53 protein-coding genes and 1 tRNA gene (1 of these 54 only partly in view) are annotated in these 56865 nt (G+C 72.5%); 21 read left to right on the top strand and 33 right to left on the bottom strand.

Going from position 1 to position 56865, the window contains the following annotated elements; translation table 11 throughout:
- The 17 genes from AB0F10_RS08805 to AB0F10_RS08725 all read right to left on the bottom strand — a co-directional run.
- Positions 1–492 carry the 5' portion of an ATP-binding protein gene (locus AB0F10_RS08805; protein WP_360621579.1) on the bottom strand. It extends 423 nt beyond the left edge of the window, so only the first 492 of its 915 coding nucleotides appear in the window; the start codon lies at positions 490–492; the stop codon falls past the left edge of the window.
- An 89-nt stretch (positions 493–581) separates the two neighbouring features.
- The gene (locus AB0F10_RS08800) at positions 582–2399 is read right to left on the bottom strand and encodes a RiPP maturation radical SAM C-methyltransferase (protein WP_360621577.1); all 1818 of its coding nucleotides are present in this window, start codon (positions 2397–2399) and stop codon (positions 582–584) included.
- 93 nt (positions 2400–2492) lie between these two features.
- A complete protein-coding gene (locus AB0F10_RS08795; RefSeq protein WP_360621575.1) occupies positions 2493–2726 on the bottom strand; it encodes a hypothetical protein in 234 nt (77 codons plus the stop codon).
- Between the two features lie 29 nt (positions 2727–2755).
- Positions 2756–5500 (bottom strand): BTAD domain-containing putative transcriptional regulator, encoded by a 2745-nt coding sequence (locus AB0F10_RS08790; RefSeq protein WP_360621573.1) that lies wholly within the window; start codon positions 5498–5500, stop codon positions 2756–2758.
- A gap of 262 nt (positions 5501–5762) precedes the next feature.
- Positions 5763–6716 (bottom strand): AMP-binding protein, encoded by a 954-nt coding sequence (locus AB0F10_RS08785; RefSeq protein ID WP_360621571.1) that lies wholly within the window; start codon positions 6714–6716, stop codon positions 5763–5765.
- Positions 6717–6906: 190 nt separating this feature from the next.
- Positions 6907–7959 carry an FAD-dependent oxidoreductase gene (locus AB0F10_RS08780; RefSeq protein WP_360621569.1) on the bottom strand — a complete coding sequence of 351 codons (1053 nt, stop codon included), beginning with the start codon at positions 7957–7959 and terminating at the stop codon, positions 6907–6909.
- Positions 7960–8120: 161 nt separating this feature from the next.
- Positions 8121–8642, bottom strand: coding sequence for a hypothetical protein (locus tag AB0F10_RS08775; protein WP_360621567.1), 522 nt, complete (start codon positions 8640–8642; stop codon positions 8121–8123).
- A 53-nt stretch (positions 8643–8695) separates the two neighbouring features.
- Positions 8696–10024 carry an MFS transporter gene (locus tag AB0F10_RS08770; protein WP_360621565.1) on the bottom strand — a complete coding sequence of 443 codons (1329 nt, stop codon included), beginning with the start codon at positions 10022–10024 and terminating at the stop codon, positions 8696–8698.
- Positions 10021–11295 carry an ATP-grasp domain-containing protein gene (locus tag AB0F10_RS08765; protein ID WP_360621563.1) on the bottom strand — a complete coding sequence of 425 codons (1275 nt, stop codon included), beginning with the start codon at positions 11293–11295 and terminating at the stop codon, positions 10021–10023. Before AB0F10_RS08765 ends, AB0F10_RS08770 begins: the two co-directional genes overlap by 4 nt.
- A 23-nt stretch (positions 11296–11318) precedes the next feature.
- Complete coding sequence (locus AB0F10_RS08760; protein WP_360621561.1) at positions 11319–12608, bottom strand: cation:proton antiporter; 1290 nt, start codon at positions 12606–12608, stop codon at positions 11319–11321.
- Entirely contained in the window at positions 12608–14419 is a 1812-nt protein-coding gene (locus tag AB0F10_RS08755) for an ABC transporter substrate-binding protein (protein WP_360621559.1), read from the bottom strand. Before AB0F10_RS08755 ends, AB0F10_RS08760 begins: the two co-directional genes overlap by 1 nt.
- The gene (locus AB0F10_RS08750; RefSeq protein WP_360621557.1) at positions 14416–14790 is read right to left on the bottom strand and encodes a hypothetical protein; all 375 of its coding nucleotides are present in this window, start codon (positions 14788–14790) and stop codon (positions 14416–14418) included. Before AB0F10_RS08750 ends, AB0F10_RS08755 begins: the two co-directional genes overlap by 4 nt.
- On the bottom strand, positions 14787–15620 hold the full coding sequence (ddaH, locus tag AB0F10_RS08745) for a dimethylargininase (RefSeq protein WP_360621612.1): 834 nt from the start codon (positions 15618–15620) through the stop codon (positions 14787–14789). The genes AB0F10_RS08750 and ddaH overlap by 4 nt, the downstream gene beginning before the upstream one ends.
- A gap of 46 nt (positions 15621–15666) precedes the next feature.
- Entirely contained in the window at positions 15667–16911 is a 1245-nt protein-coding gene (locus AB0F10_RS08740; RefSeq protein ID WP_360621555.1) for an ATP-grasp domain-containing protein, read from the bottom strand.
- Positions 16908–18539 (bottom strand): class I tRNA ligase family protein, encoded by a 1632-nt coding sequence (locus tag AB0F10_RS08735; protein ID WP_360621553.1) that lies wholly within the window; start codon positions 18537–18539, stop codon positions 16908–16910. The genes AB0F10_RS08740 and AB0F10_RS08735 overlap by 4 nt, the downstream gene beginning before the upstream one ends.
- Positions 18536–18922 (bottom strand): cupin domain-containing protein, encoded by a 387-nt coding sequence (locus tag AB0F10_RS08730; protein ID WP_360621551.1) that lies wholly within the window; start codon positions 18920–18922, stop codon positions 18536–18538. Before AB0F10_RS08730 ends, AB0F10_RS08735 begins: the two co-directional genes overlap by 4 nt.
- A gap of 13 nt (positions 18923–18935) precedes the next feature.
- Positions 18936–20228, bottom strand: a complete 1293-nt coding sequence (locus AB0F10_RS08725; protein WP_360621549.1) for a SidA/IucD/PvdA family monooxygenase — start codon at positions 20226–20228, stop codon at positions 18936–18938.
- A 504-nt stretch (positions 20229–20732) separates the two neighbouring features.
- Here AB0F10_RS08725 and AB0F10_RS08720 point away from each other — a divergent pair.
- A complete protein-coding gene (locus AB0F10_RS08720; protein ID WP_360621547.1) occupies positions 20733–21407 on the top strand; it encodes a pyridoxamine 5'-phosphate oxidase family protein in 675 nt (224 codons plus the stop codon).
- Between the two features lie 92 nt (positions 21408–21499).
- On the opposite strand, the gene AB0F10_RS08715 is transcribed toward AB0F10_RS08720, so the two are convergent.
- Complete coding sequence (locus AB0F10_RS08715; protein ID WP_360621545.1) at positions 21500–22165, bottom strand: hypothetical protein; 666 nt, start codon at positions 22163–22165, stop codon at positions 21500–21502.
- A gap of 365 nt (positions 22166–22530) precedes the next feature.
- On the opposite strand from AB0F10_RS08715, the gene AB0F10_RS08710 reads away from it, so the two are divergent.
- The 3 genes from AB0F10_RS08710 to AB0F10_RS08700 all read left to right on the top strand — a co-directional run bounded on the left by AB0F10_RS08710 (position 22531) and on the right by AB0F10_RS08700 (position 25933).
- Entirely contained in the window at positions 22531–23520 is a 990-nt protein-coding gene (locus tag AB0F10_RS08710; protein WP_360621543.1) for a pectate lyase, read from the top strand.
- A gap of 134 nt (positions 23521–23654) precedes the next feature.
- Positions 23655–23727: transfer RNA gene (locus AB0F10_RS08705), tRNA-Pro, on the top strand.
- A gap of 1 nt (position 23728) precedes the next feature.
- On the top strand, positions 23729–25933 hold the full coding sequence (locus AB0F10_RS08700; RefSeq protein ID WP_360621541.1) for a hypothetical protein: 2205 nt from the start codon (positions 23729–23731) through the stop codon (positions 25931–25933).
- Here AB0F10_RS08700 and AB0F10_RS08695 read toward each other — a convergent pair.
- A complete protein-coding gene (locus tag AB0F10_RS08695; RefSeq protein WP_360621539.1) occupies positions 25930–27057 on the bottom strand; it encodes an aminotransferase class I/II-fold pyridoxal phosphate-dependent enzyme in 1128 nt (375 codons plus the stop codon). The genes AB0F10_RS08700 and AB0F10_RS08695 overlap by 4 nt on opposite strands.
- A gap of 77 nt (positions 27058–27134) precedes the next feature.
- Between AB0F10_RS08695 and AB0F10_RS08690 the strand changes: the two genes are divergently transcribed.
- Genes AB0F10_RS08690 through larC form a run of 5 tightly spaced genes read left to right on the top strand, consistent with a single transcriptional unit; the run spans position 27135 to position 31216 of the window.
- Complete coding sequence (locus AB0F10_RS08690; RefSeq protein ID WP_360621537.1) at positions 27135–28127, top strand: methyltransferase; 993 nt, start codon at positions 27135–27137, stop codon at positions 28125–28127.
- Positions 28128–28178: 51 nt separating this feature from the next.
- Entirely contained in the window at positions 28179–28451 is a 273-nt protein-coding gene (locus tag AB0F10_RS08685) for an SAM-dependent methyltransferase (protein ID WP_360621535.1), read from the top strand.
- 53 nt (positions 28452–28504) lie between these two features.
- On the top strand, positions 28505–29326 hold the full coding sequence (gene larE, locus AB0F10_RS08680) for an ATP-dependent sacrificial sulfur transferase LarE (RefSeq protein WP_360621533.1): 822 nt from the start codon (positions 28505–28507) through the stop codon (positions 29324–29326).
- Positions 29319–29993: a nickel pincer cofactor biosynthesis protein LarB gene (gene larB / locus AB0F10_RS08675; RefSeq protein ID WP_360621531.1), complete on the top strand. Its 675-nt coding sequence runs from the start codon at positions 29319–29321 to the stop codon at positions 29991–29993. The genes larE and larB overlap by 8 nt, the downstream gene beginning before the upstream one ends.
- Positions 29990–31216, top strand: a complete 1227-nt coding sequence (gene larC, locus AB0F10_RS08670) for a nickel pincer cofactor biosynthesis protein LarC (RefSeq protein WP_360621529.1) — start codon at positions 29990–29992, stop codon at positions 31214–31216. Before larB ends, larC begins: the two co-directional genes overlap by 4 nt.
- A 25-nt stretch (positions 31217–31241) precedes the next feature.
- On the opposite strand, the gene ileS is transcribed toward larC, so the two are convergent.
- Together ileS and AB0F10_RS08660 are read right to left on the bottom strand one after the other, a co-directional pair.
- Positions 31242–34358 (bottom strand): isoleucine--tRNA ligase, encoded by a 3117-nt coding sequence (gene ileS, locus AB0F10_RS08665; protein WP_360621527.1) that lies wholly within the window; start codon positions 34356–34358, stop codon positions 31242–31244.
- Positions 34359–34652: 294 nt separating this feature from the next.
- Complete coding sequence (locus AB0F10_RS08660) at positions 34653–35684, bottom strand: Ppx/GppA phosphatase family protein (RefSeq protein ID WP_360621524.1); 1032 nt, start codon at positions 35682–35684, stop codon at positions 34653–34655.
- Between the two features lie 260 nt (positions 35685–35944).
- On the opposite strand from AB0F10_RS08660, the gene AB0F10_RS08655 reads away from it, so the two are divergent.
- Positions 35945–36598 (top strand): PhoU domain-containing protein, encoded by a 654-nt coding sequence (locus tag AB0F10_RS08655; protein WP_360621522.1) that lies wholly within the window; start codon positions 35945–35947, stop codon positions 36596–36598.
- Here the strand turns inward: AB0F10_RS08655 and AB0F10_RS08650 are convergent.
- Entirely contained in the window at positions 36577–36909 is a 333-nt protein-coding gene (locus AB0F10_RS08650; protein ID WP_360621520.1) for an STAS domain-containing protein, read from the bottom strand. The two genes, AB0F10_RS08655 and AB0F10_RS08650, sit on opposite strands and share 22 nt — an antisense overlap.
- Before the next feature lie 123 nt (positions 36910–37032).
- Here AB0F10_RS08650 and AB0F10_RS08645 point away from each other — a divergent pair, with 123 nt between their 5' ends.
- Positions 37033–37497 (top strand): hypothetical protein, encoded by a 465-nt coding sequence (locus AB0F10_RS08645; RefSeq protein WP_360621517.1) that lies wholly within the window; start codon positions 37033–37035, stop codon positions 37495–37497.
- 99 nt (positions 37498–37596) lie between these two features.
- Here AB0F10_RS08645 and AB0F10_RS08640 read toward each other — a convergent pair whose 3' ends face one another.
- Positions 37597–38019, bottom strand: coding sequence for a Uma2 family endonuclease (locus AB0F10_RS08640; RefSeq protein ID WP_360621515.1), 423 nt, complete (start codon positions 38017–38019; stop codon positions 37597–37599).
- Between the two features lie 395 nt (positions 38020–38414).
- Here AB0F10_RS08640 and AB0F10_RS08635 point away from each other — a divergent pair, with 395 nt between their 5' ends.
- From AB0F10_RS08635 to AB0F10_RS08625, 3 genes are all read left to right on the top strand, one after another.
- The gene (locus tag AB0F10_RS08635) at positions 38415–39146 is read left to right on the top strand and encodes a hypothetical protein (protein ID WP_360621513.1); all 732 of its coding nucleotides are present in this window, start codon (positions 38415–38417) and stop codon (positions 39144–39146) included.
- 81 nt (positions 39147–39227) lie between these two features.
- Entirely contained in the window at positions 39228–40577 is a 1350-nt protein-coding gene (locus AB0F10_RS08630; RefSeq protein WP_360621511.1) for a primary-amine oxidase, read from the top strand.
- A 65-nt stretch (positions 40578–40642) separates the two neighbouring features.
- A complete protein-coding gene (locus AB0F10_RS08625) occupies positions 40643–41245 on the top strand; it encodes a DUF305 domain-containing protein (RefSeq protein WP_360621509.1) in 603 nt (200 codons plus the stop codon).
- 292 nt (positions 41246–41537) lie between these two features.
- Here the strand turns inward: AB0F10_RS08625 and AB0F10_RS08620 are convergent, their stop codons facing one another.
- Entirely contained in the window at positions 41538–42365 is an 828-nt protein-coding gene (locus AB0F10_RS08620; RefSeq protein ID WP_360621507.1) for a phosphatase PAP2 family protein, read from the bottom strand.
- Positions 42366–42617: 252 nt separating this feature from the next.
- Here AB0F10_RS08620 and AB0F10_RS08615 point away from each other — a divergent pair, with 252 nt between their 5' ends.
- Complete coding sequence (locus AB0F10_RS08615) at positions 42618–43244, top strand: maleylpyruvate isomerase family mycothiol-dependent enzyme (RefSeq protein WP_360621505.1); 627 nt, start codon at positions 42618–42620, stop codon at positions 43242–43244.
- A gap of 107 nt (positions 43245–43351) precedes the next feature.
- Here AB0F10_RS08615 and AB0F10_RS08610 read toward each other — a convergent pair whose 3' ends face one another.
- The 4 genes from AB0F10_RS08610 to AB0F10_RS08595 all read right to left on the bottom strand — a co-directional run bounded on the left by AB0F10_RS08610 (position 43352) and on the right by AB0F10_RS08595 (position 47728).
- Positions 43352–44044, bottom strand: coding sequence for a hypothetical protein (locus AB0F10_RS08610; RefSeq protein WP_360621503.1), 693 nt, complete (start codon positions 44042–44044; stop codon positions 43352–43354).
- On the bottom strand, positions 43995–45566 hold the full coding sequence (locus AB0F10_RS08605) for a DHA2 family efflux MFS transporter permease subunit (RefSeq protein ID WP_360621501.1): 1572 nt from the start codon (positions 45564–45566) through the stop codon (positions 43995–43997). The genes AB0F10_RS08610 and AB0F10_RS08605 overlap by 50 nt, the downstream gene beginning before the upstream one ends.
- Positions 45567–45649: 83 nt before the next feature.
- Entirely contained in the window at positions 45650–46222 is a 573-nt protein-coding gene (locus AB0F10_RS08600; RefSeq protein ID WP_360621498.1) for a hypothetical protein, read from the bottom strand.
- Between the two features lie 63 nt (positions 46223–46285).
- Complete coding sequence (locus AB0F10_RS08595) at positions 46286–47728, bottom strand: DUF1996 domain-containing protein (RefSeq protein ID WP_360621496.1); 1443 nt, start codon at positions 47726–47728, stop codon at positions 46286–46288.
- A 310-nt stretch (positions 47729–48038) separates the two neighbouring features.
- Here AB0F10_RS08595 and AB0F10_RS08590 point away from each other — a divergent pair, with 310 nt between their 5' ends.
- The gene (locus AB0F10_RS08590; RefSeq protein WP_360621494.1) at positions 48039–48956 is read left to right on the top strand and encodes a DUF6282 family protein; all 918 of its coding nucleotides are present in this window, start codon (positions 48039–48041) and stop codon (positions 48954–48956) included.
- Positions 48957–48979: 23 nt separating this feature from the next.
- On the opposite strand, the gene AB0F10_RS08585 is transcribed toward AB0F10_RS08590, so the two are convergent.
- The 3 genes from AB0F10_RS08585 to AB0F10_RS08575 are packed head-to-tail and all read right to left on the bottom strand — an operon-like array spanning position 48980 to position 50082.
- Complete coding sequence (locus AB0F10_RS08585) at positions 48980–49402, bottom strand: SRPBCC domain-containing protein (protein WP_360621492.1); 423 nt, start codon at positions 49400–49402, stop codon at positions 48980–48982.
- Complete coding sequence (locus AB0F10_RS08580; protein WP_360621490.1) at positions 49395–49712, bottom strand: metalloregulator ArsR/SmtB family transcription factor; 318 nt, start codon at positions 49710–49712, stop codon at positions 49395–49397. Before AB0F10_RS08580 ends, AB0F10_RS08585 begins: the two co-directional genes overlap by 8 nt.
- Positions 49705–50082 carry a VOC family protein gene (locus AB0F10_RS08575; protein ID WP_360621488.1) on the bottom strand — a complete coding sequence of 126 codons (378 nt, stop codon included), beginning with the start codon at positions 50080–50082 and terminating at the stop codon, positions 49705–49707. The genes AB0F10_RS08580 and AB0F10_RS08575 overlap by 8 nt, the downstream gene beginning before the upstream one ends.
- A 67-nt stretch (positions 50083–50149) precedes the next feature.
- Between AB0F10_RS08575 and AB0F10_RS08570 the strand changes: the two genes are divergently transcribed.
- Both AB0F10_RS08570 and AB0F10_RS08565 read left to right on the top strand, forming a co-directional pair.
- The gene (locus AB0F10_RS08570) at positions 50150–50791 is read left to right on the top strand and encodes a hypothetical protein (RefSeq protein ID WP_360621486.1); all 642 of its coding nucleotides are present in this window, start codon (positions 50150–50152) and stop codon (positions 50789–50791) included.
- 36 nt (positions 50792–50827) lie between these two features.
- Complete coding sequence (locus AB0F10_RS08565; RefSeq protein ID WP_360621484.1) at positions 50828–51364, top strand: DM13 domain-containing protein; 537 nt, start codon at positions 50828–50830, stop codon at positions 51362–51364.
- 121 nt (positions 51365–51485) lie between these two features.
- Here AB0F10_RS08565 and AB0F10_RS08560 read toward each other — a convergent pair whose 3' ends face one another.
- Positions 51486–52136 (bottom strand): DUF998 domain-containing protein, encoded by a 651-nt coding sequence (locus AB0F10_RS08560; protein ID WP_360621482.1) that lies wholly within the window; start codon positions 52134–52136, stop codon positions 51486–51488.
- 58 nt (positions 52137–52194) lie between these two features.
- Between AB0F10_RS08560 and AB0F10_RS08555 the strand changes: the two genes are divergently transcribed.
- Positions 52195–53325: a glycosyltransferase gene (locus AB0F10_RS08555; protein WP_360621480.1), complete on the top strand. Its 1131-nt coding sequence runs from the start codon at positions 52195–52197 to the stop codon at positions 53323–53325.
- Positions 53326–53358: 33 nt separating this feature from the next.
- Entirely contained in the window at positions 53359–54933 is a 1575-nt protein-coding gene (locus tag AB0F10_RS08550) for a serine hydrolase domain-containing protein (RefSeq protein WP_360621478.1), read from the top strand.
- Here AB0F10_RS08550 and AB0F10_RS08545 read toward each other — a convergent pair.
- Entirely contained in the window at positions 54873–55844 is a 972-nt protein-coding gene (locus AB0F10_RS08545) for a DUF5937 family protein (RefSeq protein WP_360621476.1), read from the bottom strand. The two genes, AB0F10_RS08550 and AB0F10_RS08545, sit on opposite strands and share 61 nt — an antisense overlap.
- Before the next feature lie 55 nt (positions 55845–55899).
- Between AB0F10_RS08545 and AB0F10_RS08540 the strand changes: the two genes are divergently transcribed.
- On the top strand, positions 55900–56865 hold a 966-nt coding region (locus tag AB0F10_RS08540; RefSeq protein WP_360621474.1), incomplete at its 3' end, for an MFS transporter.

Here is a 56865-nt window from a genome sequence, read left to right as displayed (position 1 = left end):
GTACGCGCCGGCCAGTCCCGGCAGCCGGTGGCGCGCCGTCACGAGCATCGCGCTGTCGCCCTGGCGCGGCGCCAGCGCGCGGGTCATGGTCTCGTCGACGGCGTCGTCGAGCACCACCAGCGCCCGGTGCCGGTGCAGCCAGAACCGCCACACGGCGCTGTCGTGCCCCGGGTGCCCGTTGAGTCCGGTCACCCCCAGCACGGCGGCCAGCTGTGCCAGCAGTTCGCCGGCCGGCCGGATGCGACCGGCGCCGTTGCGCGTCCGGAGGTGGACCCGGCCGTCGGGGAAGTCGGCGCGCAGCCGGTGCGCCAGGTGCACGGCGAGGGCCGACTTGCCCGTACCGGCCGGTCCGGCGAGGACGACCAGCCGGACCGGGCCGTCCCGGAGGACGTCGGTGATCTCCGCGACCTGCGCGGTGCGCCCGACGAAGTCGATCAGGTCGGGCGGCAGCAGGCGAGGTGCGGAGGTGGCGAAGAACCGCGATTGACTCACCCCCCGAGCATGCCGGTGTGGGTTGGAGGGGGCGCTGGAGCGATCGCTGGAGCGCGGCGGCGGCCCACGAGGCCCGAGAGGCCGCGCGACTACCGGGGCGGACCGGCGGGCAGGGCGAGGGACACCGCGACGGCTCCGTCCAGGAACATGAGCCCACGCTGGTGAAACTCCGTGAACGCCGCCCGGACCGCCTCGGGTGTGAGGCGGCCGCCGAGTCGTTCGCCGGCGGCCCTCGCGGAGATGGGCCGGTCGCTGCAGACGGTGTACAGATCGGCGAGGGGTCCCTCGAACGTGTAGGTGCCCTCCTTGCCCGGATGCCGCCCGTCGTAGATCTGCACGAAGCCGGGTGCCGCCCAGTAGCGCAGCACCGGACGCTCGTCGCGCTTCCAGGCCGCACGCCAGTCCTCGACACCGCGCACCAGCCCGTCGTACGTCGACTCGGGCAGCGCGCCGGGCAGGTCGTACTCGAAGAAGTAGGCGGCCTGCGCGAGATCGACGGTGTGCGGGTAGACGTAGCGGTAGCTCCGCTCCGGCGGCTTGCCCGGGGATTCGGCGTACAGGGGGCTGAAGCGCTCGATCCACACGCGGCCGCTGCTGACCGGCGGCTCCAGGTGCACCAGGTGTGGCAGCAGCGCCGCCTGCTCGGCGTAGTCGCCCGGCTCCTCGCCCGGGAACCCCCAGATGATGTTCCAGGAGACGGTGATGCCGTAGTGCGCCGCCCACCGCAGCAGGTTGACGTTCTGCGCGGCCCGCACGCCCTTGCGCATGAGTTCGAGCACGCGGGTGCTCAGCGACTCCAGCCCGGGCTGGATGGCCGAGACCCCGCCGTGCGCGAGCGCCCGCACCTGCGACCGGCTGAGGTTCGCCTTGACCTCGTAGAAGATCTCGTAGCCGGTCTCCTGCTCGCTCAGCAGCGGGAACAGCTTGGTGAGGTAGGCCATGTCGACGATGTTGTCGACGGCCTCGAACTGAAAGGTGCGGTAGCGGCGCGCCAGCACCGCTAGTTCGTCCGCGACCCGCTCCGGTGACTTGGCGCGGAACTGCATGGTGGCGCCGTTGAGACCGCAGAACGTGCAGTGGTGCTTGGCGCCCCACCAGCAGCCGCGCGCCGACTCGAACGGGATGCGGACCTGGGTCGGCCCGCTTTCGGGCAGCAGGCCGAGCCCGCCGGCGCGGTCGAAGAACTCGGCGTAGTCGGGCAGGGGCAGGTGGTCGAGCTCCTGCAGCGGCGGCTCCGGCGGGACGGCGACGACCCGGTCGCCGTCGGTGTAGGCGAGGCCCGGAATGCCGTCCGGCCCGGAACCGGTGGCCAGCGCGTGCATCAGCCGCGGCAGCGCGGTGTCGGCCTCGCCGACGACCGCGACGTCGACGCAGTCGACGGTGCGCACCCATTCCGGGCCCATCGCGCCGTCGAAGTTCGCGCCGCCGAACACGGTCACCAGGCCGGGGAAGCGCTGCTTCAGCCGGCGGGCCAGCGCGAACGACGCGACGTTCTGCTGGAACGTCGAGCTGAAGCCGGCCACCCGGACGCCGTCCCACGGGAACGACTCCACGAGATCGTCCAGGTAGGCCGGCACGTCCTCGTCGCGGGCCCGGATCAGCCGCGCCCGCCACTGCGACGCCGGCTCGCCGAGGTACGCGAGGTCCTCGGCGAAGTCGTCGAGCAGCCGCTCCCCCGGGTCGGGCGCGTCCGGCCCGAACGCGGCGACCGAGAACAGCCAGTCGGCCACCATCCGGCCACGATGATCGGCCAGCAGGTGATACTGGTCGATGCCGATGCGCGCCGCGAAGTCGAGGTTCGCGTGCAGCGTCCGGACCGGGAACTGGTGCTCCCGCAGTATCGCGGCCAGCAGACCAAGCTGGATGGACGGCCGGTCGGTGTCCATGAACGGCATCGTGATCAACACGATCGGCCATTGGGCGCGCTGCGCGGAATCGGCGTGCGGCCAACGGCCGGCGGCCCGCCCCAGCAGCGGCAACTCGGTGCCGGGCACCCCGTGTCAGCCGGGGCAGACGACGATCGGGCTGACCGGGTTGCTGCTTCGCAGGCCCGGCGCGAACGCGACCTCGAACTGCTGCTGGATCGAGGATGCCTCGTTCGAGGGCGCCTCGTCCGAGCGCAGCGCGTCGGGGGCGCCGAGAAGCGCGCCGGCCGCGAGGCCGGTCAGCAGTGCCGCGCTCGCCAGCCGGGCAGGGGTGACGGAATCCGACGATTTGCTGTCTTTATCAGACATGGGGCATTCCTTTGGGAGTGAATGGTGGATTAGACATCTAAATTGAGTCGACGCCGCAACTGCTCGGCCTGCGGATGACCGATTTCATCGAAAATGCCGATTGACTGCTTGAATAACGTGTGGGAGGCCGCCGTATCGCCGACGGCCTGCTGGGCCTCGGCCAGGCTCAGCAGGGTGGTGGCGACCTCGTAACGGTCTCCCAACTCGCGCCACAGGCCGAGGGCCTGCTCGTAGCAGGCCATCGCCTCGGCGTAGTTGCCGGAATGGAAATGGGCATATCCGAGGGCATCCCAGACATCGGCCTGGCTGGGATGATCGTCGAGCGCCCGGTGCATGTCCAAGGACTCGTGGCAGTAGCGCAGCGCCTGCTCGTGCCGGCCGAGCCGGCTGTGGAACCAGCCGACCCGGTTGAGCGCGGCCGCCTCGCCGGCCCGGTCGCCGGCGGCCCGGAACAGATCCCGCGCCACCTGGGAGCGCTCGAGCGCCGCACCGTAGTCGCCCTGCCGGTCCAGAACCCAGCTGTAGTCGACGTGCAGGCGGGCCTGGCCGGCGACGTCGCCCAGCTTCTCGAAGAGCTCCAGCGCCCGCCCGGCGTGGACGTCGGCCTGGTCGAGCAGCTCCAGTTGCAGGTGGGCGAGGTTGAGCAGGCGGTGGGTCAGCGCCTGCCCGGCCAGGTCACCGAGCTGTTCGCCGGCCGCCAGGGCGGTTGTCAGGCTGGTCGCCCAGTCATGCCATTTGCCCTGATAGTTGAGGAACGGCGTGACGGCCCACGCCAGCCTGCTCGCATGCGCCGGGAAGCCCGCCGGCAGCGCGTGCTCGATCGCCGCCAGCAGCACCGCCTGCTCCGCCAGGAACCAGCAGAGCGCCTGGCCCGCGTCGACGGGATCGAGCACGACCGCGGCCGGGTCCGGCGGGTCGAGCGCGATGGCCGGCCGGTAGCGGTACAGCACCCGTTCCGCCCGGTGCGCGGTGTGCAGGTAGTGATCGAGGATGCGCCCCAGGGCCGCGTGCCGGTCCGCGGGAGACTCGATGGCGAGCGCCTGCTCGGCGGCGTAGGCCCGCAGCAGTTCGTGGAAGCTGTATCGGCCCGGCGACGGCTCCTCCAGCAGGTGCGCACCGGACAGCTCGGCCAGCACCCGGCGCGCCTCGCCACGGGGAACCCCCGCCAGGCTCGCCGCGGCGGGCACCGCGAGATCGCCGCCCGGAAACAGCCCGAGCAGCCGGAACAGCCGCGCGGCCGGCGGGCTGAGCCGCTGGTACGACCAGGACAGCACCGCCCGGGCGTCGCTGGTCACGGACTCTCCGACGAACGCGTCGAGACCGCCACCGTCCTCCCGCAGCTCGGCGGCGAGCGCCGTGAGGCTGTGCTGCGGATAGACCGCGGCGCGGGCCGCCACGATGGCGAGCGCCAGCGGAAGGCGGGTGCACACCCGCACGATGTCGTTCACCGCGCCGGGCTCGGCGGCCACCCGGGGCGCGCCCAGCCGGCGGGCGAGGAAGTCCTCCGCCTCCGCCGCGGTGAGCAGGTCGACGCTCACCGAGACGGCGCCGCCGGCGACCAGACCGGAGAGACGGTTGCGGCTGGTCACGACGACCAGGCAGCCCGGCGAGCCGGGCAGCAGCGGCTGGACCTGCTCGGAGTCGCGCGCGTTGTCCAGGACGACAAGCACCCGGCGCCCGGCCAGCAGGCTGCGGAACAGCGCGGCCTGATCCTCCAGCCCGGTCGGTATCTGCTGCGCGGGGACGGCGAACGCCTCGAGCAGGCCGCGCAGGGCGTTGCTCGGCTCGACCGGGTTGCGGTGCGGGTCGAAGCCGCGCAGGTTCACGTAGAGCTGCCCGTCGGGGAAGCGGTCGCTGACCTGGTGTGCCCAGTGCACCGCGAGCGCCGTCTTGCCGACGCCGGCGGTGCCGACGATCGCGGCGATGACGACCGCGGCCTCGTGGTCCACCAGGTCAGTCAGCCGCTGAAGCTCGGCCACCCGGCCGGTGAATTCCGCCATGCCGTGCGGCAGCTGTGCGGGCCGCGGCACCGTCGGCGCCGGCTCGGGGGTCGCGAGGTGCACCGTCTCGGCGACGGGCAGGCCGAGCTCCGGGTCGCCCCGCAGCATGCGCTGGTGCAACGTCTGCAGCTCGGCGGCCGGCTCCACGCCGAGCTCGTCGAGCAGGAACTGCTGCGCCTCGCGGTAGGCGGCGAGCGCCTCGGCCTGCCGGCCCGCCCGGTAGAGCGCCCGCATCTGCAGCGCGCGCAGCCGCTCGCGCAGGGGGTGGCGGGCCACCAGCTGGTGCAGCTCGGACACCAGGTCGCCGTCGTGGCCGACGGCCATGTCGAGGTCGATCCGCTCCTCGATGGCGCTGACCCGGCGCTCGGCGAGCCGGTCGCGCTCCGCGTCGAGCAGCGGGCTGGACAGGCCGTCCAGGACGGGCCCGCGCCACAGCCCCAGGGCCTCGTGCAGCGCGCGGGCGGCGCCGGGCAGGTCCCCCGCCGTCCGGGCCACCTGCGCCCGGCCCAGCCTGCGGTCGAAGATCTCCAGGTCGAGGGCCTCGTCCGGCAGCGACAGCCGGTAACCGGCGTCGGTCCACGCCAGCAGCTGGGACTTGCTCCGGGCCAGGCGGACCGGCTCGAGGACGCGGCGCAGGCCGGAGATGTGCTTCTGCAACAGGTTGAGCGCGTAGGCCGGGGCGGTCTCGCCCCACACCGCGTCGATGAGCTGCTCCCGGCTCATCGGGCGGTCGGCGTGCAGCGCGAGCACACCGAGGACCACACGCTGTTGCACCGGCCCGAGACTGATCGGAGTGTCATCGTGCCTGGCCTCCAGCAGGCCGAGCACCCCCAGACGAATCGAAGGCTTGCTCTGGCCGCCGATTGCGCCATCTCCGTGCGGCATGCGGAACGTTCCTCCCGAATATTCCGGAGTGGAGCTGAATAGGCTGGACGACGCGGCTGATCCGTGCCGCTGCGATCACCGCAACGTCCATCCTTATTGGAGTAGATCCTAGCGACAAAATTGATCGATGTGGTTGTCGATTTTGTTCCCCCTAGCGAATATTACGATCCGGCCGCCACCCCTGCTGGCACATGGCCGACAGAATCGATGCCAGATTCCTGCTGCGGTACGGGCCGGAGTGGAAATGGTCCAGAATGGCCACTTCCAGGTCTGGTTTGAGCCGAAGTAGCGCGGCCGGCAACCCGGGCGGAATCCGGTCGCCGCTGACCATCACCAGGCGCAGCGTGCCAAGCCGGGACGGATCGCCCGCGGCGCGCTCGAACAGCCTCGCCGCGGCGGCCGGCCCGGAGTTCCAGACCGTGACCCCATGCGTCTCGCACAGATCCAGCCAATGATCGGGGTCGGCCGCCCGGTCCACGTCGGGCAGCACCACCGCCGCGCCGACCGACAGGGCACCGAACACGTCGATCACCGACCGGTCGACGTCGAAGGCGCTCACCCCGAAGAAACGGTCCCCGGCGTCCACGCCGAACCGTGCCGTGCAGTCGGCCACCACCCTGGCGATGTCGCGATGGCGGACCAGCACGCCCCGGGTCCGGCCGGCCGGATCCAGCGCGAACCGGAGATAGGCGAGATCGTCGGCGGACGGAACCGCGAACGGTCCGGCCTGCGAGGCTCGCCCGGCCAGCGGCAGCGCGGCCGGTTCCGCGCCGGGCGCGTTGCTGAGCAGGCATCGCACCCCGGCGGTGCGCAGCAGGTAACCACGCCGCTCGGCGCTCAGGCCCGCGTCGACCGGCAGATATGCCGCGCCGGCCAGGGCCGCCGCGAGGATGCCGATGACCTGCTCCGGCCCGGGCCGCATCACCAGCCCCACCACGTCGCCGCGGCCGATACCGCGGGCGCGCAGCCAGGCGGCGGCCTCCTGCGCGTGCAGCACCAGATGCCGGTAGCTGAGCTCGCCCCCGGCGGTGATCACCGCCGGGGCGTCGGGCCGCGCGGCGGCCCGCTCGACCGGCCCGGTCAGCGGTAGCTCCGTCGACCACACGCGGGCATCAGTCCGCGACGACGTGCATCGCACAACCGGTACGGGGTTCGCGATTCATCGAGCCTCTTTCAACGTGGCCCGGGCGGCAGCGCCCGGCGCAGGTCGACGGCCCGGATGCCTCTGGCCCGAGGCCAGGTCGAAAATTGGTCATCGGTGGTCCTTTCGGCCGGGCAATGCCCGGCGCGGTGAGTCAGGGTACGGATGCGATGTGGAGCAGCCCGCGTGCCGCCTCGCGGCTCGCGGCGAGCGCCGTCTTCGCCGCACCTCCGCTGCCGCCGGTGAAGCTGAACAGCGGCGCGTCCGGTACGGCGCGGCGCAGCGCGAACCCGGGCGGGTCGACGTAGCAGTCCAGGGCCGCGACGGTCCGGATCGAGGCCGCGCCGACCCCGTCGCCGAGCCTGCGGCGCACCGCGGTGGTGACCCGGGATGCCAGCTCCGGGTCGGGGGCGAGGGCGCGCGGGTCGAGGTCCCAATCGTCGGAGGGCAGGCCGACCAGCAGCCGGCCGCCGGCCGCCGGGCGGCCGTACAGGCCGCTGGTCTCGTCGACGAAGGCGCCGAGGCCGACGGGGCAGCCGGAGCGCAGGTCGTACTGGATCCGCTTGGTGCGCAGGGTCACCGTCGCCGCGCCGGCGGCGGCGAGCAGCGGCCCGGACCAGACACCGGCGGCGACCACCACGACGTCGAACGGCCGGGTGGTGCCGTCGGCGAGCCGGACCGCCGGCGCCGCGGTCACCCCGGCGACGGGATCCTCGCGGACGGTGCCGCCGAGGGCGGCCACCCGCTCGAGCAGGGCGTCGCGGAGCCGGCCCGGGGACACGTATCCGGCCCGCCGCTCGACCACGCCGACCGTTCCCGGCGGCAGCCCGAGGAACGGGAACCGGGCGGCAAGCTGATCGGCGGTGGCAGAGGCGGCGGACCCGGGCAGCAGCTCCCCGATGGCCGCCAGGGCCGCGGCCGGGTCGGCCCCCGGCCCGGCCAGGTACACCGAGCCGACCTCCCGGTACTCCGACCAGCGCCGCAGCTCGGCGCTGCCCAGCAGCTCGACCAGGCTCTCGGTGGCCGCCCGGCACGCGTCCGGGCCGGTCTCGTAGGCGCGGACCATGCCGCCGGACAGCCCGGTGGCGTCGGACCGGGCCGAGCGGCCGGTCACGAACACCTCCACGGCCGGCGACCCGGCCCGGCCCGACAGCCGCCAGGCCAGCGCCGCGCCGGCCAGGCCCCCGCCGACGATCGCGACCCTCATCGGCGTGCCGTCCGGTCGGCGGCGACGGCTTCGGCGGCTTCGTTACGGCGCAGACTTGGCATGTGGCGATCGCCTTTCCAAGGGCGGGATCCGGGCAGGGGGCGTCGGGCCGCCGGAACGATTTCCGGCGGCCGAACGGGTCGTACGGTTGAGCGGTCGAGTCAGGCGGGTCCGGCGAACTGGTCCTCGAGGTACGCGATCCTGGCGGCCAGGTCCCGCTCCGAGCGCAGGTACCGCACCCACGCCTCCCGCTCGTGCAGGACCGCGCCGAGCTCCCACACGCAGACGACCTGCAGGTGCTCACCCTGCTCGACAAGGGCGAACGGCCCACCCTTGCCGGTGTCCTTGGCGTAGACCGTCACCCACATCTCGTTGTTGCCCCGCCAGGTGCAGACGATCAGGAAGTAGAACGAGTCGCCACACAGGTGCAGGATCGTGAAGCCCAACTCGCCGTCGATCGCGAGGCGGCCGGCGGACGCCTCCGCGGCCAGGAATTCGCGCCCCTCGGCGCGGACGTCCTCGTCGATCGACGCCTCGGAACGGCGCACGTCGTACCACTTCAGGTGCGACTTGGGCAGCGCCAGGCCGGCGGCCGGAATGATCTCTTTAGCCACGTGCCGGTATTCATCGTCGACGTTGTCGATGTGTTCCAGGTGCGCGTAATCGGTGGTGGCCGCGGACATCTACATTGCTCCCTGCGGTAGTCGGTTACGAAAGACCAGGCTACGCATCGACATCACTTGGCCTCTTGAGCGACGGCACCGGCGGCCACCGGCGCCGGATCGCCCGGAACGCCCGGAACGTCGGCCGCCGGCTCGGCGGCGGCAGGGTCGGCGGCGGCAGGCACCTCGGTGCCCTTGGCCGGGACGCGGATCGCCGCCACGCCGAGGAAGGTCACCGCCAGGCCGGCGAGACCCATCACCAGCCACACCGAGTGACCGATCTGGGCGAACAGCAGGCCGCCGACCATCGGACCCAGGGCCACGCCGAGACCGAACATGAACTGGAAGCTGCCGACGTACCGGCCGGTGAGGTGGGCCGGTCCCGCCATGGCGGGGTAGGAGAAGATGGCCGGCGCGCCCACGAGCTCGGCCAGCGTCCAGATGAGGGTGCCGATGATGATCACCGCCGGGCCCAGCGGCAGGCCGTACACCGCGACGCCGATGCCCACCAGCGCGAACGCGGCGCCCGCGGTGATCCGCAGCGGCCAGTTCTGGGACAGCTTCGTGATCAGCAGCTCGAACGCGATGACCATGAAGCCGTTCAGCGAGACCGCCAGCGTGTACCAGAAGATCGCCACGCCCTGCGCCTCGACGTCCAGCGGCAGCGTGGACATGTACTGCACGTACACGATGCCGTTGATGAGGATGGCCACCAGATACATCAGGTAGCGCCGGTCGGCGAGGACCGCGGCGTAGCTCGCCTTGGGCGCGGGCTCGTCGGTCACGGCCGCCGCCTTCGGCTTGCTGGGCAGCACCACGTACGCGATGACGGCGTACAGGAAAGCGGCGACGGCGTCGGCCCAGAACAGCAGGGTGTACTGCTTGTCGTTGAGGTTGTACAGCGCGAAGCCGACAAGCGGCGCCGCCGTGGTGCCGAGGTTGAGGCAGAACCGGTACATCGCCATCGTCATGATCAGCCGGTTTCCCGGCGTGAGCTCGGCCAGCAGCGCGCTGGACGCCGGGCGGTAGATCTGCGTGACCAGGCTGATCAGGCCGACCGCGACCAGGATGAGCGCGTACGTCGGCAGGTAGAGCAGGGCGGCCAGCATCAGCCCGGAGCCGACCATGCTGATGATGGTGGCGGCCCGGGTGCCCAGCCGGTCGGCCAGCGAGCCGCCGACCAGGACGCCGACCACCGCGCCGGCGCCGTACACGCCGAGCGCGAGGGTCGCCTGTTCGACGCTGTAGCCCTTGGCGGTCAGGAACAGCACCAGGAAGATGTTGAGCAGGCCGCCGAGGCGGTTGATGAACACCCCGGCCAGGATCGCCTTCACCGCGGCCGGAGAGTCGCGGAAGGTGGTCCAGATTCCGGCGCTCTCGGCCGTTGTTGCTTCAGTCGTCATCGGGCGTGGCTTTCGCGCAGAAGGGACATTCGGGAATCTGTGTCGACCCGGAGCGCCGCCTCCGCGGCGTCCAGGCCCGACCGGCACTCGGCGATGGAGTCGCCGACCACGGTCGCGTAGGCGATGCGGCCCCACACCGTCCCCCTGGGCGGCGGGGAGACGACGGCGCCGGGCAGCGCGACCGGCACCGCCCGGTCGATACTGCCAGGAAGCGCGTCCGCATCGAAGGAGACCTCTTCGATCGTGGTGTCTTCCTCGTCCACATAGAAGAATCGGACGCCGGCGACCCGGCGCCGGGTGGGTGCGAGGTCCGGCGCCTGCCCGCAGGCGATCGCGGCCGCGGCCGGCCCGGGGTCCACGCCGGTGGCCAGCTCGCCCAGGTACGGGATGAGGTCGCCGCCGAGCCGGCCGTTGACCTCGATCAGCTGCGGGCCGTCCGCGGTCAGCATGAACTCGGTGTGCGTCCAGCCGTCCCGGAAGCCGAGCGCGGCGTGGGTGTCCTGCAGCGCGGCCCGCAGCACCGGGTCGCTCAGCAGCGGGTCGGCCGCGTCGACGAAGTGCCCGACCTCCTCCGCGTACGGCGGATAGCCGACGACCTTGCGTCCGACGAACAACGGGGTGACCACGCCGTCGCGTACCGCGGCGTCGACGCTGATCTCCTCGCCGAACACGCACTGTTCGACCAGGACCGGCTGGTCGGAGGCGTACAGCACCGGGTCCGGCGCCGTGGTGTCGCGGGTGAACGGGTACCCGGACCGCAGCTCGGCCGGGTCGGCGACCCGGACCACGCCGAGGCTGGCGCCGAGGCCGCGCGGCTTGAGCACGGCCGGGTAGCCGACCAGCTCGGCCGCGTCGAGGGCCTCCTGCTCGGTGCTGACCGGGATCGAGCGCGGCTGGCGCACCCCGGCGACGGCCAGCGCTGCCCGGGTCTGCGCCTTGTCCCGCAGCCGCCAGATCACCGCCGGGTCGCCGTTGCGCAGGCCGAGCGCCTGCGCGACGAACGCGGTGGCGTGGATCCGGCCCTCGTCCCAGCAGAGCACGCCGGCGACCGGGTCCTTCTCGTGCAGGACGCGGGCGGCCGCGGCCATCGCCGGCCCGTCCACGGTGCTGGGCAGCACCGTCCAGCCGGCCAGGTAGGGCTTCTCCCAGGTCGGCTCGGCCGTGTGCAGCAGGTGCACGTCGAACGCGGTGCCGATGGATTCCAGCAGGTACTGACGGTAGGTCTGCATCCCGCTGCCGACGAGCAGCAGCCGGGGTCGGGTGGTGGGCATCTTGAGACCCTTCTGGTCCGTGATCATGTGGCGTACGCCGTGTCCCGGGCCTGCTCCGCCGGGGTGACGGCGATGCGCCGCATCGCGGCGCGCAGCAGCGGCGGGGCCATCAGCGAGGTCACGATCGCGATGAGCATGACGATGGTGAACGAGGCGGTGCTGAGAATGCCGAGCCGCAGGCCGACCATGGCGACGATCACCTCGATCACCCCGCGGGCGTTGAGCCCCGCCCCGACGGCCAGCCCGCGCCAGTGATCGAGCCCGCCCAGCCGCGCACCGAGGTACGCGCCGGCGAACTTCCCGACCACCGCGACCAGCAGGACGGCGACGCCGGCCAGCAGGATCGGCGGGTGACGCAGCGCGGTCAGGTCCATCCGCAGCCCGGCCGTGGCGAAGAACAGCGGCGCCAGCACGGCCAGCACGAACGTGCGCAGCGCGGTGAGGTCCGGCAGCTCCTGCACCCCCGCGGAACCGATCAGGATGCCGCACAGCAGGGTGCCGAGGATCGGCTCCATGCCCAGCGCGTGGGTGCCGGCCCCGGCGAACAGCAGGAGCACGACAACGGTCGCGACCGCCACGCCCGCCTCGCCGGTGCGGGCCGCCCAGCGCAGGCAGATCCGCACCACCGGGCGGCCGATCAGCACCGCGAAGACGATGATGGCGAGCAGGTAGCCGACCGAGGTCAGCACGAACCCGGCCGTCACCCCGGTGATCACCATCGCCGACACGACCGACAGCAGCAGCCAGCCGGCGATGTCGTCGACGGCGGCCGCCGCAATGATCAACTGGCCGACGTCGCGGTGCAGCAGCCGCATCTCCAGCAGGGTCTTGGCGATGACCGGGATCGCGCTGACGCACAATGCGACGCCGATGAACAGCGCGAACACCGTGCGGTCGGAGCGGGTGCCGAGCATCGACGCCGGGAGCACGAACGCCGTCGCGATGCCCAGCCCCAGCGGCACCAGCAGCCCGCAGGCGCTGACCGCCGCCGCCTTCGCGCCCTGCCGGCGGATCAGCGGCAGATCGAGATGCATGCCGGTGATGCCCACCAGCAGCAGGACGCCGAGCAGCCCGACCGCGTCGAGCAGGTTCAGCTGGCCCGCGGCGCGCGGGAACAGCCAGCCGGCCGCCCCCGGCGCCACGTGCTCCAGCAGCGACGGGCCGAGCAGCACCCCCGCGGTCAGCTCGCCGACCACGGCCGGCAGGCGGAGCCGGACGGCGATCCGGCCGAACAGCACGGCCAGGCCGAGCAGCAGCGCCAACTGCAGCAGCAGCACCAGCATCGGATGGGCGCCGATGGGCGGAACCGGCATCACTGCGGATCCTCGGCGTAGTACCAGTTCTCGGGGTTGATCATGCCGAACGGGTTGACCGGCTCGAACCCGTGCAGATTCCTCGCCACCTCGAACAGCCGGATCGGGAAGTTCGGCGTGAAGATCACCGGGGCCTGCTCGGCGATGTAGTCCTGGTACTCGTACAGGATCTCCGGGTCCTCGGAGGTCACCGTGCGCCCGATCAGCTCGTCCGCCCTCGGGTCGCAGTAGTGCCCGAAGTTGCCGCCCGCGTCGGCCTTGAACAGGATCTCCCCGGTCGGGTAGTGGTAGACCCAGCCGCCGTTCCAGCAGCACATCTCCCACAGGCACGGGCTGTCCGGGCCGGGCACGCAGGGCGCGTCCTCGGCGACCAGCACCGAGCCGTAGACCTCCTCCAGGCGCAGCTCGATGCCGGCCGCGGCAGCGTCCCGGCGATACTTGGTCATCAGCTGGGTCAGCGCCGGCCGGCCCTCCACGTAGCGCAGCAGGATGGACAGCTTCGCGCCGGCCGGGATGCCCGCACCGGCCTCGCCCGGCCCGGTGCCCGGGCGTACGCACACCGCGGGGGTGGTGCTGGTGTCCCAGCCGTTGGCCTCGAGCAGTTGCCGGGCCCGGTCGACGTCGAACGGCAGCGGCCAGGCACCCTCGCGCTGGCGCGGCGACACGAGGCCGGTCTTCGGGATCATCGGCACCGGCCCGTTCTGCCGGTAGGCGTAACCCTGGTAGATGTCGCGCACCGCGGCGTCCTGGTCCAGGGTGCTCTGCAGCGCCTGCCGCAGGTACGTCTGCGCGAACAGCTTCCCCGTCACGGTCGGGTTGTTGAAGTTCAGCGAGATGTACCGGATGCAGTACGCCACCTGCGGCACCAGCGTGTAGTCGTCGCCCAGCGGGTTGGCCCCGCCGACCGTCGGATCGGTGGTGGGCTCGGTGGCGAAGCTCAGCGGCAGGTACCCGACCTGGATGGCGTCCGGACCCTCCGGCCCCGCCTGCAACATCCGGTACTGCCCCTCGTCGGAGAACGTCGGTACCTGCCGGAACTCGTCCAGGTACGGCTTGTTCGGCCCGCTGTAGTGCTGGTTCGGCACGAAGGTCACCACGCCGGCGAGGGTGTAGCTCTTCAGCCGCCACGGGCCGCTGACGACGCTCCAGATCGGGCTGTCGGCCCACCTCGTACGGTGCTCGTTGCCCTCGTCGCAGATGTCGCCCTGCTCGGCCATGAGGTACTCGTAGACCGCCTCGACACAGGCGAGGTCGCCGGAGGCGTTCGCCGGGCCGTCGGCGGTCCGGTCCCAGGCCCGGGGCAGCGGGGTGATCATGCTGAGCTGGTTCTTCAGTACCCAGGAGCGGGAGTACACCTGGTCGAAGGTGAAGTAGACGGTGTCCTCGGACAGCTTGCCGTAGTCGGTCAGGTTGTCCGGGAAGTAGCCGGGCACGTACTCGCCGTACCGGGCGCCCTTGACCTTCATGAGGTTCACCCAGAACAGCACGTTGTCCGCGCAGACGGTTTCGCCGTTGGACCACTTCCACGGCTTGACCTTGATCGTGACGGTCAGCCCGTCCTCGCTCCACACCGGCGGCTCGCCGATGCTGGTGGAGTAGTCCACGTCGGGCACGCCGTCGCTGCCGAAGAAGTACAGCGTCCGGTACATCAGCGCCTGGAACTCCAGCACGTTGCGGGTGCCCATGCGCTCCGCGGGGGTGAACGGGAAGATCACCGCGGGTGGGAAGCCCGGCGCGCACGCCCAGGTGACCACCCCGCCCTGCTTCGGCCGCCGCGTTCCGGCGCCCGCCTCGACTGTCTCGACGCTCACGATCGCTCCTTGGCTGCCGCCGGCTGGGCGGGGGTTTCGGTGGACGGAATCTCCTCGATGCAGGACACCCCGGTGCTCGCCTGGGCGCCGAAGCGCTCCCACTGCTCGTGCAGCCGGATCCGGCCGTCGGCCAGGACCTCCGGGGTGCTGCGGCAGTGGCCGGTGATCACCTCGCCGGTGTCGAGGACCATGCAGTAGCCGAAGGTGAGCCGGCCGTCCGGCCCGGCGGTGCCGGTCAGCACGCCCCGGCGGGCGTGGCCGCCGGTGAACTCGCCCCACAGCAGGTCGCCCTGCTGCCGGTAGCGCGCGACCCGGCCGTCCTCGCCGGCCGCACCGCCGACCGGCCGGAATCTCTTGTTGTCGTAGTTCACGGCGCCCGCAGCTCCAACGTGCAGCACTTCGCGCTGCCTCCGCTCTTCATGAGTTCGGACAGGTCCACGCCGATGGGCACGAACCCGTGCTGACACAACTGGTCGGCCAGCCCGGTGGCCTTCTCCGCGAGCACCACATGCCGGCCGTCGGAGACCGCGTTGAGACCGAACGCCGCGGCGTCCGCGTCGCCGGCCAGGATCGCGTCCGGGTACAGCCGGCTCAGCAGCGCCCGGCTGTCCGCGGAGAACGCGGCGGGGTAATACATGATCTCGTCGTGGTCGAGGACCGCGAGGGCCGTGTCCAGGTGGTAGTAGCGGGGATCGACCAGCTCCAGGGTGACCACCGGATGGCTGAAGACGCGCTGCATCTCGGCGTGCGAACGGGGGTCGGTGCGGAACCCGGTGCCGGCCAGGATCCGCCGGCCGGTGAAGAGGTAGTCGCCCTCGCCCTCGTTGACGAACTGCGCCTGGTGGACCTGGTACCCGCGCTCTGCGAGCCAGCCGGCGTACGCGGGGCCCTCGGCGGCCCGTTCGGCGTGCCGGAACCGGGCCGCCAGGACCTGACCGTCGATGACGGTGGCGCCGTTCGCGGCGAACACCATGTCGGGCAGGCCCGGGATGGCCGGAATCTGCTCGACGGTGTGACCGAGTCCGATGTAGAGGTTCCGCAGCCGGTCCCACTGGCGCACCGCCCGGCCGCCGTCGGTGGGCCGGTCCGGGTCCATCCACGGGTTGATGGAGTACGTGACGTCGAAGTGCCCGGGCGGGCACATCAGGAAGCTGCGGGGGCGTGCCGTGCGGGTTCGCCGCGCGGCACGTCCCTCGAGAATGCTGGAGGACACGTCGTTTCCCTAGGGTTGGTGGGTCGCCGGTCTGCTACTGCGCGAACCTGACGACGATCCGCTCGGCCAGCCGGTTCATGGTGGCCAGCGCGTCGTCCTGCGAGGTGCCGGTGGTGCCGAGGAAGCCGAGGATGGTGTTGCCGTCCGGCGGCCGCTTGATGACGTCGCCCGGCCGCGCGGTGATCTTGAGCAGGAAGACCTTGTCCGACTCGCTGACCTCCGGCGGCACCTCCACGTGCTCCACCACGCCCGCGTCGCTGATCAGGCACATCGCGGTGAGGTGCGTACCGGTCGGCTGGTAGTGCCGGACGTCGGGCCGGCGGCCGACGGCGATATCCCGGACGGCCTTGATCGGGTCGTGCGCCGCGGTCAGCCGGGCGATCTCGTCCAGGCCGCCGCCGCCGACCCGGGCTGCGATCTCGAGCAGGTAGGGCCGGCCCTCGTGGAACCGGACCTCCGCGTGCATCACGCTGCGCCGCAGGCCCTGGCCGCGGGCCGCGGCCGCCACGGCCGCGTGCACCTCGGCCAGGTCGTCCGGGCCGAGCGAGGTCGGCGCGCCGTGCACGTCGTCGTCGAAGGTGCCGCCCTCGGCCGTGATGCGGTCGACCACGGAGCCGAGGAACAGCTCGCCGTCCCAGGCGACCGCCTCGATGAGGTACTCGCGACCGTCCAGGAAGGACTCCACCATCAGGCCCTGCGGGCCGAGGTCGATGCCGTCGGCCTCGGAGACCACCCAGAACATCTCCTGGATGCCCTTGCTGGCCTGCTCGAAGCGCTCCGCCAGCTCACTCGCGTCGTCGACCTTGAACACGAAGTTGCTGCCCGCGCCCATGGTGGGCTTGAGGATGACCGGGTAGCCGAACTCCTCGGCCGCGGCCAGCGCGTCGTCGAGCTCGGGCACGAAGCGGTACCCCGGGACGGGCGCACCGGCCCGCTCGTACGCCTGCCGCATCAGGTACTTGTTGCGGCTGCACCGGGCCGCCTCAACGCCGATGCCGGGCAGGCCCAGCGCGTCCGCGACCGCGGCGACCGCGACCACCGCGGACTCCGAGAAGGTGATGACGCCGTCGAACTGCTCCTGCTCGTGCCAGGCGCGAGCCTCGGCGACGAGGTCGTCGACGTGCTTGGAGCCGGCCAGCCGATACCGCTCGGCCGGCCAGAAGTCGGGCGTACCCTCGCCGTTGAGCACGTACAGGTCGACGCCGAGCGCCTCGACCTGGCGGTACCGGGAGATGTAGTAGGACAGGTACTGGCGGGTCTCGATCGTCAGCAGTTTCATGCCGCACCTCCAGCGACGGTGGCGAGTTCGGCGCTGCGATCCGCGGCGGGCCGCGCTCCGGAGGGCAGCAGGGGAAGCAGGAACGCCGGCACGGCGCCCGGCTGGGTCCGGTCGAAGCGGAGATCGACCCCGTCGTCCGCGGCCTCGGCGGCCGCGTCGGCCAGGATCGGGGCCGCGCCGGCCAGCAGGGTGCGGATCTCCAGCAGCAGGTCACCGATCGTGCCGCCGTGCTCGCCCCGGTCCAGCGCCTCGGCCGCCGCGCGCATCCGGCCCAGGTTGCTGAGCACGGTCTCCGCGGCCCGGGCCGGGCTGTAGTCGGCCAGCTCGTAGCAGGCCCGGAACCGCTGCCGCAGCAGCTCGGCGCGGGCCTGCCCGGCCACGGTGACCGGCAGTGGGGAGCGGATGTCGACGCCGGACAGGGCGAGCGACAGCGCGTCGGACAGCGCGTTCCAGGGCCGCACCAGGCGGCGCTCGATGACGCCGGTCAGGGCCGCCCGGTCGAAGTTGGTGCGCTGGCACTCCGGCCCGGTGAGGGCCAGGTAGAACCGGACCAGGTCGCGAGGCACCTCGGCGACCAGATCCGCGGCCCAGACGAGATGGTTGCGGCTGGTGGAGAACTTCTCCCCGTCGAGGTCGTAGAACTCGTTGCACACGTTGGCCGCCGGGGTGACGTAGCGGTCGCCGTGCGCCATCAGGAACACCAGGTCCATCAGGCCCCAGTGGTACACGTTGTCGAAGCCGTGGAAGTAGACCAGCTCCGCGTCGTTCTCCCGGCGCCACAGCCGATCCGTCGCCTCCGCCGGGGCGCCCGCCGCCTGCCAGGTGCTGTACATCGACGCGGGCATGGCCTCGACCCACGGGTACAGGACCTGCCCGGGGGTCTCCGGGAACGGTGCCGCGATCCCCCAGCTGCCCGGCACGGTCACCGGTACGTCCGGCAGGGGCCGGGCCAGCAGCTCGCGGACGAGCTGGCGGGCGTGCGGGCGCCAGCGCTCCGCGTGCTCGGCGAAGTACGCGGTCAGCCGCTCGCGGTACTCCTCCAGCGGCAGCACCAGGATGGTGGCGTCGCGGTGGGTCACCGGATCGGCGGGGTCCAGGGACGAGACCGGTTCCAGCAGCTCGTCGTAGTTGTTCGGGTGCCCGCAGTTCTCGCAGCCGCCGCCGCTGCTGTTCGCCAGGCAGTGCGGGCAGACCCCGCTGACCAGGCCGTCGTAGAGGAAGGTACCGGCGTGCTGCGCGTACGGCAGGCGTACCGTCCGCAGCCGGAACCGGCCCAGCGCGCGCAGCGCGCCGAGGAACCCGAGGACGGTCCGGCGGTACTTCTCGTCGATCGGCGGCAGCGGGGCCATCGAGATGCCGGTGGCCTCGAGGGTGCGCTGTATCGCCGCGGTGGACCGGCTGACCAGCTCCGCGGGCGTCACCTGCCGGCGGTGCGCGGTCGTCACCACATAGCTCTGGCTGTCGTCCGTGCAGGTCGTGTAGGTCACCGGGCGGCCGTTGGCCCGCAGGTACCGGGCGTAGATGTCGCCGGCCAGGTAGGGACCGGCCAGGTGCCCGACGTGCAGGTCGCCGTTCGAGGTGGGCGTGGCGGCGATGATGATCGCCGGCCGCCGCTCGCCGCCGGTCACGCCGCCGCCTCCGGCTGCTGCGCCTGGTGCCGGGTGAGGAACCGGTCGGACATCTCGGCGTCCCACCAGACGGCGTACATGGCGAAGGCGTCGTCGCCGTTGTTGACCACCTGGTGCCGCTCGTGCGGGGTGAAGTGCACGATGTCGCCCGCCACGAACGGAACCCGGGCGGTGTCGGTGATGATCTCGGCGGCGCCGGTCATGGCCACCCAGACCTCGTACTCGTGGTGGCCGTGCGCGCCCGAGGAGGCGCCCGGCGGAACGACGCACCAGGACCCCTCGAACGGGGCGTTGAGTGCCGTCCAGGGCAGCAGCCGCTGGGCCATGAGCCCGTTGTCGGGCGTCAGGCCGTCGCTGTCCACACGGCGAATCTGCATGGTCATGTCATGGCCTCCTTCAGCTTGCGAGCGAGAGGGTGCTGAGTCGCCGGTCGGAACCGCGGCGCTCCAGCAGGTCGTTGACGATCTCTCCGGACCGGGCGGCGAGCACGCTCAGCAGCGAGTCCGCGATCCCGTGCGTGGCCTCGTTGACGCCCATCAGGTAGCAGCCCGCCTCGGCGCCGCTCGGCAGGTGCAGCCGGTAGTTGCGGTCCACCGTGGCGGCGGGCAGGTCCAGCGCCTGCGCCAGGTTCTGCACCATCCGCGGCATCTCGGGCACGAATCCGGTGCCCAGCAGGACGGTGTCGCAGCACAGCTCGCTGCGCTGGCCGTTCTTGCGATCCACCAGGCTCAGCACGACGGTGTCGTCCTCGAGCCGGGCGCCCGCGACGTCCACCATCGTGATCATCTTCAGGCGCTGGGCGTCGGTGAGCCGTTCCAGGTACATCTGGCGGTAGAGCGTGTCCAGGGTCGCCGGCGCCAGGCCCGCGTAGTTGCTGCGGTGCATCTCGCGCAGCAGCTGGGCGCGGGCCTCGGGCTCCGCGGCGTGGAACTCGTCCACGAACGACGGGTAGAACAGCTCGTTGGTGAACTTGCTGCTCTCGTAGCCGTTGAGGCCGATGGAGCGCATCACCATCGTGCACTGCGCCTGCGGGAAGCGCTGGTGCACCGACCAGAGCATCTCCGCGGCGCTCTGCGCCCCGCCGACCACGGCGAACCGGCCCGAGGCGGCCTCGTCGAGCTGCTCGACCCGCATGCCGAACTCGACGCTGTGGATCACCCGTTCGCGCGGCAGGTCACGGAACTGCTCGGGCACGTTCGCGTCCCGGCCGGCGCCGATCACCAGGTCCCGGGCGGCGATGGTGCTGCCGTCGGCCATCGTGACCAGCCAGCCGACGACCGCGCCCGCCGTGTTCTTGCGCGGCACGATCGAGGTGCACTCCTTGCCGTACTGGATGCGTACCCGGCGCAGGGACTCGGCCACCCAGCGCAGGTAGTCGGAGATCTCGAGCCGGTACGGCGTGAAGCTGCCCAGGTTGATGAACTGATCGAGCCGATCAACCGAGTACAGGTAATTGACAAAGGAGAAGGCGCTGCGCGGATTGCGCAACGTCACCAGGTCCTTCAGGAACGACACCTGGCTCTGCGACCAGGGCAGCAGCATCCCGCGCTGCCAGGCAACGTCCTGGTGCCTCTCGATGATCACCGAGTTGGCGGCGACCTCGGGGGCAAGCTCCTCCAGGGCGACGGCGAGCGCGAGGTTCGCCGGTCCTGCACCAATGGCGAGGAGCTCAACTTCTTGGTGTTGCACTGCAACCTCCAGGTTGTCCCGCACGATGTCTTCGTCGGCCCGTCGCGGGAACTACGGCCGGGTCTTGGCTGACCGGTGGGTATGTCGGTTCGTCATCTCGCAATCCGATCCAGGCAGGGAGGTCGTCGATCGCCCGGCCAGGTCCGCGGCACAACCGGTCGGCCGCGGCGGCGGCAGGCACGGCGCGACTGGATCGACGCCCATCACCGCCCCCTCTCGACCGGCCGCCGGCGGCGTGCCGGTTCGGTACGGGAGCAATGGTGAGGGCGAAGGTTGGAGTGCCCGCTGGAGTCAGCGTTGGAGTGCGCACAGGAATGGGCCGCACGGTCAAGTCCCATAGCGGCCGGAATCGACTGTAGTCGATGCAACCGCCCGCCGCAGCACCAGACGGGAAGTTCTCGCCGGTATGCGGCAGGTCAGCGTTTTCCGGCGTCTTCGGTCAATACGTTACGGTCAGCTCTCGCAAGGGACCGCCACCGATCGGGCTTTCAGGGAAAGGCAGAGATGAGCGAGAGCACGGCCGCCGGCGCACTTTCCGCCACGCCACGCACGACGTTGCGGCGTGGCCGGGACAAGGGCCGCGTCGCCCGCGAGGACCTCTACGCGGTGCTGCGCGCCGCCTTCGTCTGCCACCTGGGCGTCGACGTCGACGGCGTCCCGATGGTGGTGCCGACCGTCTACGGTTTCGACGACGACCGCCTCTACCTGCACGGCTCCGTGGCCAGCCGGTCGCTGACCGGGCCCGGGGCGACCGTGTGCGTCACCGTCACGGTGGTCGACGGCCTGGTGCTGGCGCGCTCGATGTTCGAACACTCGGTGAACTACCGCAGCGCGATGATCTACGGGACGCCGCAGGTCCTCACCGACCAGCGGGACAAGCTCGACGCGCTGCGCATCGTCAGCGAGCACGTCACGCCCGGCCAGTGGGACTACGCGCGCCGGCCCAGCCCCAAGGAGCTCGCGGCGACCACCATGCTGGCCCTGCCGCTCGACGAGGCCTCGGTCAAACTGCGCAGCGGACCGCCGGACGACGCCGACTCCCCCGACGCGGAGCTGGGCCTCTGGGCGGGCGAGCTGCCGCTGCGCGCCTCCTGGCAGGAGCCGGTTTCCGACCCGGCGCTCAGCCCCGCGGTGCCGCCGCCGCCGCACGTGCTGGCGCTGGCGGCCCGCCCGGCCTGATCAACGAGCCTTTTCAACGTGGCCCGGGCGGCAGTGCCCGGCGGGGGTCGACGGCCCGGACGCCGCCGGCCCGGGGCCAGGGTGAAAATTGCTCATTGCGGGTCGCCGGCCGGCACCGTCCCACGGGTGTAGGCCAGGTAGCAGTAGTCGTCGAGCATCTTCGCCAGGGTGCGGTCCGGCTGCCCGAGGCTCGCCGCGAGGGCCGGCTCGTCCAGCCCGGCCTCGGCCAGCACCCGGACCGCCCACTCGCGGCCGAGGCGCTGGTGCGCGACGTAGGCCGCGGCATCGCGGCCCCGGTGCAGGGAGTCCGCGATCGCCGCGTCCCACGGCATCAGCGCGGCCGGGCGCAGCGCGTAGAGCAGTTTGGTCGCCGCGGTGGGGCCCAGCCCGCGCGCCCGCGGCGGGGCCGACACCGGCGTCGCGACCAGCGCCGCGTAGGCCGGGCCCAGGGCGTCGATCGCCGGGTCCGCCAGTTCCGCCAGCGTGACGCCGGCCCCCGGCAGCGTCGCCGACCACTGCGCCCACCAGCGACCCAGGCCCGCGCCGGCCACGTCGGGCTCGCCCGGCCGGGGGTAACGGATGCGGCAACCCCACGCGTTGAGCCAGCGGAGCGCGGCCTGCTGGTGCGCCGGCCGGGACAGGTCGATCGCGGGGGCGGTGGCGCCGAGCAGCGTCTGCCACGAGGTGTCCGGGCCCGCCGTGGCGAACTCGGCGACCGCGACCCGCAACGTCCGAAGTGGAAGTGGTGTTGTGCGCATGGGCGGACCCTAACGGAGCGGTCCGACGCGGCGCGGGACCGCCGCCGCCCGCCGGGTGTCCGATGTGACCACATGCGCAAGCCGCGATACGAGAGCGCGGCACGAAACGCCAGGTCACCGTGAACCGGTTAAGGAGAGCCCGGCGAACGGCACGGTCAAGAGATTGACATCAATCAATGGCAGGCCTAGGTTCAGGCCGGGTAAGCGCTTACCTGCAGGCCGGAGCCGCTCAGCCGAAGAGGCCGGCGAGCCGCTCCGCACATCTCCAAAGGCGCCAAACCGGCCCGCCCGCCCAGCACCGAGCGCGCGAGGGCCGAGTCCCGTGCCGCCCCGGCGGCATCCACTCTCCCCATGGAGGAAACCCCATGCTCACAACGGCACAGCCGGCGGCGGCCCGCACCCATCGCCGCCGCATCGTCATCGCGGCACTCTCGGCCGGCATCCTCGCCGTCGGCGGCACGCTGACCGCCACTCAGCTCAGCGCGGCCGCCGCAGAATCCAGCCCGGTCGGGTACGCCGGCATGAACGGCGGCACGAGCGGCGGATCGTCCAGCACCGTGGTGACCGTGACCTCGGCGTCGGCGCTCAAGTCGGCGCTCAGCTCGGGCACCTCGCAGACCGTCCGGGTCTCCGGCCTGATCTCGATCTCCGGCATGTACAGCGTCGCGTCGAACAAGACGGTCATCGGCGTCGGCTCCGGCTCCGGGCTGACCGGCGGCGGCCTCAACCTCTCCGGCGTCCGCAACGTGATCATCCGGAACCTGGTGTTCCGCAACGCCAGCGATGACTCGATCAACGTCCAGTCGAGCACCACGAACGTCTGGATCGACCACAACGACCTGGCCAACGGGTACGACGGCCTGATCGACATCAAGCGCGGGTCGGACTTCATCACGGTGTCGTGGAACCACCTGCACGACCACGACAAGTCCATGCTGCTGGGCCACAGCGACGACAACGCCGCCGAGGACCTCGGGCACCTGCGGGTGACCTACGTGCACAACTGGTTCGACGGCACCAACCAGCGGCACCCGCGGGTCCGCTTCGCCAACCCGGTGCACGTGCTCAACAACTACTACAGCAACATCGGCTCCTACGGCGTCGCCTCCACCGAGAACGCCGGCGTCTACGTCGAGCGCAACTACTTCGAGAACGTGGCGAACCCGACGGTCACCCAGACCGGCGACTCCGACCCCGGCAACCTCAAGGTGCTGAACAACTACAAGGTCAACTCGGGCACCGAGCAGGTCCGCAACGGCGCCGCCGTCGCGGCGATCCCCTACTCCTACACCCCGGAGGCCAACAACAAGGTCAAGGCCACCGTCACCGCGGGTGCCGGCACCGGCAAGATCTGATCCACGCCGGCGGCGGCGCCCCGAAATCGCCGCCGCCAGGTGGTTCAGCGCCGCCCCTGAGGTTAGTAAATGCGGCGCGTTCCTGCAGGTCGGTGCTTTATGGTCTGCTCGCGGGCCCGGTTTAGCCGGGGCGGCAGCGTGTAGCTCAGTCAGGAGAGCACCGGGCTTGGGACCCGGAGGGCGCGGGGGCGGAGCCCGCCACGCTGGCATGGAGAACAACCAGGTGGGCGACGGCTACCCGCAGGGGCAGCTCGGGTCCGCGTTCGTGACCGCGGTGACCCACGAGGATGCGACCACTCGCGCGCGTGCCGAGGGACGGGTCCGGCGCTGGTTGCGAGTGCTCGCGGGAATGGTGTCGGGCACGCTGACGATCGGTTCGCGTACGCCGGTGGCCGGGTTGCCCGCCTGGGTCACGCCGCAGGTGGTCCGCGGTGGGTTCGCCACCGGCACGGCCGCGGCGGGTGGGCCGCTGCGCGCACACGAGGCGGCCGTGGCCGGCAAGCGGGAGGCGGTCTTCGCGCACTGTCTGACCGATGCCGGGCAGGCGGAGCTGTGCGCCCTGCTGGACGGCGGCGGCTACCGGCTGGAATTCCCGGAGCAGGCGGCCCTGCTCGCCGTGGCGTGGCTGCTGCGGGCCGGTGACCGGGCCCGGGCGCACGGCCTGCTGCAGGAGATCGGACCGTACGCCCCGGAGCTGTGCTTCACCCCGGCGCCGGATCCGGCCGGCGCGCAGGATCCGTCGGTGGTGTGGCGGACCAGCGCCGGTGAGGTCGGCGCCGCGCTGGCCGGCCGGCGGGAGAACGCCCGGGTGGAGGCGAAGCGCGAGGCGCTGACGGTGTGGAACCCGTTCGCCGACGAGCTGCTGAGCCTGTGGCTGGAGACCCGCGACGACGGCGGCGCGGTGGCGGCCGTGTTCCCGCCCGGCTGGCACGCTCGGGCCGGGGCGCTGCTCGGCCGGTACGAGGCGCTCGCCGCCGTGCACACCCGCTGCGGCAAGCATCGCCGCCCGAAGGAGAATCTGGCCATCCTGCGCGCGGCCGCCCGGGAGGTGGTCGACGGCCGCGACCTGCCGCCCCGCACGCGGGGGATGCTGCGCCACGTGGCCGACTCGATGCTGGCGCGGCGCGGACGGCCCGGATCCGCCGAGCACGCCGCGCTGCGGCTGGTGCAGGAGCGGGAGGCCGAGGTACCCGCCCATCACCTGCTGACCCGGGTGGTGGTGGCCCGGATCGCGAGGCTCGACCCGGAGGCGGGCATCCGTGACGTCGACGCGGTGTGCGTCCCGGTCGGCGTGGACGAGGCGGGCCTGGTTCCGGCCGGCACGCCGATCCCGGAGCCGATCCGGCGGGTCGTCCGGCGCGCGACGGCCGGGCGGGTGGACGAGCTGCTCGACGCCGGCCTGCTGCCGTCGGCCGAGGTGCTGGCCGAGCTGGTACCGCAGCTCACCGCCGAGGCCGGCGCCGCCGCGTACCCGGATCCCGCCCTGCGGGCGCTGATGGCGGCGACCTACCGCGCCTTCAGCCGCCGGCGCTCGCTGCTGCTGCTCGACCTGGAGCACCAGGTGCGGTGGACCGAGCTGCCGTGGGTCCGGGCGCTGCGCCCGTACCGGCAGAGCGGCGACGACACCCGCACCGAGGCGCACGCCACCCTGCGGCGGCTCGGCGAGCTGGCCCTGGACGGGTTCCCCGCCACGCTGCTGCCCAACCCGCTCGTGCGGGAGCTCGCGGCGCTGTCCCGGGAAGCCGACGCCGGCCTGCCCTGGGTGGAGGAGCTGGCCGCCGACATCTTCATGGGCCGGTTCTCGCCCAAGTTCGCGCGCGCCGCCCACCTGGCCGGCGAGCTGCTCACCGGCACGCTGTACGCCCGTTACTACGACATCGATTACCCGGCGCTGCCGCCGCCCGGCGGTTCGAGCGGCGCCGCGTTCGACGCGCTGTGCCGGGCCCGGGCGGACCAGCCGCGCGGGCACTCGCCGGTCGCGGCCAACGGCACGGTGATCGAGCAGGCCCAGATCCTGACCACCCACAACCTGGCCACCCTGGTCCATTCCGTCGGCGTCACGCCGGCCGCCGGCTGGGCCGAGCCGGCTCGGCGCGCCTTCGCCGCCGCGCTGCGGCTCGCCGGCCGCATCGACGGCAACCCGCGGCCGCTACCGACGATCAAGGACATCGCGTACGCGTGGCGGCACCTGGTCTTCTTCCTGTCGCTCCCGGACGCGGGTGACCCGAGGCCGCTGATCGACGGGTTCCATGCCGACCTCGCCGCCGCGCCGGCCGCCGTGCGGGCCAGGATCGGGCCGGCCCTGGTCGGGCTGGGCTACGTCGCCGCGGGCGGCCGGTTCACCGACGACCGCACACCGGCCGGCGGGCGCCGCCTGCTCGGCTGGACGACCGGGCAGCACTGGATGCGCTAGCCGCGCCGCCAGGCCTCGATCAGGCGGGCGGCGCCCTCCCGGAGCCGGTCCGGTCCGGCCGCGGCGAAACACAGCCGGGCGCCGGGCTCGGCACCGAACCGCCGCCCGTCGGCGTAGGACACGCCGCACTGCTCCGCCCTCAGTCGCAACGCCGCGCTGTCGGACGCCGGCGGCAGCCGCACCCACGCGAAGAACCCGCCGTGCGGCGTGATCACCTCGAACTCCGGGGGCAGGGCGCCGTCGAGCGCGCCGAGCAGCGCGTCGCGGCGGGCGCGCAGCTGCTGCCGGAGGGTGACGATGCGCCGGTCCAGGTCGCCGTCGGCGCAGCCGGCCGCCACCGCCATGACGGTGAAGTGGGTCGGCCCGCCGCCGCTGTGCCGGACCGGGTCGGCGGCCAGCTCCGCGGCGAGCCGCTCCCCCGTCACCAGCCAGCCGGCCCGCAGGCCGGGCGCCAGGCACTTGGCGAACGAGTACAGGGCCACGACGCGATCGCGATCCTCCGCGTACGTCCACAGGGGTGGCGGTGGTGGCGCCCCGAAGCTCAGGTCGGTGTACGCCTGGTCCTCGATGACGAACATCCCCTCCCGCTCCGCGAGCTCGACCAGCGCACGCCGCCGCTCGGCCGGCAGCACCCGGCCGGTCGGATTGTGGAACGTCGGGATGAGGTACATCGCCGGCGCGCGCCCCGAGGCGCGGGCGGCCGAGCGGGCGGCCCGGGCGAACGCGTCGACGTCCACGTCGTCCACCGGCCCGGGAACCGGCCGCACCGGCACGCCGCGGGCCTCGAAGATCCGCCGGCCCAGGTCGTACGTGGAGGCCTCGGTCAGCAGCGTGCGGCCCTGCGCCGCGAGCAGGAGGGCGAGCTGGTCCAGCGCGGCGGAGGTGCCGGCGGTGGTGACCACGTTCGCCGGTGTGCAGCCCGCGAGCCGCCCCGCCAGCGCCGCACGCAGCGGCAGCGGCCCCGCGTCGGCGCCGTACCCGAGGGTCTGCGTCCCCCAGCGCCGCAGCGCACGCCGGGTCCAGCGGCCCAGCAGCTCGACCGGCAGCAGCTCCGGATCGAGGTAGCCGGGATCGAGGTTCACGATTCCGGGGCGCGGCTCACCCTGGGTAACGTCCGCCTGCATGGACACACCTCCCGATCGGGAACTGTGAGGCTATTCGCTGCCCGCCGATGTGAGAGATTGCCAGCGGAGGTGAGTTCGTGCCCGAAAATGTGGATCTTGAAGCGATGGCCGACCTCGCCACGCCCTGGTGCGTGCGCGTGGCGGTGACCGTACGGGTGGCCGAGCAGATCGCGGCAGGCCGGGCCGGCGTCGAGCAGATCGCGGCCGTGGCCGGGGTCAACACCGACGCGCTGACCAGGGTGCTGCGGCACCTCGTCGGCCGCGGGGTGTTCGAGGAGCCGTCGCCCGGCGAGTTCGCCCTCAACGAGGCCGCGCGGGGGCTGATGGCACCGGAGCTTCGCGCCGGGCTGGACCTCGACGGCATCGGCGGCCGGCTGGCCGGACTGTGGTCCGGGCTGCTCACCTCGGTGCGGACCGGGGAGCCCGGCTACGCCGAGGTGTTCGGCCGGCCGTTCTGGGAGGACCTGAACGCCCACCCGGACATAGCGGCCGGCTTCGACGCGCTGATGGGACCCGAGGGCCACGGTGCACCCAGGCCCGACATCCTGGTCAGCGACGACTGGACCGGGGTGACCTGCGTGGCCGACGTCGGCGGCGGCACCGGCACCCTGCTCGCGGCGATCCTCAGGGCGCGGCCGGAACTGCGCGGCATCCTGGTCGACCTGCCCCGGACGGTGGCACGGTCGGCGGACAGCTTCGCCGAGGCCGGCGTGACCGACCGGGTGACCACCTTCGGCCAGAGCTTCTTCGACCCGCTGCCCGCCGGCGCCGAGCTGTACCTGCTGAAGTCCGTCATCTCCGACTGGCCGGACCCGGCGGCGCGGGAGATCCTGCGCCGCTGCGCCGACGCCGCCGGACCGTCCGGCCGGGTCGTGGTCATCGGCGGGGTGTCGCCGGGCCAGCCGGACGGCGCGGGCGACCTGATGATGATGGTGCTGGCCGGCGGCCGGGAGCGCAGCCTCGCGGACTTCACCGGACTGGCCGGCGAGGCGGGCCTGGAGGTCCTGGCGGCCGGCCGCAGCCCCGCCGGGAAGTACGTCGTGGAGTGCCGGTGCACGATGCCGCGGTAGCGCGGAGCGGGCGCACTTGCGCATGCGGCGCGGTTCCCGTAGAACGTGCGCATGGCGCTCACGGAGGACGAGACCTCGGCCCACCTTCAGCCCGATGTGCCGCACGCGGCGCGCATCTGGAACTACTGGATGGGCGGCAAGGACAACGTCGCCGCCGACCGGGCCGCCGGCGTGCCGTACATCCTGCGCAGCCCGGACGAGATCGGCAGCCTGTTCGACGGCCTGGAGATGGAGGAGCCGGGCCTGGTGCAGATCACGCAGTGGCGCCCGGACGGCGAAGCCGAGTGGCTGGACGCCTACGGCGCGGTGGCCCGGAAGCCATAACCCGCAACCGGATACCGGCCGCCGGCTGATCGCCCTGCTACGGAAGGGACGCCATGACAGACACGGCAGGCGTGACGGATCGGCTCGCCGGCATCGGGCGGCTCGGCGTCGCCTTCTCCGGCGGGGTCGACTCCTCGGTGCTGCTGGCGCTGGCGGCACAGGCCATCGGCGCCGGCCGGGTCGTCGCGATCCTCGGCGTCTCACCGAGCCTCGCCGCCGACGAGCGGGCCGCCGCGCACCGGGTCGCCCGGCACATCGGCGTCGAGGTCGTGGAGGTGTCCACGCACGAGGGCGACCGCGCGGCGTACCGGGCCAACGGGCCGGACCGGTGCTTCCACTGCAAGGACGAGTTGTTCACCCGGATCACCGACGAAGTCGTCGACGCGCACCGGCTGGACGCGGTCGCGTACGGGGAGAACGCCGACGATGCCCGCCGGCCGGACCGGCCGGGTTCGCGCGCCGCCGCCGGCCACCGGGTCCTGCGGCCGCTCGCCGACGCCGGGATCGACAAGGCCGCGGTACGCCGCATCGCGCGCGAGCTCGAGCTGCCGTGCGCCGACAAGCCGGCCGCGCCGTGCCTGGCCTCGCGCATCCCGCACTTCGCCGACGTCACCCCGGAGAAGCTGCGGCAGGTCGAGCTGGCGGAGGCGGCCCTGCGCCGGCTGGGCTTCGCCGACCTCCGGGTGCGCCACCACGGCGACATCGCCCGCATCGAGCTGCCGCCCGGGGACCTGCCGCGCGCCGTCGCCGACCCGCTGCGCGGGGCGATCCTCGACGCCGTCGTGGCGGCGGGCTTCCGGTTCGCCGCCGTCGACCTGGCCGGCGTGCAGTCGGGCGCGTTCACCCTTCCGTTCGTCCAGATCTCCCATGCCTGACGACGTGGCCGCGTTCGCCGACCTCGACCTCGGCCGGACCGCGCGGCGGGGCTACCCCGAGGCGGTCTACTGCGCGGGCAAGACACCCGGGCAGGTGGCCGCCATCGCCGCCGCGGTCGGTGCCCGGCCGGAGGTCGTCACGCTGTTCACCCGGGCCACCGCCGCGCACGCCGCGGCGATCCTGGGAGAGCTGCCGGACGCCTGCCACGACGCCGACGCGGCGCTGCTGGCCTGGCCGCCGCTGCCGCCCGAGCCGGCCGGTGGGCTGGTGGTCGTGGTCGCGGCCGGCACCTCCGACCTGCGGGTCGCCCGCGAGGCGTTGCAGACCGCGAGCTACCTGGGCAGGCGTACCGAACTCGTCGTCGATGTCGGGGTGGCCGGCCTGCACCGGGTGCTGGCCCGGCTCGACCTGCTGCGCAGCGCGCGCGTCGTCGTGGTCGCCGCGGGGATGGACGGCGCCCTGCCGAGCGTGGTCGCCGGTCTCGTCGCCGCGCCGGTGGTCGCGGTGCCGACCTCGGTGGGGTACGGCGCCGCCTTCGGCGGGCTGGCGCCGCTGCTGGCCATGTTGAACTCCTGCGCGCCGGGGGTCGCCGTCGTGAACATCGACAACGGGTACGGCGCCGGGCACCTGGCCGCGCAGATCGCCGCGCCCGGTGAGCAGGCGTGACGGACCACCGGCACGCCTGGATCGACGCGTCCGCGGGCGTCGCCGGCGACATGCTCCTCGGCGCCCTCGTCGACGCGGGCGCGGACCTGCGGGCGATACGGCGAGCGGTGGACGCGGTCGTTCCGGGTGCCGTCGGGATCTCCTCGACCGTGGTGACCCGGGCCGGCCTGCGCGCCGTGCACCTGACCGTGGAGCCGCTGATCGCCGACTCGCCGCGGCGTACCTGGTCCACCATCCGCGACCTGCTCGCCGGAGCGGAACTGCCGGAGCGGGTCCGCGAGCGGGCCGGCGCGGTCTTCGCCCGGCTCGCCGGCGCCGAGGCGCGGGTGCACGGCCTCCCCGCAGCGGACGTGCACTTCCACGAGGTGGGCGCCCTGGACTCCCTCGCCGACGTCGTGGGCGTCTGCGCCGCCCTGGAGGACCTCGGGGTCGCCACCCTCAGCGCCGGCGAGGTCGCTGTCGGCTCCGGCCGGATCCGGACCGCGCACGGCGACCTGCCGGTTCCGGTGCCCGCGGTGGCGGAGCTGGCCCGGGGCTGGCGGATCCGCTCCGGCGGGGACGGCGAGCTCGCCACGCCGACGGGCATGGCGGCGATTCGCGCGCTCGCCGCGTCCTGCGGGGACCTGCCGCCCCTGCTGGTCGAGGCGATCGGGGTCGGCGCCGGCGGCCGCGACACCCCGGGACGGGCCAACGTGGTGCGTGTCGTCGTCGGTACGCGGGCCTCGGCCCGGGACCGTCCTTCCGAGCCGGCCGTGCTTCTCGAGGCCAACATCGACGACCTCGACCCCCGGCTGTGGCCGGGCGTCCTCGCCGGCCTGCTGGAGAGCGGTGCCGCCGACGCCTGGCTGACACCGATCGTCATGAAGAAGGGGCGCCCGGCCTACACCCTCGGCGTGCTGTGCCATCCCGGCCGGGCCGAGGCGCTGCGGGACCGCGTCTTCCGCGACACCAGCACGCTCGGCGTCCGCGAGGGCGCCCTGCGCAAGTACCCGCTGTCGCGTGCCTTCGTGGACGTCGGCGTGGCCGGCGCCACCGTCGCGGTGAAGGTGGGCCACGACCACGGGCTGATCACCCAGGTGATGCCGGAGTTCGACGACGTCGCGGCCCTGGCCCGCCGGCTCGGCCGCCCCGAGCGCCAGATGCTCGCCGACGCGGTGGCGGCGGCCGCCGCCGCCGGGCTCGTCGCCGGAGCCGCGCTACCGGGCAATGCCCGGCCCGCGTGACCACGGCGACGGCCGTCCCGCGCGGTCAGACCGGGCGCAGCCAGAAGGTCACGCCGAGGTCGTCGTCGCCGTGCGGCTTGGTGTCCCAGTCCGGCTCGCCCGGACCGAACGCGGTGGCCAGCACCTCGTCGGCGACCAGCGCGCGGTGCTCGGCCAGGGCGGCCGCCGTCTGCTCGCCGGCGGCGTCGTAGCGCACCTCGATCCGGTCGGAGATGTCCAGGCCGGAGGACTTGCGGGCCTCCTGGATCAGCCGGATGACGTCGCGCGCCAGGCCGGCCCGGCGCAGCTCCGGGGTGAGCGTGAGGTCCAGCGCGATCGTCGCGCCGGCCTCCGCGGCCACCGCCCAGCCCTCCCGCGGGGTCTCGGTGATGAACACCTCGTCCGCCGTCAGCTCGACCGGCTCGCCGTTGACCAGCACGGTGGCGGTGCCGGCGGCGAGATCCCGCTTGAGCGCGGCGGCGTCGGCGGCCGCGACCACCTTGGCGACGTCCTGGACGCCCTTGCCGAAGCGCTTGCCGAGCGGGCGGAAGTTCGCCTTGGCGCTGGTGTCCACGAGCGAGTCCCCCGACGACGAGACCGGCAGCACGGCCACCACGTTGAGCTCGGCGGCGATCTCGGCGACCAGTTCCGGGTCCAGCGACTCGAAGCCCTGCGCCGACGCCAGCGAGCGGGCCAGCGGCTGGCGGGTCTTCACGCCCGACTCGGCACGGGCCGTGCGGCCCAGCTCGACCAGCCTTCGCACCAGCGCCATCTGCTGCGCCAGGCCCTCGTCCACCAGATCGGCACGCACCTGCGGGTACGCGGCCAGGTGCACCGACTGCGCGGCGGTCGGCTCGACCATGGTGACCAGGTCCTGCCAGACCCGCTCGGTGATGAACGGGGTGATCGGCGCGAGCAGCAGGGTCACGGTACGCAGCGCCTCGTGCAGGGTGGCGAGCGCGGCCGGGTCGCCACGCCAGAACCGGCGCCGGCCGCGGCGCACGTACCAGTTCGACAGGTCGTCGACGTACGCCGCGAGCAGGCGGCCGGCCTCCTGGGTGTCGTACCCGGCCATCGCCTCGTCGACCCGGCCGACCAGCACGTTGAGCTCGGAGAGCACCCACCGGTCGAGCACCGGACGGTCGGCCGGGGCGGGGTCTGACTCCGACGGCCGCCACCCGGCCGCGCGGCCGTACAGGGCCTGGAACGCCACCGTGTTCCAGTAGGTCATCAGCGTCTTGCGGACCACCTCCTGGAGGGTCTGGTGCCCGACCCGGCGGGCCGCCCACGGCGAACCCGAGGCCGCCATGTACCAGCGGACCGCGTCGGCCCCGTGCCGCTCCATCAGGGGGATCGGCTCGAGGATGTTGCCCAGGTGCTTGGACATCTTGCGGCCGTCCTCGGCCAGGATGTGCCCCAGGCAGACGACGTTCTCGTACGCCGACCTGCCGAAGACAAGCGTGCCGACCGCCATCAGGGTGTAGAACCACCCGCGGGTCTGGTCGATCGCCTCGCAGATGAACTGGGCCGGGTAGCTGCGCTCGAACAGCTCCTTGTTCCGGTGCGGGTAGCCGAACTGGGCGAACGGCATCGCGCCGGAGTCGTACCAGCCGTCGATGACCTCGGGCACCCGCGTCGCGGTCGCCCCGCAGCGGCAGCCGAGCGTGACCTCGTCGATGTACGGCCGGTGCGGATCGAGGGTGCTCAGGTCCCGGCCGGCGAGCTCGCTCAGCTCCGCGAGGGAACCCACCACGGTCAGGTGGTCCTCGGGGCAGCGCCAGATCGGCAGCGGCGTGCCCCAGTAGCGGGCCCGGGACAGCGCCCAGTCGACGTTGTTGGTCAGCCAGTCGCCGTAACGGCCGTGCTTGATCGTCGCGGGGTGCCAGCCGGTCCGCTCGTTCTCCCGCAGCATGTCGTCGCGGACCTCGGTGGTGCGGATGTACCAGGACGGCTGCGCGTAGTAGATCAGCGGGGTGTGGCAGCGCCAGCAGTGCGGGTAGCTGTGCTCGTAGCTCAGCTCACGCAGCAGCAGGCCGCGCTCGCGGAGGTCCGCGACGAGCGGGGCGTCGGCGGCCTTGAAGAACATCCCGCCGACCAGCGGCACGGCCGGCTCGAACGTGCCGTCCGGGCGCACCGGGTTGACCATCGTCAGCCCGTAGGCGCGGCAGCTGGCGAGGTCGTCCGCGCCGAACGCGGGCGCCTGGTGCACGAGGCCGGTGCCGCTGCTGACGGTGACGTAGCCGGCGAGGATGACGAAGTGCGCGTCCGGCACGTCGACCAGGCCGAACGGCGGCTGGTAGGCCCAGCGCTCCATCTCGGCGCCGGTGAAGGCCTGCCCGGTACGCGTCCAGCCCTCGCCGAGCGCGTCGGCGACCAGCGCGTCGGCGACCACGACCCGTTCATCACCGTCGGTGGCCACCACGTACGTGACGTCAGGGTGCACCGCGACCGCCGTGTTCGAGACCAGCGTCCACGGTGTCGTCGTCCAGACCACCAGCGACGCCTGCCCGCCCAGCGGACCGGAGGTGAGCGGGAACCGGACGTAGACCGAGGTGTCGACGTCGTTCTCGTAGCCCTGGTCGAGCTCGTGCGAGGACAGCGCGGTCTGGTCCCGGGGGCACCAGGGCGCCACCCGGAAGTCCTCGACCAGCAGCCCCTTGTCGAAGATCCGCTTGAGCGACCACCAGACCGACTCCACGTACTCCGGGTCCATCGTCCGGTAGGCGTCGTCCATGTCGATCCAGAAGCCCATGCGCTCGGTCAACCCGGCGAACGCATCGGTGTGCCGGGTCACCGACTCGCGGCACGCCGCGTTGAACTCGGCGATCCCGTACGCCTCGATGTCCTGTTTGCCGGCCAGCCCGAGTTCCTTCTCGACGGCCAGCTCCACCGGCAGGCCGTGGCAGTCCCAGCCGGCCTTGCGGGGTACGTGGAAGCCCTTCATGGTCTGGTACCGCGGGAACAGGTCCTTGAACACCCGCGCCTCGATGTGGTGGGTGCCCGGCATGCCGTTCGCCGTCGGCGGGCCGTCGTAGAAGATCCACTCTGGCCGGCCCGCGCTCTGATCGAGGCTGCGGGCGAACACGCTGCCGGCGTGCCAGAAGTGCAGCACCTCGTGATCGAGCGCGGGCAGGTCGACCTGGGCCGGCACGGGTTTGTACATCGGACCTTCCTCCGTCGGGCGGACTCACCAACGGAGGGACGAGGCCGTGGCCCCGCGGTACCACCCTCCTTGACCGCGCACCAGCCACGGTCCACTCACTGTGTTGCGCCGGTTCTAATCGGCCCGCCGGGGCCTTTCTTCCGGTAGCTCCGGGGTGATCTTCACGCCGTGCACGCCCCCGGGCTCCCACCACCCCCGGGTCGCTCTGGGCTGCGTCCAGCGCTACTCGTCCCCATCAACGCTTACTGACCGTGATGCTAGCGCACGTCGGGAACGGGCGGCACGCGGTTTACCTCAGCGTTGGCCGGCCGCCGGCGGGCTCAGCTCCTGTGCCGCGCGGGGCCGGGGACGTGCCGCGGGGTGCCGGTCGTTGAGCGGCCACGGCCGCTGGGACGGCGCGGGTACGCCGAGGGTGTCCAGCCGGTGCAGAATCGCCCCCTCGCGAAGCGCCCAGGGGCAGATGTGCAGCTCGCTCACCCTCAGCGCCCGCATGGCGGCGTCGGCCACCATCGCGCCGGCGACGAGCTGATGGGCGCGGCCCGGGCTGACCCCGTCCAGGCCGGCCAGGTCGGCCGAGGCCATCCGGCTGATGAATCCGAACAACTGATGCAACCCGACGTCGGTGAGCATCCGCGGCGCCCGCAGCCCGGCGCTGGACGGCGCCGCCCCGGCGAGCCGGGCCAGCGAGCGGAACGTCTTCGAGGTGCCCACGGCGAGGTCGTACGATCCGCCCTGCCGCAGCCGGCGCGCGATCGGCGCGAGCGCCGCGTCCAGGTCCGCCGCGAGCAGGTCGAGGTCGCCGCGGGTGGGCGGGTCGCCGGTCAGCCGCTGCCGGGTGAGCCGTCCGGCGCCGAGCGGCACCGACAGGGCCACCTCGGGATCCTCGTCGAGGCCGGCCGCGAGCTCGAGTGATCCGCCGCCGATGTCGAGCACGAGCAGCCGCCCGGCCGACCAGCCGTACCAGCGGCGGACCGCGAGGAAGGTGTAGCGGGCCTCGTCCTCGCCGGACAGCACCTGCAGGGCGACGCCGGTCTCGACCCGAACCCGGGCCAGGACGGCGGCCGAGTTGCCCGCGTCGCGCACCGCCGAGGTGGCGAGGGCGAGCAGTTCCTCGCAGCCCGCGTTGATCGCGGCGGTCTTCGCCCGCGCCACCGCGCGTACGAGTCCGTCGGCCCCCGCGGCGGTCAATTGCCCCGCCTCGACGTGCTCGGCGAGCCGCAACTGGGTCTTCTCGGAGTGCATGGGATTGGGGTGGCCGCCGCGGTGCGCGTCGACGACGAGCAGATGCACGGTGTTCGAGCCGACATCCAGCACACCGAGTCGCATGACACAAAAGTATCCGCGGGGCAGGCGCGACCCGGCGGGCGAGCCTGAGTTTCATCCGACGTTCAGCGACCGTTTTCCCGTGGAACATGATCCAAGGCTCCTCGGTTCCGCATCGGCGCCTGTTATTGAATTCGTCAGCGAGACGCCGATGGTTTCCGCGAGCCCGCCGATATCGTCTGAAAGGATTCGACTCGCCGAATTCTCAGGGATCTCGGATCCGGGTCGCGGCCACCGGCCGGCGGCAAGCAAGGGAGAGAGTCATGCGCGAGGACTTCCAGGCCGAACTCGACCGGGTCAGCAGCACCCTGGTCACGATGGCGAGGGCGGTTCGGGAGACGATGCGGCAGGCCAGCAACGCCCTGCTCACCGCCGATCACACGATGGCCCGCCAGGTGACCGTCCGCGACGACGAGATCGACGTGCTCTACCGCGTCACCGAGGACCGGGCCTACGACCTGGTCGCCGGCCAGCAGCGGATCGCCGTCGACCTGCGCAAGGCCGTGACCGCGATACAGGTGGCCGCCGACCTCAAGCGGATGAGCGGACTCGCCGTCCACGTGGCCCGTTCCGTGCTGCGCCGTCACCCGACCCCCGCGGTCGTTCCCGAGCTGGCCGAGCTCTTCCGGGCGATGAGCACGGTGGCCGACGAGCTCTCCGGCAAGATCGTGTCGGCGTTGTCCGGCCACGACGCGGTCCTGGCCGCCCAGCTCGACCGCGACGACGACGCCATGGACCACCTGCACCAGCGCCTCTTCGCCGTCCTGCTCAGCCCGGACTGGCCGATGGGCGTCGAGGCGGCGATCGACGGCGCGCTGCTGGGCCGCTACTACGAGCGCTACGCCGACAACGCCGTCAACGTCGGCCACCACGTCGTGGTCCTGGTCACCGGCGGTCAGGCCACGACGCCGGTCTGATGCAGGCGCTGACGTGGCACGCCGGCCTTGGCGAGCAGCTCGGAGATCCGGCCGGTGGGGTTGTGGACACACAGGACGACCCGGTGGTCGTCGCCGAGTTCGCAGGCCGCGGACACGGTGCCGACGCTGATCGGGTCGAGGCGGGACACGGCGGACAGGTCGAGGATGAGCCGGAGCGGCCGGACCTTGCGTACCGCATGGACCAGAATGCGCTGGAGTTGCACCGCGTCGGCGGCATCGATGTCGCCCGAGGGCGTGATGACGACCGTGCCGTCCGGTTCCGTGCGCACTTCGATGGTGGGTGCAGCCATTCGGTCCACCCTTCGCAACCTTTTGTTCAGCTACCGGACAACGCTACGACCGCGTCCGCGCCGAGTCGATGGCATCATCGGCTCCACATGCCGGCCCGTCCGACGATCCCCGCGAGCGTCCCGATGACCATTCATTTCGAGATCGCGGGCTTCCTGCTCCCATGGGACCGGGTCGCCTACCGCGCCATGAACTTCGGGCAACCGGTTCCCGACCGGACCCCTTTCCGGTACGCGCTGCGCCGCCCGGTCCGCGAGTTCACCGAGCGGCTGGGACCGAAGCTCGAGCAATGTGTCATCGAACTGCGCGAGGACTACGAAAAATTCGGCGATGACGACGACGCGACCACCATCGCGCTGGCGGCGGCCGGGTGGCCGTCGGCCGCGGCCCTGCATCGCGACCACCCGGAGGTGATGTCGCTGGTCATGCGCCAGTACCTGTACTTCGACATCCTCGACGCCTATGCGCCGGCACGGGACTACGACTTCGTCATCAACACCGTCGACGACGTCGTCCGCGACGGTGACGACATCGTGACGACCGGCACGGGCTACGAACGCGGAGAAGGGAACGGACCTTGGCGGGCCTGACCGTTCCCCCGCCACCGGTGCGCGACTCTCCGAGCCGGACGCATCGAGTACGCGCCCCGATCTCTGAGGATGGGCCTTTTGTGGGCGGGGTCCTCGGGGCTACCGGCCGGGCGGGCGGATCCAATCTCCGACGTCCGCGCACCGGTCAGACGGTAGGCGTTGATCAACTTCCCCGGCGTCCCCCGAGCCAGCCAACCGCACCTCCGGGTCGAGAACGTATGTGTAAACGAGAGGTGCACCGGTGGCCGCCTGCTCGACCCACCAGTAGAACTGAATACCAGCCCGCGCGTACTGATCGGCCTTGACGATCCGGTCGGTCGTCTCCGACCCGGGTGAGACCACCTCGACCACCAGAAGCACATGCTCGGGCCGTGTCGGAGTGACGTCGATGGTCTCCGCCCGGTACACCGTCACGTCGGGACGACGATTGTTCAGCGGAACGTCCTGGAGCCGGACGTCGAAGTCGGTGTCGGCGTTCCAGTCCGGCCCCGCGGCGGCATCCAAGGCGTTGGCCAGGGCCAAGCGTCCGCGTCGACCCGATCTCGACCAGATCGACCGAGCGGGTCCGTGACTCAGTTCGGCTACGTGATGGTGCCGACGGCGAACCAGCCGAGGAGCCCACGTGACCTGCGCCACCGATCGGGCGAATCGACCAGAGGAATGCCGCAACGCCATCGGGCGGAGACAATAACCATGACGGCCATCGCCACTCTTGTTCACAATTCCGGTGCCGAGCTTCATCAATCCGCCGAACGTGACGGATTCAACTCGTCGTCATCGATTCCCTGCTGAGCGGGGGTCCGCCCCGCCGGAAGGGTCTTGTTCTCGGCGGACCGGGATCATTCGCTTACCTCGATCTCACGCGGCAGTCGGCATGATCTCCGTCGGATCGCAGACGACGGGGAGGAACGCCGACAGTGGATCGTTACAGAAAATGGGCCTGGGGCCTGGGTATCGCGGCGGTGACCGCGGTGACCGCCTTCAGTGTTGCCTCATGGCAGGCCAACGCCGCGCCCGCACCGAACACGCCGCCCGGGGCGGCCGCCGAACAGCCGAGGGTGTCCGATCCTCGGGTCGGCCCGGAGCCCGCCACCGGAACGGGCAGTGATCCGCTGACCAGCTCCGAGGTGGAGCGGGCCCGCAAGATCGCGGTGACCACCCAGCTCAAGGCCGGCGCCAAGGACGTCACGGGCGCAGCCGGGCCCGAGTACCTCTCGGCGGAGGTGGACACCGATTCCGCGGGCCGCCGTGCCGAGCTCTATTTCTACGACTACCGCAGCGACAAGCTCATCAAGCAGGTCGTCGACCTCGGCACGGGCAAGCTCGCCGGGTCGTTCTCCGCCGCGAAGATGCAGCCGCCGGCCTCGCAGCGCGAGGTCGCGGCCGCGCTCGACATCCTGCTCGCCGACCCGCTCGGGGCCGATCTGAAGGACGCCTACCGCACGGTCACGGGCAAGGAGCTCGCGGGCAAGGCGGGCCTGGTCGCGGACGCGCACGTCTACACGGCGGATCCGGCCGACACCGGTGCGCGCCAGTGTGGGAAGCGCCGGTGCCTGCAGCTCGTCGTACAGACCGAGGACGGCCACTTCATCGACGTCAATCACATCATCATCGACCTGTCCGGGCGCACGGCCGCCCGCCTGAAGTAGTCGGGGACCGCCAGCATGATGTACCGAAAGGCAGCCTCCGCGGCTGCTGCGATTCTGACCGCCACGACGATGGTGACCGGGATGCCGTCCGCCGCAACGGCGGCCCCCGCGCCCGCGCCCTGCGCCGCGCCCAACATGGTGAAGGAGACCCTGCCGAACGGAACCACCTGGCAGCTGTGCTGGCGCATGCACGACAAGGCCGGCCTGATCCTGGAGAAGATCTCGATCTCCTCGAAGCGCTACCCGCAGCCGGTGCAGGTGCTCGAGTCGATCCGGTTGGCGCAGCTCAACGTGCCCTACGACTCCGGCGAGACCGAATACAACGACCTGACCACGTACGGTTTCGGCGGTTACAGCCTGCAGACCCTCGCCGGTGACGACTGCAAGGGCGGCTCGGCGCGGGTCGGCTCCGACGGCAGCGAGGAGCCGGAGCGGCGCAAGGTGCTCTGTGTCAGCGCGGAGCAGTCCGGGCTCGCCTACCGTTCGCGCGAGGACGGCGACTGGGAGCACCCGACCGTCCTGTCGAAGGCGGGTCACGACCTGGTGCTGCGCTCCATCAGCAAGGTGGGCTGGTACGAGTACGTGACCGAGTATCGGCTGCACGACGACGGGCAGATCTCGGCCCGTCTCGGCGCGACCGGCGACCTCGCACCGGACGAGTACCTCAACGCCGACCGGGGCTGGCCGATCGGCAAGGGCGCCCGCGACTTCGCGGCGATGCACTACCACAGCGCGTTCTGGCGGGTGGACTTCAACATCGCGGGCAAGGGCGGCGAGCAGGTCGAGCAGTACGACACGAAGCTCGACGGTCGGGGCAGCAGCACGGCGCGGCTCAAGACCAGCCGTACCGTCATCGCCAAGGAGGGCACCTTCAACAAGGTGAACCAGCGCTGGTGGCGCGTGGTCAGCCAGAAGAGCAAGAACGAGGACGGGCACAAGCGCTCGTACGAGCTGGTCACCTCGGCCGACGATCGCTATGAGGGGCACCCGGAGACCAAGCCGGATGTGACGTTCACCGAGAAGAACCTCTGCGAGAAGTGGGCCACCGACAACGCGCAGGACCCGGAGTGCCCGGCGGGCAAGCGGACCATCCTCGACTTCGCCAAGGACAAGTCGAAGCTCACCGACCCGGTGATGTGGGTGCGGGTCGGCTTCCACCACGTGCCGCGCGACGAGGACCAGAGCCCGATGCCGCTGCACTGGCAGGGCTTCGACCTGCTGCCGCGCGACTTCTTCCCGATGAACCCGCTCACCCCGGCCGTCCGCGCGAGCTCCAACGGCCAGGCGACGGAGCCGCCGGGCGACGGCGCTGAGCCGTCGGTGCCGGCCGCCAGCGGCGAGCCGACGCAGACCCCCACCCAGCCGACGCCGACCCCCACCCGGCCGGCGCCGTCGTCACCCACCAGTTCACCGTCGCAGTCCCGCCGGTAACCAGCCGTGAGCAGGTGCCGGTCCGGTCTCGCGGCCGGGCCGGCACCGCCGAGAAAGGATCCGTCATGCCGCCGCACCGCATGGGAGCCGCGCTGGTGCTGGCCGCGACCGCGCTGACCGTCGGCGCCCTCGTCCTGCGCGCGGACGCCCCGGAGAGGCGCCTGGTCGCGGCGGCATCGGTGGCGGCGCCGTCCGGAATCGACGTCCAGTTCGCGGACATGATGATCATGCATCACGCGCAGGCCGTCCGGATGAGCCGCGTACTGGTCGCCAAGCCCGGTGTCCCGGAACGGATCCGGCTCATCGCCGAGTTCATCGTACGAGATCAGCAGCGGGAGATCGACGAGACGAACGCGTGGCTGACCGCCTGGGGCGAGCAGCCGGTGGACGCCGCGGGCCCGGGGATGCACGGTGGCGGGGACGCCGCCGCGCACGGGATGCTGACCGACGCTCAGCTTCGCGAGCTCGACCGGGCCGGGGACCGCAGGGCCGCCGACCTGTTCCTGCGCCTGATGATCGAACACCACCGGGGCGCGATCACCATGTCGCGATCCCTGCTGGACGGCGACGGCGGCCGCAACGTCTACATCCACGGCATGGCCAAGCACGTCATCCGGGAGCAGACCGCCGAGAACGACGCCATGCGCGCCCTGCTCCCGGCCGGCTGACGTTGACATCCCGCCGCGACGCAACCCCACGACCTTCGGCGGTCCGCGAACGAGTACCTGCCCGGCGAGGGTGACCCGCCGACCGGTACGCGCCGGCCCCGGAGATCGTGCCGTCCGAGCTCGCCGCACACCTCGAGGCCAGGCGAGGAGGCCGTGGCCGCCCCGCGCGCCGAGAGCCTGGGGGTGGACCGCCCAGCGCAGTCAGGTCCGGCTGCGCCGGGCGCAACGCCGGGGGCGGTCAGTCTCGGTCGCGTGACGCGACGCCGCCCTCCCACCGAGGCGAATATCCCGGTTACGGCCGGAGCAGATCCGCCGCGTACCCGTCACGTTGTCGTGGCACGCCGTTTATGTCCCGGCCGGATGCCGGCGGGACAGTAGCCGGGCCCCCGGGCCGGGCCGGCGGCAGCAGAAGATGGATCGTCAGCAGGAGGACGGAAACCACGATCGCGTCCAGCCAGAAGTGATGACCGGTGGCGATCACCACGACAAGGGTCGCGGCCGGGTGGAGCAGCCAGAGCAGCCGGGTGCGCGTACGGCCGGCCGCGATGAGGGCGCCCGCCACCAGCAGGGCCCAGCCGACGTGCAGCGAGGGCATGGCCGCGTACTGATTGGCGAAGGTGTCGGTCGCGGGGTCGCCGTAGATGTGCGGTCCGTACTGGGCGCTGAGGTCGTGCATACCCGTCGAGGTCATCATGCGCGGGGGCGCCAGCGGGTAGAGCAGGTGAACGACCAGCGCCGCCCCGGTCAGCAGCGCCAGGGTGGTCCGGGTCCGCCGGTACAGCTGCCGATCCCGCAGGTAGAGCCAGACGAGCAGGGCCACGGTGGCCGGGAAGTGCACCCACGCGTAGTACATGGTGGCCAGGTGGGGCAGGGCGGGCACGTCGACCAGCCAGCGCTGGATGCCGGCCTCGCTCGGCAGCTGCAGCCATCGTTCGAGGCCCCAGACCTGCTGGGCGTGGTGGAACGCCTCGCGATGGGAACCCGCCGCGGCAAGCCGGCCGATCTTGTACGCGCCGAACAGGAACGCGACGAGCACCAGTTCCCGCAGCACCTGCCGCCACTGCGAGGAGGGGATGCTCGGCGTCGTTGTCGCCGCGCGGCGCGGTTGTACATCGAGCATCGGTGTTGCTCCCCCGTGCTAGGTGAGGCCACGGACACTCGGCTCAGCCGTTGCCCCGCGTTTCCGAGCGGATGGATCTACGGTCGCCAGGTTGATCCCTGGGCGCCGGGGCCGGTTGACCGGTGTGGCCCGTGGTGCCGTGGGCCACACCTATCGGGTGATACACGCGCCCTGTTTGCGGCTTCTCGCCCCTTCCGCCGGGTTTCCGCCATCTCGCTGCTCCCCCGCCGGACGGCTCGGTAGCCTGCTCCGGTGGACGTCCTTCCCGCGATCGCCGACGAGCGGCGCCGCGTCGCCGACCTGGTCGAGTCGCTCACGCCGGCCCAGTTGGAGACGCCGAGCCTGTGCGGGGAATGGACCGTCCGGCAGGTCGCCGGGCATCTGCTCGCGGGAATCGTCAGGCCGCGGATGCCGGTGCTGACGCTGATCGCGCGGAGCGGTTTCCGGATCCACAGGGCCAATGCGCGGCTGGCCGCCCTGGTGGCCGAGCGCCCACCGGCGGAGTTGGCGCGGGGCCTGCGCGACCACGCGGAGAGCACCTTCCGGCCGCCGATCGTCGGCTATCCGGGCCAGCTCACCGACCTGCAGGTGCACGGTCAGGACATGCGGCGGCCGCTCGGCCTGCCGTCCGGGTTGCGGCCCGATCGGGTACGGGTGTCGCTGGACTTTCTGACGGGCGGCAGGGCGGTGGGTTTCGTGCCCGGGCGACGGCTGGCGGCGCTGCGGTTCGAGGCCGCCGACCTGGACTGGTCGTGGGGTGCAGGCTCGCTGGTGACGGGGCCGGCGGAGGCCCTGATGCTGGCGATGACCGGGCGCGGCGTGGCGTTGCCTGAGCTCGAAGGGCCCGGTGTGCCGATCCTGCGCAACCGCCTGGCGTGACGGCAACAGGGCGTGCGGTTCTCAGCCACGCCCCGCTTCGAAGGTCCAGGACGTGTTCCTGAGCCCGGCGCTCGGCGCGATGACCGTGCCGAGCACGGTGCTGACGGTCATTCCGGTCGTGGCGATCCTGGCGAGTCGCCGGCGAGCCGCTGCCTGATCCAGGTGATCGGGTGCACCGCGCCGGCCAGGCTCATGAGCAGGGCGGCCGAGACGGTCCGCCCGGCCACCTCCAGCCACCAGTTGTCCGTCGCGGTCTCTGCGACCATCGCCCCGGCGACGAGCAGCACCCGGATGACCACACCGGCCGTGGTGACGCCAGGCTCGCGGACCGGCCGCTCGGCGAGCGGCACGGGTGCGGGCGCCGGCAGCTCGGCGGTGAGCCGGTCCAGCTCGGCCCGGGTGCCGATGGCGGCGCGGCGGCCGGGGTCGCTCACGTAGACGCGAATCGCGCCGAGCAGGAAGTCGATGGGCACGCCTTCGGCGATGACGGCGTTCGAGGCGCCGGTGAGGCCCCGGCGTTCGACGAGCCGGGGCCGGGCGACGACCAGCCTCGACGAGGACGGCGACTCCTCGTGGACGGTCGGTGTGTCCGGGTCCACGGCGTCCCAGGGCACGACGACCGTGCTGGCCGGCCGGGTGAGCGTGAGCCCGCTCGGGGTGAAGCCGACCGAGTGCACGGTTCGCAGCAGCGCGGCAAGCCCCGCCACCACGATCAGCCCGGCGACGACTCCGGCGCCGCCGAGAACGGCTTCAATCAGGCAGGTGCCCGCGCCGATCCGGGTGCCCGGCCGGCGCGTCACGGGCGGCGGATGGCGATCCCACGTCAGGCGCGCTCCGGCCCGGGTGGCGGGGCGGGCCCGCCGGGTCGCAGAAGCGCCGCACCGGGGTCGGCGGTCCGGGATCGACAGTCGGCGCTGACCGGTCAGGCGCGGGCAGGCGGCGCGGCACGAACCCGGCGGCCACCGCGCCGCCCGCGACCATCAGGCCCGCACACCACAACATGGCGCTGCGGTACGTCGGCCCCAGGGTCGCCGGATCGGTCAACCGGACGGCGCCGGCCCTCGCCGCGAGCGGCAGCACCGCGACCGCGAGCAGACCGGCCGCCCGGGCGACCGCATTGTTGACACCGCTCGCGATCCCGGCGCGGGTGTCGCCCAGCGCCCCCAGCGCGGTCGCGGTCAGCGGCGCCACCAACAGCGCCAGGCCCGCCCCGAACAGCACGACCGGCGGCAGCACGTCCAGCAGGTACGACGCGCCCGCGCCGACCCGCGACAGCCACACCAGCGCCGCCGCGCACACCAGCGGCCCGACCGTCATCGGAATCCGCGGCCCGATGCGCTGGGCCAGCATTCCCGAGCGGGCGGACAGCAGCAGCATCAGCACCGTCACCGGCAGCAGGGCCAGCCCCGCCACCAGTGGACGGAAACCGGCGATCACCTGCAGGTTGAGCACCACGAGGAAGAAGACACCGCCGTTGGCCGCGTACACCAGGAACGTGACGACGTTCGCCGCGCTGAACGCCCGGGACCCGAACACATCCAGCGGCAGCATCGGATGCACGGCCCGGCGCTCGACCAGCACGAAGGAGACCAGCCCCGCGACGCCGACGGCCAGCGAACCGAGCACCTGCGGGCTGCCCGGCCCGTGCGCCGGCCAGGCGGTGAACCCGTACGTGAGCCCGGCCAGCCCGGCCGCCCCGGTCATCACGCCCGCGATGTCGATCCCGGTGCCCGTGCCGGCGTCGTCCCGCGACTCCGGCACGTACCGGGCCGTGACCGCCATGACCGCCAGCGCCAGCGGGACGTTGATCAGGAAGATCAGTCGCCAGTTCGCGACCTGGACCAGCCAGCCGCCCAGAAGCGGGCCGAGCGCGCCGCCCATCCCCGCCAGTCCGGACCACGCGCCGATCGCCCGGGACCGGTCCTGCCGGACGAACGACGCCTCGAGGATCGCGAGCGCGCCCGGCGTGAGCAGCGCCCCGCCCATGCCCTGCAGCACCCGGGCCGTGATCAGCAGCCCGGTCGTCGGCGCCAACCCGCACAGCAGCGAGGAGGCGGCGAACCAGCCCACCCCGAGCTGGAAGATCCGGCGCCGGCCGTAACGGTCGCCGAGCGCCCCGCCGAGCAGGACCAGAGCGGCCAGGCTGAGGCCGTAACCATTCACGATCCACTGCAGGCCGGCCCCGTCCGTGCCGAGGGTGTGGCCGATCGCCGGGAGCGCGATGTTGACCACGGTGGCGTCGATGAACGCGAGGCTCGAGCCCAGCACGGTGGCGAGCAGCACCCAGCGTCCGGTGGCGGTGCCGTACCGGACGAGCGCCATGACCAAATCCTAACGGGACCTCGCCGCTCGGCGACGTTGTCAGCATGGCGGTCGTCCCGCTGCCCGCCCCGCCGGCGCCACGGTCAGTGGAGATTGGCCCAGAAGCCCACGAGGACAGCGGTCCACCACGCGGCCTGGGAGATCGCGCCGGTGCCGAGGAGGCGGATCTTGAGCCTGGTCGGCAGCTCCCGCAGGGTACGGGTGGCGGGCAGCGCGGTGAGCCTGGCACACAGGTGATGCGCGTTGATCCCGTTGAGCGCGACGACGAGTACGGCCGAGAGCTTCAGCCACGTCGCCGGCGATCCGACGTTCGGCGACAATGCCGCGCCACTGACCACCAGCCCCGCCAGCCCGGCCCAGATCATCGGGTCCAGGGCGGCGGCGAACCGGGCCACCTCGACCGGGCCCCGCCGCCCCAGCACGACACTCGCCCCGTACACCTCAAGCACGAGAACCGCTCCGAAGCCCACCACGAGCGACACCAGGTGCACGAAGAGGCCGATGTCGTGCACCAGGCCCACGGGGTGCAGCATGGTCCCGGCGGCGACCGCGGCGGTCCAGCAGACGACGACCCCGGCGAGCGCCAGTGCCGTGCCCCGCCAGGGCACCCGGGCCTCGACGGTCGTGTTGAGCGGGAGAAGCCGGGTCTGATCCACGGCACCAAGCCTCATTCGATGGCGGGCCCCCGGCGATCGCCGGGGGCCGCGGTCGGTAGTGGGTCAGTTGTTGCCGGCGGAGTTGCACTTGACGGACTGGTCGATGCAGTTACGCACCCGGGCGGCCTGCGCGGCGGGCTGCCAGGCGTTCATGAAGTCGCCGTGCATCGAGGACGCCATCCCGGAGGCCAGCGCGAAGCCCGCGCTGGTGCCGTGCACGGGGTAGTCGATGACGAACGACAGCGACGGGATCGTCACCGGGAACCTTCCGCTCGCACAGGTGCCGTCCGGGCCGGTGGGTCCGACGTGGTCCTTGTGGTTCGGGCTGTCCAGGTGCACGCCGTCCCAGCAGTCCGGGAAGACCAGCTGGAAGGTCAGGTTCGCGGTCTGCGCGCAGATCGGCCAGTTGCCGTCGGCACTGCGACCGATCTCGCCACCCGGACCGGCGCACCAGAACTGGTTGCCGCTGCTGGGCACCTGGAGCTTCGCGTCGCCGGCGATCATGCGGAACCCGGGCGGGAACGGCTGGGTCCGGCTCGGGTCCTTGAGGCGCGAGCCGTAGTAGACGGTGACTCCGGCGGGGTCGATCACGGTGCCGTTCTGCAACAGCGAGGGAATCCAGTACGCGGAAAGGTCCTCGGCGGGCGTGCAGGTGGTCGCGGAGTGCCCGAGCAGGGACTGGTTGGTGGAGTTGGCGTCGGTGCTGGTGTTGCCGAGGAAGGTGTGCGCGTGCGACGCGCCGGCCATGTTGGGGAAGACGATCGGGTCGTCGTTGAGGTGGTGGCTGACCGTGCAGCCGGCGTTGAACTCCGGCACGCGCACCACGTTCCCGGTGATCGGCCGCGGCGTCAGCGCGAAGAACGCCGCCGTGTCCGCGGCCTGTTGCGCCGCGTTCACCGTGGGCCACCCGGCACCCGACGTCCCGGTCGGGGTCGCAGTGGCCGGCGTGGTGGGCGTGGTGGTCCCGGCCGAGGTGACGGAGAACCAGTTGAGGTTGACGAAGTTGCCCCCCTGCGCGCTTGCCAGGGTGACGAAGACGGTCTGCAAGCCGTCGGGGTGGGTGTTGGCGACCGCGGTCCTGGTCACCCAGGTCTGCCAGCCGCCGGTCGAGACCACCGGGATGCTGGCCAGCACGGTCCCGGTCGCCGACCCGGTGCGGAACTGGACGCTGCCCGTGGTGCCGCTGTCGGACGCCAGCCGGGCGCCCAGGGTGATCGCCCCGGCCGCGCCGAGGTCCACGTTGTCGTAACGCATCCAGTCGCCGTTGGCCAGGTAACCGGCGTTCTGCCCACCACCGGTGTCGGCGGTCGGCTCCAGCTGGGCTCCCGATTGGGCGACGTACGACTCGGCCTGGACGGTGACCGTCGTGGCGGCCACGGCGGATCCCGAGGCGGCGACGATGCCGCCGGCAACGAGAGCGCCGGTGAGCGCCACGCCGAGGGCGGCACGGCGGATGGTGCGGCTGCGCGGTGTCGGGACAGGATCGGTGAGCGCGGGGGAATTCATGAAGCTGCTCCTTGGGATCGGGGATGTGTCGGAGCCGTTACGGGTTCGGAGGCCAAGCGCGGGGAAGCGCTCTCTCTGGCGCTCACTGTGAACGCCTCGTTAACGACTGTCAATGCCTGGTGATGGCACGGGAAGCGCTTCCCACACGCCGGTCCGGCCGGCGTCTGCGCACGTCGCGGCCATGGTCACCGCCCCCGGCGGAAGCCCGTGAGGCATCCGCGTCCGCACGGTTCCGGAACCTGGCACCCCTCAGCGCGGTCGATGTTCGAGATAATTGTCGACAACGTTATTGATCACTGCGAGGTGCCACATGGCCCATCCGACGCCCTCGGCACTGGCCCGGGATCTGGTCGCCGGCGCGTATGACACCCACGTCCACGTCGCGCCCGACGTCATGGAGCGACGTGTCGACGACGTGACCCTCGCCCGCCGCTTCGCCGAGCTCGGCCTGGCCGGTTTCGTCCTCAAGTCGCACTACGTGCCGACCGCGGAGCGGGCCGAGGTGGTCCGCGGGGCGGTGCCGGGTGTCGACGTGCTGGGCGCCCTCACCCTCAACGGCGCGGTCGGCGGCCTCAACCCGGTGGCCGTCGAGATCGCCGGCCGGCAGGGCGCAAGAGTGGTGTGGCTGCCCACAGTGGACAGCGCCAACGAGCGGGCCGGCCGCGCCCAGCCACCGCCGGGCGCCGCCGTCCCGATGTGGGCGCGGCTGCAGGACGAGCTCGCGGAGCAGGGCATCATGGCGCCCGCCATCGAGGTGGTGGCCCCCGACGGCAAGATCGTGCCCGAGCTGCGCGCCGTGCTGGCGGTCATCGCGAAGTACGACATGGTGCTGGCCACCGGCCACCTGAGCGGACCGGAGATCGTCGCCACGGTCGACGCCTCCGCCGCGGCCGGAGTGCGGCGCGTCATCGTCACCCACCCCGAATTCACCTCCCAGCAGCTCGACGTCGGCACCCAGCGGGAACTGGCCGCGCGCGGCGCCCTGCTGGAGCGCTGCTTCACCACCGCACACACCGGAAAGGTCTCGTGGCAGCTGCTCTTCGAGCACATCCGCGCGGTCGGGCCGGAGCACTCGATCCTCTCCAGCGACCTCGGCCAGCCGTTCAACCCGCCGGTCGAGGACGGACTCGCGCTGCTCGCCGACAGGCTGCTCGCCGCGGGCTTCACCGAGGACGAGGTGCACACGATGGCCGTCACCAACTCCCGCCGGGTCGCGGCACCGGCATGAGCCGGCCGGCGGGCCGCAGCGCGTCAGGACGCGGCCAGGTCGGCCTCCAGCGCACGCATGATGTGCGAACGCCAGCCGCCGCCCATGATCCGCAGGGCCTGACGTTGTAGTGGATCGTCCGGATCGAATCCCTCGTGGCGCAGGAACAGCCGGGTGCCGCGCCCCTCGGACCGCAGCGTCCAGGTCACCACGCTGTCGAGCGTGCCGCCCCGCCAGGACCACCGCATCAACCGCTCCGGGTCCACGTCGAGCACCCGGCAGTGCACGACGCCGTCGAATCCGGCACGCGGCGCGGTGCGGAACGTGAAGCGGTGCCCGACGACCGGGGTGAAGTCGTTGGGCATCAGCCACGTCGCCAGCCGCTGCCGATCGGTAAGCGCCCGCCACACCTTGGCCGGCGGATGCGGCAGGTACTGGTCGACGTCGATGGAGGTGGGCTCAGTCATCGTCGGCTTCCAGGAAGTCGGCGAGCTCGTGCAGCCGGTCCTGCCAGAACCGCTCGTACGGCGCCAGCCATCCGGCGAGCTCGCGCAGCGGCTCGGCCCGCAGCGAATACAGCCTTTGGCGGCCGGCCCGGCGCTCGGTGACCAGGCCGGCGTCCTTGAGCAGGCGCAGATGCTCCGACAGGCTCGGCCGGCTCATGTCGAAGCGCTGCGCCAGCTCGGCCACCGGACGCGACCCACCGTCACGCAGCAGGCGCAGCACCTCCCGCCGGGCCGGGTTGGCAAGCGCGGTGAAGACGTCGACGTCAGGCATGCGCGGGGCGGCCGCGCAGCACCAGCCGGTTGCCGTCCGGATCGGCGAAGACCGCGTACCGGCCCCAGGCCTCGCGCTGAATGCCGTCCGGAATCGCGACGCCCCTGCCGATCAGCGCCGCCACCTCGGCATCCAGGTCGTCGGTGTGCAGGACCAGCCCCTGCAGCGAACCGGCCGGCATGGAGTCGAACCAGCTGACCAACGTGATCGAGGTCTGTGCACCCTTCGGCGCGACCTGGATCCACTGCTGCGCCGGGCCCATGTCGTTCTGCCGGATCAGCTCGAACCCGAGCGTGCCGACGTAGAAGTCGCGGGCCCGTGCCTGGTCGCTGACCGGAAGCGACAGCACGTCGATGTAGGTGATCGTCATACCGCAAACAATAGGTAGGGAAAGTCCTACCGGTCAAATGTCGTCCCGGGACGGGTAGCATCGCCGGATGCGTTTGGTGCGGACTGGGCTGCTTGTCACGGTGGGTCCGATTCTTCTGGCGATCGCCGGCCTCGCCCATCCGGGTGGCCTGTCGGCGGCGACCGCCGATCGCTGGGTCCACCTGCACATCGTGCTCCTGCCGGTCTTTCCGCTGCTGGCCCTGGGTTTCGTGGTGTTGCTGCGCGGCCGCCCCCGGGCCGACGTCGCCGGCACGGCCACCGTCATCGCCTGGCTGGGCGCCGCCGTCTACGCGGTCGGTTACACCGGCCTGGACGCGGTGGCGGGCATCGGCGCGGGCACCGTCGCGCGACAGCCCGGGGACCCGGCCGAGCTGCGCCGGCTGGTGCTGGCCCTGTACGACGTCGGCGACCTGCTCGGCCGCACCGGCGTGTACGCCCTGCTCGTGGCGGTGCTGGCCGGCACGGTGGCGTTGGGCGTCCGGCACGGGCCGCGGGTGCTCGCCGGCAGCGTCGTCCTGCTCGGCGCCGGCTACTCCTTCATCGACAGCCACATCTTCTCGCCGCGCGGAGTGCAGACCATGTTGGCCATGGCTGCCGGCTTCGCCCTCTGGGCCTGGGCCGCCACACGCCGCCCGCGAACCGGCCTCCCCGTTCGGCCTGACGCCCGGAGAGATGTCACCGTCCGGTAAGGGTTTGCCTCGACGTCGGTGCGGTGTACTGCAACGGTGACAACGCGTCTTCTTCGCCGGCCGTCGACCTGGGTCGCGGCGGCGGCCCTGGCACTGCTCGCCGGGGCCGGCCTGCACTGGTTCCAGCCGTGGAAACTGGTCACCGACCAGGAGGTCCACGAGACACTCGCGGTAACACCGACGCCCCGGGCGTCGGTGTCCGCGCCCTCGTCCGGGCCGGCGGTGTTACGGCAGGGCGAGTTCATCAGCCACGAACACGACACCGGCGGTCTGGCCCGAGTGGTCCGGAACGCGGATGGTTCCCGCGTGCTGGAGCTGGTCGGACTCGACACCTCCAACGGTCCCGACCTGCGGGTCTGGCTTTCCGATCAGCCGGTGCGCGCCGGCGTGGGCGGGTGGCGTGTCTTCGACGACGGCGCCTGGGTCGAGCTGGGTCGGCTCAAGGGAAACCGGGGCGACCAGGCGTACGCCATCCCGGCGGGTACGGACCTCGACCGGCTGGAGAGCGTCACCATCTGGTGCAAGCGGTTCTCGGTCTCCTTCGGCGCGGCCGGCCTCACTCCCCCGCCGTGACGGTCGCCGTCACGGCGGCCGCGGCCCGTGTTCGCCGTCCGGGCCGGCGTCATCGGCGAACGCGGTGTCCGACCTCCGGCATCATGCGAGCGACGAGGCGTCGCATGGGGTCTTCCTCGAGTCACCAAGCCACCGGTCGGGCCTCATCGAGGTCTCGATCGCCACGGGAACCGCCGGCGCCTCGTCCCGCCAGGCTGCCGGCCAGGCCGATCCAGCCGAGGCCGGCGAACAGCGCGACCCGTTCGAGCAGACCGCTCGGATTGCCCGGCAGGACGCCGCCGTCGTCGAGCAGAACCAGCACGGTGGCCGCCACGAACGACACCGTCATGACGGCCGCGACCACCCGCGCGGCCCGCCGCGGCCCGACTCCGGCCGCCGCCGCGATCCCCGCGACGCCCAGCGACACGGAGATCAGTTTGTGGATCAGCCCGCGCACGGTGTGCTCCTCCGGCACGCCGGGCGGGAAGCCCAGCCCGGCGTCGGTCCGGACGACGGCGAGCGACACCAGACAGAGCCCGCACCACAGGATCAGGCCCACCGCCCGCGCGTCGGCCCGCCGGTGCAGCCCGGCGGCGCAGAGGATCACCCACAGGCCGCAGGTGGCGAGGTTGACCGTGCCGCGCCAGCCGTCCGCACCGAGCGACAGCTGACTGATCCAGTTGCGCGTCCCGTCGTAGCCGGGCCGGCTCAGGCCGTCCAGTGTGCTCAGCACGGCCATCTGCACGGCGGCGAGCACGCCGAACGCCGACAGCAAGCGCTTGCCCCCGCTCATCCGTCCCAGGCTACGGCCGCCCGGGAAGGATGTCGCCGCTCCGGGCGTTCGCCGAGCCGTGAGGATCGCACACTTCTGCGACAGCCACCTCGAGCGGCCGGACGGCGTCGCGCGGTCGGCGCAGCTGACCGTGCGGCTGCTGCGCGCGGCCGGGCACGAGGTCGACTTCTATCACCCCGGGCCGCTGCTGAGCCGCGGCGTCCGCTCGGTGCCGGTGCCGTTTCGCCAGGTCCGCGTCGGGCTCCCCTTCACCGCCCGGCCGGCCGATGTCGTCCACGCGCACAGCACCGGGCCGGTCGGGATGACCGGCTTCCAGGCGGCCGCCGACTGGGGCGTGCCCCTGGTCGCGACCTGGCATACCGACCTGCTGGCGTACGCCGACGTGTTCGCCGAGGTGCCCGTCGGTGCCGCCTGGTGTGCCCTGCGACTGGGGCTGGGCTGGACGGCCGGCGAGTTCCTGGAGCTGACCCGGCCCGGTGCCGTGCGCCGCGGGCGGCTGATCGAACTCGGCAAGGGCATGTTCGCGCGGATGGCGGTGGCCATCGCGCCCTCGGCCAAGACGGCGTCGGGGTTCGCGCCGTTCGAGCCGGCCGCCGAGATCTGCGTGCTGCCCACGCCCGTCGCCCCGGTCGCGCCCGGCCCGGCGCGGAACGGCGGAAACGTCGTCCTCTCGGTGGGCCGGGCCACCGCCGAGAAGAACCCGGAACTGCTGCTGCGGGCGTTCGCCCGGGTGCACGCGGCCCGGCCGGACACCCGGCTGGTCCTGCTCGGCGTGCGGCAGGGGCGCGCGCGCCTGCGCCGCCGGATCGCCGCGCTCGGCCTGGGCGGGCACGTCGAGGTGCGCCCGCCCGTGCCACCCGGTGAGGTCACCGGCTTCTACCGGGCCGCCGACGTGCTCGCGTTCGCCTCCACGACGGACACCCAGAGCCTGGTGCTGGCCGAGGCCGAGGCGACCGGGCTGGCGGCGGTGGTCGCCGATCCGGAGCTCGCCGACCGGCCGGGCGGCGCCGAGGGCGGCCGGTTCACCTGCGAGCCGACGCCGGGCGCCTTCGCCGCGGCGCTGCTGCGCATGCTGGACGACGACGCCCTGCGGTCCAAGGTGGCCGGCGAGGGCCTGGCCGCCGCCGCGGCGTACCGTCCGGAGGTCTTCCTGCGCCGCCTGACGGAGATCTACCAACGGGCTCGGTGAGCCGCCATTGACCGACGCGGATATCGTCGAGCGATGCCGAACGATGCGATGCTGTCTCGCCGTACGCTTCTGGGCGCCACGGTGGCCGGCGGCGCGACGGTGCTCGTCGGCGGCCGGTCGGCGGCCGCGACCACCGTGCCGCGGCCCGTGCGCGAGCTCGAGGAGAAGATCCAGGCCGGCATGGCCGCGTACCGGATTCCGGGCGTGGCATACGGCCTGCGGTTCCGGGGTGCCGAGTATGCCGGCGGCTTCGGCGTCACCGACGTCGATCGCCCCGAGCCCGTCGACGGGGACACCGTCTTCCGGGTCGGCTCGACCACCAAGACCTTCACCGGCACCACCGTCATGCGGCTGGTCGAGGCCGGACGGCTCGACCTGCACCGCACGGTCCGCAGCTACCTGCCGGACTTCCACACCGCCGACCCGGCGGCGTCGCGCCGGGTGACCGTGCGCGAGGCGCTCAACCACAGCGCCGGCTGGCTCGGCGACTTCTTCCTGGACACCGGCGAGGGCGAGGACGCGCTGGCCCGGTACGTGGCCGGGATGTCCCGCCTGCCGCAACTGACCCCGCCGGGGCGGGTGATGGCCTACAACAACGCCGCGCTGGGGCTCGCCGGCCGGCTGATCGAGGTGGTCACCGGGGACACCTACGAGCGTGTGGTGCGGTCGCTCGTGCTCGGCCCGCTGCGCCTTCGGCACAGCGCGTTCACCCTGGCCGAGCTGCCCGGGGTGCCGGTGGCCACGTCCCATGTGTACGACGAGAACGGCCTGCCGGTCGCGTACCCCGAGGGCTTCAACGTCTGGCGGAGCCTGAACCCGGCCGGCGGCCTGATCTCCAGCGCCCGCGACCAGCTGCGCTGGGCTGACTTCCACCTGAGCGACGGCGGGCGGCTGCTCACCCGCGCGTCGATGCGCCGCATGCAGTCGCGGCCCGGGCCGGGCGGAACCCTCTTCGTCGAGACCGACGGCTTCGGCGTCACCTGGATGCTGCGGCCGACCGCCGAGGGGCCGCTGGTGGTGCAGCACGGCGGCGACTGGACCGGGCAGCACTCCGGCTTCCTCATGGTGCCGGAGCGCGACTTCGCGCTGACCGTGCTGACCAACTCCGAGACGGGCCCGGCGCTGCTGGCCGAGCTGTTCGCCGACGACTGGGCGCTGTCGCGCTTCGCCCGGGTGCACAACCTTCGGGCGGTGCCGCGCGCGCTGAGCGCGGCGCAGCTCGCGCCCTACGCGGGCACCTACGCCGCCCAGCAGATCGGCCCGGACGGTGCCGTCGCCGACATCGTGCTGGAGCTGGTGCCCGACGCCGGGCAGCTCAGCCTCCGGATCGACGGCGTCGAGGGCGGGCGGCTCGCCTTCTACCGCAAGGACTACGCGCTGGTCCTCGAGCCCGGCGGCGCGCCCGCGCACACCCGGGTCAACTTCCTGCGTGACGACGGCGGGGTCGTGTGGCTGCGCTTCGGCGGCCGGCTGTTCCGCCACCAGGCCCTTTCAGCACGCCGGGCCCTTTCAGCACGCCGGGCGCCGCTGCGCCTGAACACCCTGCCTCACTGGGCGCCGCCCACGGCGTTCCCGACGAGACGGTCGGCCAGGTCGGAGCGGCGGTAGAGGACCGAGCGGCCGTGCCGGGCGCTGACCAGCAGGCCCGCCGCGCGTAACGCCCGCAGGTGCTGGTTGACCGCGGTCGCCGTGACACCGAGCCGGACCGCCAGCTCGGTGGAGGACGCCGGGGTCGCGAGCTGGATCAGCAGCCCGGCCCGGTGCGCGCCGATCAGCCCGGCCAGCGCGCCCGGCGCGGGCAGCGGCTGCCGCTCCCACAGGGTCCCGAGCCCCCGCGCCCGATAGATGATCATCGGCGGCTCGTCGGGCCCGATCGGGGCCGCCGCGCTGGTGGTCCACATCGACGGGACCAGGGTCAGGCAGCCGTTCGCCGGGCGGGTGTAGTGCAGGTGGGACCGGGGGAAGATCTCGACGGTGTCGCCGACGAGCCGGACCCGGTCGGCCAGCCCGGCGAACATGTCGGCCAGGCCGTTCTGGGCGATCTCCCGGCCGCGGTAGGTGACGTCGCCCTCCAGCAGCGCCCGCATCCGCGGCCAGTGCGGCGCGAAGCACAGCTCCCAATATCCGGTCAGCGCGTCCACGATGCGATCGAGGACGCCGGCGCCGCGCAGCGCCGCCGGCAGTCCCCCGGGGCCGTGCAGCAGCCGCAGGTCACGGTCGACGACCTCGCTCGCGGTGCGGCGCAGGACCGCCAGTTCGTCCTCCAGCGGCGTGAGCGGCGACCAGGGCCGCGGCGTCAGAAAGTCGGGCGTCCACAGATCGTCGTTGACCAACTCGAGCAGCAGGTCAGCGGCGAGCCGGTCGCGCAGCCGCCACATCTCCCGGATCCACGGCAGGTGCAGCGGATAGCGCCCCGGGTCCCGCCACGCGTGCAGCGACAGCACCAGTTCGTTGAGCGGCGAGATCGCGAACCGCACCCCGCCCAGGTCCTGCCCGGCGAGCTGGTAGCGCACGACCATGAAGCAGAACGCTACATCAATCGGGGCGGCTCCGGATTCCTGACAGAACTGACGGGTGACCCTCACCGCTACCCGACCGACCGGCAACGGCGCGGTCGAACGCGTCCTGGCCCTGTCCATCGCCGCCGCCTCCCTGGCCAAAGGCGTGCTGTTCGGCGTCAGCGCGCTCTTCTTCACCACGGTCATCGGCCTGTCCCCCGCCACCGTCGGCGTCGGGCTGACCGTCGCGGGCGCGGGCGGCATGGCGGCCGCGTTCGGCGCCGGCCACCTCGCCGACCGCCTCGGCGCCCGGCGGGTGCTGGTGGCGTCCACCATCGCCCAGGGGGCGGCGCTCGCGGCGTACTGTTCGGCCTCCTCCGCGGCGGCCTTCACCCTGATCGCCTGCGCCGCGGTCGGCGCGCAGGGCGCGCAGCGCACCGCCCAGGCGACGCTGCTCGCGCTGCACTTCACCGGCCCGGACCGCGTCGCCGTGCGGGCCCGCCTCCGCGTGATCACCAACGTCTGCGTCGGCGTGGGCGCCGCGGCCGCGACGGGCGCCCTCGCCGCCGGCACCCCGGCCGCCTACGTCGTCGCGATGCTCACGGCATCGGCCATGGTCCTGGCCTCGGCCATCCCGCTGCGCGCGCTACCGGCACCCGCCGGCCCCGGAGAGACAACCACCGCGGTGCGCGGCGGCCCGTCCCCCTTGCGGGATCTTCGGTACGTCGCGATCGCCGCCCTCTACGGGATCCTCACCATCCAGTTCGGGCTGCTCACCGTCGGAATGCCACTGTGGGTAACCCTGCACACCCGGGCACCCGCCACCACCGTGGCGCTGCTGCTGGTGCTGAACACCGTCCTGGTCGCCGTCTTCCAGATCCCCGCGGCCCGGCTGGTCACGGACGTACGCGCGGCCGGCCGCACCGTCGTCCGGTCGTCGATCCTGCTGGCAACGGCCTGCCAGCTCTACGCCGCCGCGGGTCCCCTGCCGGCGGCGGCCGCCGCCCGCGGGCTGGTGCTCGCGCGGCGCGCGGCGACGGCC

The organism is Actinoplanes sp. NPDC026623 (assembly GCF_040638275.1).
Taxonomy (GTDB): domain Bacteria; phylum Actinomycetota; class Actinomycetes; order Mycobacteriales; family Micromonosporaceae; genus Actinoplanes.
This window is presented reverse-complemented; position numbering and strand designations above follow the sequence as displayed.

Excerpts from the sequence above, each read along its gene's own strand:
- AB0F10_RS08650 (WP_360621520.1), bottom strand. The coding sequence starts at position 36,909 with ATGGCTGCACCCACCATCGAAGTGCGCACGGAACCGGACGGCACGGTC.
- AB0F10_RS08620 (WP_360621507.1), bottom strand. The coding sequence starts at position 42,365 with ATGCTCGATGTACAACCGCGCCGCGCGGCGACAACGACGCCGAGCATC.
- AB0F10_RS08780 (WP_360621569.1), bottom strand. The coding sequence starts at position 7,959 with ATGAGGGTCGCGATCGTCGGCGGGGGCCTGGCCGGCGCGGCGCTGGCC.
- AB0F10_RS08655 (WP_360621522.1), top strand. The coding sequence starts at position 35,945 with ATGCGCGAGGACTTCCAGGCCGAACTCGACCGGGTCAGCAGCACCCTG.
- AB0F10_RS08625 (WP_360621509.1), top strand. The coding sequence starts at position 40,643 with ATGCCGCCGCACCGCATGGGAGCCGCGCTGGTGCTGGCCGCGACCGCG.
- AB0F10_RS08605 (WP_360621501.1), bottom strand. The coding sequence starts at position 45,566 with ATGGCGCTCGTCCGGTACGGCACCGCCACCGGACGCTGGGTGCTGCTC.
- AB0F10_RS08720 (WP_360621547.1), top strand. The coding sequence starts at position 20,733 with ATGAGCGAGAGCACGGCCGCCGGCGCACTTTCCGCCACGCCACGCACG.
- AB0F10_RS08710 (WP_360621543.1), top strand. The coding sequence starts at position 22,531 with ATGCTCACAACGGCACAGCCGGCGGCGGCCCGCACCCATCGCCGCCGC.
- AB0F10_RS08590 (WP_360621494.1), top strand. The coding sequence starts at position 48,039 with ATGGCCCATCCGACGCCCTCGGCACTGGCCCGGGATCTGGTCGCCGGC.
- AB0F10_RS08580 (WP_360621490.1), bottom strand. The coding sequence starts at position 49,712 with ATGCCTGACGTCGACGTCTTCACCGCGCTTGCCAACCCGGCCCGGCGG.
- AB0F10_RS08770 (WP_360621565.1), bottom strand. The coding sequence starts at position 10,024 with ATGACGACTGAAGCAACAACGGCCGAGAGCGCCGGAATCTGGACCACC.
- AB0F10_RS08570 (WP_360621486.1), top strand. The coding sequence starts at position 50,150 with ATGCGTTTGGTGCGGACTGGGCTGCTTGTCACGGTGGGTCCGATTCTT.
- ileS (WP_360621527.1), bottom strand. The coding sequence starts at position 34,358 with ATGTACAAACCCGTGCCGGCCCAGGTCGACCTGCCCGCGCTCGATCAC.
- AB0F10_RS08730 (WP_360621551.1), bottom strand. The coding sequence starts at position 18,922 with ATGACCATGCAGATTCGCCGTGTGGACAGCGACGGCCTGACGCCCGAC.
- AB0F10_RS08595 (WP_360621496.1), bottom strand. The coding sequence starts at position 47,728 with ATGAATTCCCCCGCGCTCACCGATCCTGTCCCGACACCGCGCAGCCGC.
- AB0F10_RS08715 (WP_360621545.1), bottom strand. The coding sequence starts at position 22,165 with ATGCGCACAACACCACTTCCACTTCGGACGTTGCGGGTCGCGGTCGCC.
- AB0F10_RS08575 (WP_360621488.1), bottom strand. The coding sequence starts at position 50,082 with ATGACGATCACCTACATCGACGTGCTGTCGCTTCCGGTCAGCGACCAG.
- AB0F10_RS08585 (WP_360621492.1), bottom strand. The coding sequence starts at position 49,402 with ATGACTGAGCCCACCTCCATCGACGTCGACCAGTACCTGCCGCATCCG.
- AB0F10_RS08545 (WP_360621476.1), bottom strand. The coding sequence starts at position 55,844 with ATGGTCGTGCGCTACCAGCTCGCCGGGCAGGACCTGGGCGGGGTGCGG.
- larB (WP_360621531.1), top strand. The coding sequence starts at position 29,319 with ATGCCTGACGACGTGGCCGCGTTCGCCGACCTCGACCTCGGCCGGACC.
- AB0F10_RS08560 (WP_360621482.1), bottom strand. The coding sequence starts at position 52,136 with ATGAGCGGGGGCAAGCGCTTGCTGTCGGCGTTCGGCGTGCTCGCCGCC.
- AB0F10_RS08740 (WP_360621555.1), bottom strand. The coding sequence starts at position 16,911 with ATGAAACTGCTGACGATCGAGACCCGCCAGTACCTGTCCTACTACATC.
- AB0F10_RS08645 (WP_360621517.1), top strand. The coding sequence starts at position 37,033 with ATGACCATTCATTTCGAGATCGCGGGCTTCCTGCTCCCATGGGACCGG.
- AB0F10_RS08660 (WP_360621524.1), bottom strand. The coding sequence starts at position 35,684 with ATGCGACTCGGTGTGCTGGATGTCGGCTCGAACACCGTGCATCTGCTC.
- AB0F10_RS08685 (WP_360621535.1), top strand. The coding sequence starts at position 28,179 with ATGGCGCTCACGGAGGACGAGACCTCGGCCCACCTTCAGCCCGATGTG.
- AB0F10_RS08765 (WP_360621563.1), bottom strand. The coding sequence starts at position 11,295 with ATGCCCACCACCCGACCCCGGCTGCTGCTCGTCGGCAGCGGGATGCAG.
- AB0F10_RS08775 (WP_360621567.1), bottom strand. The coding sequence starts at position 8,642 with ATGTCCGCGGCCACCACCGATTACGCGCACCTGGAACACATCGACAAC.
- AB0F10_RS08795 (WP_360621575.1), bottom strand. The coding sequence starts at position 2,726 with ATGTCTGATAAAGACAGCAAATCGTCGGATTCCGTCACCCCTGCCCGG.
- AB0F10_RS08700 (WP_360621541.1), top strand. The coding sequence starts at position 23,729 with ATGGAGAACAACCAGGTGGGCGACGGCTACCCGCAGGGGCAGCTCGGG.
- AB0F10_RS08550 (WP_360621478.1), top strand. The coding sequence starts at position 53,359 with ATGCCGAACGATGCGATGCTGTCTCGCCGTACGCTTCTGGGCGCCACG.
- AB0F10_RS08760 (WP_360621561.1), bottom strand. The coding sequence starts at position 12,608 with ATGCCGGTTCCGCCCATCGGCGCCCATCCGATGCTGGTGCTGCTGCTG.
- AB0F10_RS08630 (WP_360621511.1), top strand. The coding sequence starts at position 39,228 with ATGCCGTCCGCCGCAACGGCGGCCCCCGCGCCCGCGCCCTGCGCCGCG.
- larE (WP_360621533.1), top strand. The coding sequence starts at position 28,505 with ATGACAGACACGGCAGGCGTGACGGATCGGCTCGCCGGCATCGGGCGG.
- AB0F10_RS08695 (WP_360621539.1), bottom strand. The coding sequence starts at position 27,057 with ATGCAGGCGGACGTTACCCAGGGTGAGCCGCGCCCCGGAATCGTGAAC.